This window comes from Novispirillum itersonii, assembly GCF_014205675.1.
Lineage (GTDB): Bacteria > Pseudomonadota > Alphaproteobacteria > Rhodospirillales > Rhodospirillaceae > Novispirillum > Novispirillum itersonii_A.
This window is the reverse complement of sequence record NZ_JACIIX010000007.1, coordinates 168,684-211,194: the sequence shown is the minus strand read 5'-3', so window position 1 is coordinate 211,194 and position 42,511 is coordinate 168,684. Positions and strand designations below refer to the sequence as shown.

The 42,511-nt window shown below is 64.8% G+C and carries 44 protein-coding genes and 1 tRNA gene (1 of these 45 running past the window's edge); 22 read left to right on the top strand and 23 right to left on the bottom strand.

Annotation, left to right across the window (positions count from 1 at the left end; all coding sequences use genetic code 11):
* Nucleotides 1–91 precede the first annotated feature (91 nt).
* Entirely contained in the window at nucleotides 92–346 is a 255-nt protein-coding gene (locus FHS48_RS11245) for a sulfurtransferase TusA family protein (RefSeq protein WP_184263652.1), read from the bottom strand.
* A gap of 106 nt (nucleotides 347–452) precedes the next feature.
* Between FHS48_RS11245 and FHS48_RS11240 the strand changes: the two genes are divergently transcribed.
* Nucleotides 453–869 carry a Ros/MucR family transcriptional regulator gene (locus FHS48_RS11240; protein ID WP_184263651.1) on the top strand — a complete coding sequence of 139 codons (417 nt, stop codon included), beginning with the start codon at nucleotides 453–455 and terminating at the stop codon, nucleotides 867–869.
* A 92-nt stretch (nucleotides 870–961) separates the two neighbouring features.
* Here the strand turns inward: FHS48_RS11240 and FHS48_RS11235 are convergent, their stop codons facing one another.
* From FHS48_RS11235 to thrC, 3 genes are all read right to left on the bottom strand, one after another.
* Entirely contained in the window at nucleotides 962–3,445 is a 2,484-nt protein-coding gene (locus FHS48_RS11235; protein ID WP_184263650.1) for an ATP-binding protein, read from the bottom strand.
* 177 nt (nucleotides 3,446–3,622) lie between these two features.
* On the bottom strand, nucleotides 3,623–4,882 hold the full coding sequence (locus tag FHS48_RS11230) for a M16 family metallopeptidase (protein ID WP_184263649.1): 1,260 nt from the start codon (nucleotides 4,880–4,882) through the stop codon (nucleotides 3,623–3,625).
* Nucleotides 4,882–6,279, bottom strand: a complete 1,398-nt coding sequence (gene thrC / locus FHS48_RS11225; RefSeq protein ID WP_184263648.1) for a threonine synthase — start codon at nucleotides 6,277–6,279, stop codon at nucleotides 4,882–4,884. Before thrC ends, FHS48_RS11230 begins: the two co-directional genes overlap by 1 nt.
* Before the next feature lie 291 nt (nucleotides 6,280–6,570).
* On the opposite strand from thrC, the gene FHS48_RS11220 reads away from it, so the two are divergent.
* On the top strand, nucleotides 6,571–7,749 hold the full coding sequence (locus FHS48_RS11220) for a hypothetical protein (RefSeq protein WP_184263647.1): 1,179 nt from the start codon (nucleotides 6,571–6,573) through the stop codon (nucleotides 7,747–7,749).
* Between the two features lie 106 nt (nucleotides 7,750–7,855).
* Here FHS48_RS11220 and FHS48_RS11215 read toward each other — a convergent pair whose 3' ends face one another.
* Both FHS48_RS11215 and FHS48_RS11210 read right to left on the bottom strand, forming a co-directional pair.
* Complete coding sequence (locus FHS48_RS11215) at nucleotides 7,856–8,092, bottom strand: hypothetical protein (protein WP_184263646.1); 237 nt, start codon at nucleotides 8,090–8,092, stop codon at nucleotides 7,856–7,858.
* A 77-nt stretch (nucleotides 8,093–8,169) separates the two neighbouring features.
* Nucleotides 8,170–8,355: a hypothetical protein gene (locus FHS48_RS11210; RefSeq protein WP_184263645.1), complete on the bottom strand. Its 186-nt coding sequence runs from the start codon at nucleotides 8,353–8,355 to the stop codon at nucleotides 8,170–8,172.
* Between the two features lie 280 nt (nucleotides 8,356–8,635).
* On the opposite strand from FHS48_RS11210, the gene FHS48_RS11205 reads away from it, so the two are divergent.
* Nucleotides 8,636–9,193 (top strand): hypothetical protein, encoded by a 558-nt coding sequence (locus FHS48_RS11205; protein WP_184263644.1) that lies wholly within the window; start codon nucleotides 8,636–8,638, stop codon nucleotides 9,191–9,193.
* A 72-nt stretch (nucleotides 9,194–9,265) separates the two neighbouring features.
* Here FHS48_RS11205 and secA read toward each other — a convergent pair whose 3' ends face one another.
* A complete protein-coding gene (gene secA / locus FHS48_RS11200; protein ID WP_184263643.1) occupies nucleotides 9,266–11,950 on the bottom strand; it encodes a preprotein translocase subunit SecA in 2,685 nt (894 codons plus the stop codon).
* A gap of 406 nt (nucleotides 11,951–12,356) precedes the next feature.
* Between secA and FHS48_RS11195 the strand changes: the two genes are divergently transcribed.
* The 3 genes from FHS48_RS11195 to mutT all read left to right on the top strand — a co-directional run bounded on the left by FHS48_RS11195 (nucleotide 12,357) and on the right by mutT (nucleotide 15,450).
* Entirely contained in the window at nucleotides 12,357–13,217 is an 861-nt protein-coding gene (locus FHS48_RS11195) for a peptidylprolyl isomerase (RefSeq protein ID WP_184263642.1), read from the top strand.
* A 116-nt stretch (nucleotides 13,218–13,333) separates the two neighbouring features.
* Nucleotides 13,334–14,566 (top strand): bifunctional glutamate N-acetyltransferase/amino-acid acetyltransferase ArgJ, encoded by a 1,233-nt coding sequence (gene argJ / locus FHS48_RS11190; RefSeq protein WP_184263641.1) that lies wholly within the window; start codon nucleotides 13,334–13,336, stop codon nucleotides 14,564–14,566.
* A 491-nt stretch (nucleotides 14,567–15,057) separates the two neighbouring features.
* Nucleotides 15,058–15,450, top strand: coding sequence for an 8-oxo-dGTP diphosphatase MutT (gene mutT, locus FHS48_RS20605; RefSeq protein WP_184263665.1), 393 nt, complete (start codon nucleotides 15,058–15,060; stop codon nucleotides 15,448–15,450).
* A 51-nt stretch (nucleotides 15,451–15,501) separates the two neighbouring features.
* Here mutT and FHS48_RS11180 read toward each other — a convergent pair whose 3' ends face one another.
* The gene (locus FHS48_RS11180) at nucleotides 15,502–16,254 is read right to left on the bottom strand and encodes a methyltransferase domain-containing protein (RefSeq protein WP_184263640.1); all 753 of its coding nucleotides are present in this window, start codon (nucleotides 16,252–16,254) and stop codon (nucleotides 15,502–15,504) included.
* 250 nt (nucleotides 16,255–16,504) lie between these two features.
* Here FHS48_RS11180 and FHS48_RS11175 point away from each other — a divergent pair, with 250 nt between their 5' ends.
* Nucleotides 16,505–17,005, top strand: coding sequence for an Hsp20 family protein (locus FHS48_RS11175; protein WP_184263639.1), 501 nt, complete (start codon nucleotides 16,505–16,507; stop codon nucleotides 17,003–17,005).
* 99 nt (nucleotides 17,006–17,104) lie between these two features.
* Here the strand turns inward: FHS48_RS11175 and bfr (FHS48_RS11170) are convergent, their stop codons facing one another.
* Both bfr (FHS48_RS11170) and bfr (FHS48_RS11165) read right to left on the bottom strand, forming a co-directional pair.
* A complete protein-coding gene (gene bfr / locus FHS48_RS11170; RefSeq protein ID WP_184263638.1) occupies nucleotides 17,105–17,581 on the bottom strand; it encodes a bacterioferritin in 477 nt (158 codons plus the stop codon).
* A 13-nt stretch (nucleotides 17,582–17,594) separates the two neighbouring features.
* Nucleotides 17,595–18,074, bottom strand: coding sequence for a bacterioferritin (gene bfr / locus FHS48_RS11165; protein WP_184263637.1), 480 nt, complete (start codon nucleotides 18,072–18,074; stop codon nucleotides 17,595–17,597).
* Nucleotides 18,075–18,437: 363 nt separating this feature from the next.
* On the opposite strand from bfr (FHS48_RS11165), the gene FHS48_RS11160 reads away from it, so the two are divergent.
* Both FHS48_RS11160 and FHS48_RS11155 read left to right on the top strand, forming a co-directional pair.
* A complete protein-coding gene (locus FHS48_RS11160) occupies nucleotides 18,438–18,782 on the top strand; it encodes a cupredoxin domain-containing protein (RefSeq protein ID WP_184263636.1) in 345 nt (114 codons plus the stop codon).
* 6 nt (nucleotides 18,783–18,788) lie between these two features.
* Nucleotides 18,789–19,607, top strand: a complete 819-nt coding sequence (locus FHS48_RS11155; RefSeq protein ID WP_184263635.1) for an FTR1 family iron permease — start codon at nucleotides 18,789–18,791, stop codon at nucleotides 19,605–19,607.
* Nucleotides 19,608–19,680: 73 nt separating this feature from the next.
* Here the strand turns inward: FHS48_RS11155 and FHS48_RS11150 are convergent, their stop codons facing one another.
* Nucleotides 19,681–20,103, bottom strand: coding sequence for a Fur family transcriptional regulator (locus FHS48_RS11150; RefSeq protein ID WP_184263634.1), 423 nt, complete (start codon nucleotides 20,101–20,103; stop codon nucleotides 19,681–19,683).
* A gap of 118 nt (nucleotides 20,104–20,221) precedes the next feature.
* Between FHS48_RS11150 and FHS48_RS11145 the strand changes: the two genes are divergently transcribed.
* Nucleotides 20,222–20,596 (top strand): cupin domain-containing protein, encoded by a 375-nt coding sequence (locus tag FHS48_RS11145; protein ID WP_184263633.1) that lies wholly within the window; start codon nucleotides 20,222–20,224, stop codon nucleotides 20,594–20,596.
* Here the strand turns inward: FHS48_RS11145 and FHS48_RS11140 are convergent.
* On the bottom strand, nucleotides 20,588–21,220 hold the full coding sequence (locus tag FHS48_RS11140) for a gamma-glutamylcyclotransferase (protein WP_184263632.1): 633 nt from the start codon (nucleotides 21,218–21,220) through the stop codon (nucleotides 20,588–20,590). The two genes, FHS48_RS11145 and FHS48_RS11140, sit on opposite strands and share 9 nt — an antisense overlap.
* 131 nt (nucleotides 21,221–21,351) lie before the next feature.
* On the opposite strand from FHS48_RS11140, the gene FHS48_RS11135 reads away from it, so the two are divergent.
* A complete protein-coding gene (locus FHS48_RS11135) occupies nucleotides 21,352–22,599 on the top strand; it encodes a DUF2125 domain-containing protein (protein ID WP_184263631.1) in 1,248 nt (415 codons plus the stop codon).
* Nucleotides 22,600–22,700: 101 nt separating this feature from the next.
* On the opposite strand, the gene FHS48_RS11130 is transcribed toward FHS48_RS11135, so the two are convergent.
* On the bottom strand, nucleotides 22,701–22,952 hold the full coding sequence (locus FHS48_RS11130; RefSeq protein WP_184263630.1) for a hypothetical protein: 252 nt from the start codon (nucleotides 22,950–22,952) through the stop codon (nucleotides 22,701–22,703).
* A 427-nt stretch (nucleotides 22,953–23,379) separates the two neighbouring features.
* Here FHS48_RS11130 and FHS48_RS11125 point away from each other — a divergent pair, with 427 nt between their 5' ends.
* The 3 genes from FHS48_RS11125 to FHS48_RS11115 all read left to right on the top strand — a co-directional run bounded on the left by FHS48_RS11125 (nucleotide 23,380) and on the right by FHS48_RS11115 (nucleotide 27,242).
* A complete protein-coding gene (locus tag FHS48_RS11125; RefSeq protein ID WP_260402436.1) occupies nucleotides 23,380–25,551 on the top strand; it encodes a transglycosylase domain-containing protein in 2,172 nt (723 codons plus the stop codon).
* Nucleotides 25,552–25,691: 140 nt separating this feature from the next.
* Nucleotides 25,692–26,870 carry a formate-dependent phosphoribosylglycinamide formyltransferase gene (gene purT, locus FHS48_RS11120; RefSeq protein WP_184263628.1) on the top strand — a complete coding sequence of 393 codons (1,179 nt, stop codon included), beginning with the start codon at nucleotides 25,692–25,694 and terminating at the stop codon, nucleotides 26,868–26,870.
* Between the two features lie 21 nt (nucleotides 26,871–26,891).
* Nucleotides 26,892–27,242 carry an ArsC family reductase gene (locus FHS48_RS11115; RefSeq protein WP_184263627.1) on the top strand — a complete coding sequence of 117 codons (351 nt, stop codon included), beginning with the start codon at nucleotides 26,892–26,894 and terminating at the stop codon, nucleotides 27,240–27,242.
* A gap of 104 nt (nucleotides 27,243–27,346) precedes the next feature.
* Here FHS48_RS11115 and FHS48_RS11110 read toward each other — a convergent pair.
* The 3 genes from FHS48_RS11110 to FHS48_RS11100 all read right to left on the bottom strand — a co-directional run bounded on the left by FHS48_RS11110 (nucleotide 27,347) and on the right by FHS48_RS11100 (nucleotide 29,299).
* Nucleotides 27,347–27,423, bottom strand: a tRNA-Arg gene (locus FHS48_RS11110).
* A gap of 60 nt (nucleotides 27,424–27,483) precedes the next feature.
* Complete coding sequence (gene pip, locus FHS48_RS11105; protein WP_184263626.1) at nucleotides 27,484–28,476, bottom strand: prolyl aminopeptidase; 993 nt, start codon at nucleotides 28,474–28,476, stop codon at nucleotides 27,484–27,486.
* 64 nt (nucleotides 28,477–28,540) lie between these two features.
* The gene (locus tag FHS48_RS11100) at nucleotides 28,541–29,299 is read right to left on the bottom strand and encodes a response regulator transcription factor (RefSeq protein WP_184263625.1); all 759 of its coding nucleotides are present in this window, start codon (nucleotides 29,297–29,299) and stop codon (nucleotides 28,541–28,543) included.
* Nucleotides 29,300–29,439: 140 nt separating this feature from the next.
* Here FHS48_RS11100 and FHS48_RS11095 point away from each other — a divergent pair, with 140 nt between their 5' ends.
* The 8 genes from FHS48_RS11095 (at nucleotide 29,440) to FHS48_RS11060 (ending at nucleotide 37,611) form a co-directional block, all read left to right on the top strand.
* The gene (locus tag FHS48_RS11095; RefSeq protein ID WP_184263624.1) at nucleotides 29,440–30,237 is read left to right on the top strand and encodes a thermonuclease family protein; all 798 of its coding nucleotides are present in this window, start codon (nucleotides 29,440–29,442) and stop codon (nucleotides 30,235–30,237) included.
* 85 nt (nucleotides 30,238–30,322) lie between these two features.
* On the top strand, nucleotides 30,323–30,577 hold the full coding sequence (locus FHS48_RS11090) for an Lrp/AsnC ligand binding domain-containing protein (RefSeq protein WP_184263623.1): 255 nt from the start codon (nucleotides 30,323–30,325) through the stop codon (nucleotides 30,575–30,577).
* A 136-nt stretch (nucleotides 30,578–30,713) separates the two neighbouring features.
* Nucleotides 30,714–31,421, top strand: a complete 708-nt coding sequence (gene queC / locus FHS48_RS11085; RefSeq protein WP_184263622.1) for a 7-cyano-7-deazaguanine synthase QueC — start codon at nucleotides 30,714–30,716, stop codon at nucleotides 31,419–31,421.
* Entirely contained in the window at nucleotides 31,418–32,062 is a 645-nt protein-coding gene (gene queE / locus FHS48_RS11080) for a 7-carboxy-7-deazaguanine synthase (protein WP_184263621.1), read from the top strand. The genes queC and queE overlap by 4 nt, the downstream gene beginning before the upstream one ends.
* Complete coding sequence (locus FHS48_RS11075; RefSeq protein ID WP_184263620.1) at nucleotides 32,062–32,604, top strand: 6-carboxytetrahydropterin synthase; 543 nt, start codon at nucleotides 32,062–32,064, stop codon at nucleotides 32,602–32,604. The genes queE and FHS48_RS11075 overlap by 1 nt, the downstream gene beginning before the upstream one ends.
* Nucleotides 32,605–32,756: 152 nt before the next feature.
* Nucleotides 32,757–34,754, top strand: coding sequence for a copper amine oxidase (locus FHS48_RS11070; RefSeq protein ID WP_221443467.1), 1,998 nt, complete (start codon nucleotides 32,757–32,759; stop codon nucleotides 34,752–34,754).
* Nucleotides 34,755–34,937: 183 nt separating this feature from the next.
* A complete protein-coding gene (locus FHS48_RS11065; protein WP_184263619.1) occupies nucleotides 34,938–35,972 on the top strand; it encodes a helix-turn-helix domain-containing protein in 1,035 nt (344 codons plus the stop codon).
* 238 nt (nucleotides 35,973–36,210) lie between these two features.
* Nucleotides 36,211–37,611: an aldehyde dehydrogenase family protein gene (locus FHS48_RS11060; protein WP_184263618.1), complete on the top strand. Its 1,401-nt coding sequence runs from the start codon at nucleotides 36,211–36,213 to the stop codon at nucleotides 37,609–37,611.
* On the opposite strand, the gene FHS48_RS11055 is transcribed toward FHS48_RS11060, so the two are convergent.
* The 7 genes from FHS48_RS11055 to rimM all read right to left on the bottom strand — a co-directional run.
* Complete coding sequence (locus tag FHS48_RS11055; protein ID WP_184263617.1) at nucleotides 37,604–38,287, bottom strand: hypothetical protein; 684 nt, start codon at nucleotides 38,285–38,287, stop codon at nucleotides 37,604–37,606. The genes FHS48_RS11060 and FHS48_RS11055 overlap by 8 nt on opposite strands.
* A 14-nt stretch (nucleotides 38,288–38,301) precedes the next feature.
* Complete coding sequence (leuD, locus tag FHS48_RS11050) at nucleotides 38,302–38,925, bottom strand: 3-isopropylmalate dehydratase small subunit (RefSeq protein WP_184263616.1); 624 nt, start codon at nucleotides 38,923–38,925, stop codon at nucleotides 38,302–38,304.
* Nucleotides 38,926–38,960: 35 nt separating this feature from the next.
* Complete coding sequence (locus FHS48_RS11045) at nucleotides 38,961–39,215, bottom strand: hypothetical protein (RefSeq protein ID WP_184263615.1); 255 nt, start codon at nucleotides 39,213–39,215, stop codon at nucleotides 38,961–38,963.
* A 105-nt stretch (nucleotides 39,216–39,320) separates the two neighbouring features.
* A complete protein-coding gene (gene leuC, locus FHS48_RS11040) occupies nucleotides 39,321–40,733 on the bottom strand; it encodes a 3-isopropylmalate dehydratase large subunit (RefSeq protein WP_184263614.1) in 1,413 nt (470 codons plus the stop codon).
* Between the two features lie 161 nt (nucleotides 40,734–40,894).
* Nucleotides 40,895–41,299 carry a 50S ribosomal protein L19 gene (gene rplS / locus FHS48_RS11035; RefSeq protein ID WP_184263613.1) on the bottom strand — a complete coding sequence of 135 codons (405 nt, stop codon included), beginning with the start codon at nucleotides 41,297–41,299 and terminating at the stop codon, nucleotides 40,895–40,897.
* A 4-nt stretch (nucleotides 41,300–41,303) separates the two neighbouring features.
* On the bottom strand, nucleotides 41,304–42,071 hold the full coding sequence (gene trmD, locus FHS48_RS11030; protein ID WP_184263612.1) for a tRNA (guanosine(37)-N1)-methyltransferase TrmD: 768 nt from the start codon (nucleotides 42,069–42,071) through the stop codon (nucleotides 41,304–41,306).
* A protein-coding gene (gene rimM, locus FHS48_RS11025; RefSeq protein ID WP_184263611.1) for a ribosome maturation factor RimM crosses the window boundary here: on the bottom strand, nucleotides 42,068–42,511 show its 3' portion. It continues 225 nt past the right edge of the window; only the last 444 of its 669 coding nucleotides appear in the window; the start codon falls outside the window, past its right edge; it ends in the stop codon at nucleotides 42,068–42,070. The genes trmD and rimM overlap by 4 nt, the downstream gene beginning before the upstream one ends.

Here is a 42,511-nt window from a genome sequence, read left to right as displayed (position 1 = left end):
GGACACCGGTTTTGCGGTTGAAAACGCTCTAACTTTTTAAAAAGAGAGCATTTTCTTCGATTGACCGGATTCCACTCAATCGGAAAATGCTCTAGCCGCCCTTGCGGATCACCATCCGCATCACGCCGTCGGCCCCGGGCAGCGGACCCAGCGACAGCACCGCATGGCCTTCCGCCCGCACCGATGCGGGAACATTGCGCACCGGCTCCGGTCCGCGCAGGTCCACAGCCAATGTTTGTCCGGAAGACATTTTTTCCAGCATCAATTTAGTCTTAACAAAGGTAAACGGGCAGATCTCTGCCGTGATATCGAGAAAATAATCCGACACAGTATCCACAGAAATCATCCTAATCTATTTTACCGTTGCTAAGCGGGGTGGCGCATCATATATAGCGTGCAAACACGCTTCAATATCCATAAACGTTTCCCTATTCGTCATAAGGACCGCCTGAATGAGCGACCAGTACATCGACAAGGATCTTCTTGCGCTGACCGCCGACATCGTCGCCGCCCACGTCAGCAATAACACCGTCGCGATGTCTGATCTGCCGCTGCTGATTTCGGAAGTCCACCGCGCCCTGACCAATCTGGGGTCCGCCCCGGTGCAGGTGGAACGCCCGCAGCCGGCCGTTCCGGTGAAAAAGTCGGTGACCCCGGAATACATTATCTGCCTTGAAGACGGTAAGAAGCTGAAGATGCTGAAGCGGCACCTGAAGACGGCTTACAACATGACCCCGGAAGAATACCGCGAACGCTGGGGTCTGCCCGCCGATTACCCGATGGTGGCCCCCAACTACGCCATCCACCGGTCTGATCTGGCGAAGAAGATCGGCCTCGGCACCAAGGCCCGCCGCCGTCCGGCCCGCTGAGGCTCTGCCGTCCGGTCAGGCCTTTGCAGGCATTGCCGGAGCCCCGATGACAGTCAGCCCCCGCCGGACCGGATCCGGCGGGGGTTTTGTCTTCAGTCAGGCCCTGACGCACCGGCCAGCCCACGCACCAGCGCCGTCCGCAAGGTCTCCGCAGTAACCGGGTGCGGCAGCGGATAGACCTGCCTCCCCTCCCCGGAAACCCCCGGCAGCAGGAACACCGGAATCCGCATGGTTTCCCCGGCAGCCCGCAACAGGGTCAACGGTTCCGGGCCGTCAGGGGCCGCCCCCTCCGGCTGCCCCAACACCTGCCCGAGAACAATCGCATCCGGCAGTTCGGCATGGGCGGTGAACAATCCATCCTCCATCGACGGCACGGACACCAGACTCACCCCCGGCAGACCGGCAACCGCCGTCTGGAAGCCTGCAATCACATCCAGCCGATGTTCAATCAGCAGAAGGCGGCGGTGCGGCGGCTCTCCACCCCCCTGAACACCCGGCCCTTTCTGGACAGACGGTACCACCGGGGCCGCCTCAGCGACCGGCAGGTCAACCCAGAAGGTTGTGCCCTGCCCCTCCGCGCTTTCAAACCCGATCTGGCCCCCCATCATCTGCATCAGATCCCGGGTGACTTTCAGGCCGATGCCGGTTCCTTCAATGCCGGAGACCTCCGCCCCCAGCCGGTTGAACGGCTGGAACAGCCCCCCTTGTTTCTCAACCGCAATTCCCCGCCCGGTATCAGAAATGCGGATCCGGACCCAGTCATCCCGCAGCGTGTTTTCCAGACCGGCGCTCTGATACTGCCCGGCACTGATCAGAACCTGCCCCTCAGGCACATTATACTTGATCGCATTGCTGAGAAGGTTCAGCAGAACCTGTTTCATCCGCACGTAATCGGCATAGACCTTCGGAACCCGGACCAATGACGGTGCGACCTCAACCCGGATCCCCCCCGGCAAGGCCAGCGGCTGCACAATCGCCAGACAATCCTGCACCAGAGACGACAGCGTCAGGGCCTCCGGCGCCAGAGTCAGCGCACCGGACTCAATCCGCGCCAGATCCAGCACTTCATTGATCAGGGTCAGCAGATGGTTGCCGCTGCGGCGGATATGATCGACATGCTCCCTCTGCTTCGCCGTCAGGGGATCGCGGCGGCTGACCGCCAGCAGCTGGGCAAACCCCAGCACGGCATTCAGGGGGGTCCGCAGTTCGTGACTCATCGCCGACAGGAATTCTGATTTGGCCCGGCTGGCGGCTTCGGCCTCCTCCTTGGCGGCCTGCAACGCCGCCTGAAGCTCCACCGTGTCGCTGATGTCCGTATGCAGGCCGATCCGCCCGCCGTCGGGGGTCCGGTATTCCACCACCCGCACCCATTTCCCGGTCAGGGTATGCATCTCGAACGGCATGCCATCCGCCCGGCGGTGACACTCCAGACGGTCCCGCACCACCATCGACAGGCTGCGCCCCGGCGGAGCCTGATACAGACCCCGCTCCAGACTGATCTGGACAATCTCCTCAAACCGGATGCCGTAGGTCAGGACATCCGCCGTATCCGGATACATCTGCCGGTACCGGGCATTGCACAGGATCAGCCGGTCATCGTGATCAAACAGGGTGAACCCTTCCGAGATCCCGCTGAGGGCGGCCATCAGCTTGGCCTCCGTCGCCTCCAGCCGCTCCCGCGTCCGTTCCTGCGCGCTGATATCGGTGGCGGTCCCCCGGTATCCGAGAAACTGGCCGGTACAGTTGAAAACCGGTTTCCCGCTCAGGCTGACCACCCGCATCCCGCCTTCCGGGTCGGCAAAGCGGAACAGCAGGTCGCGGAACGACTCGTGGGCGGTCAGCAGGGTATCAAAATCGTTGAAGGCCTCGTTGGCCGAATAAGGCTGCAACGCCCGCAGGGTGCCCGCCTGCATCAGGGCATCGCGCAGCCACGTCTGCGGCCCGGCCACCTGTGTCAGGGTGAAGGTGTCATCCACTTCCCACAGCCAGTCCGAGGACGATTCCGCATAATCCCGGAAGCGCTGACGGCTGAGATCCAGTTCCTCCCGCGCCCGGACCGGGGCGGTGATATCCCGCAGCAGCAGGGTATGGCGCTGGCCGGTGATGGCGGGCAGCGCCCCCCGCTTGACCAGCAGAACAGTTTCGGTTCCGCCCGCCGTCAGGCGGACGACATGGCCGAACTCATCCTCTGCCACCGTCGAATCCTGAAGCACAGTGCGCGGCAGCAGATCCGGCAACAGCCGGCCAATCAGCGACGGCGCGGAACATCCCAGCAGCAGACCGGCGCTGGCATTGGCATCCATGATCCGCAGGTCGTCGCTGAAGGTCAGCAGCCCTTCGCCGACAGCATCCAGCAGATCCCGGATCTGCCCGGCCGCCTGTGCGCGCAACGGGCCCTCCAGCGGATCATCCGTGGCGGATCCGGCCTGCGCAGAGACAGCACGGCCATCCTCCCCTCCGCCCGTCAGGGCATGGTAGGTGGCGTCCACCAGTTTCAGAAGGCGCTGGAGATCAACACTGCCCTCCGGCCCCCGGGAGGAGGCCTCAGCGAGCTGGCTGGCGAGCAAGGGATGCATCCGCCGTCCTGTCACAAGAAATCTGTCCGTACGGTCAAAACCGCCGCTGCCGGTCACCGCCCCTGCCTGCCCACACAAGGTGCGGCAGACGCCCGTAATCAACAGTCTGCATACAGCCTGCCATGAAGTCGGCAAACGGGGAAAGCGGAATATCCCCGCTTTCCCCGCAGGGATGCCTTACCCTGCCAGCAGGGCGCGGAATCCATCCGCATCCGGCAGACCGGACTGCGGGCCCATCGCCGTCACCGTCGGGGCGCTGCCCAGCATCAGGGCGGCCGCTTCCAGAACCTTGGCCTCATCCACCGCCTCGACCTGGGTCACCAGCTCTTCGGTCGACAGGATGCGGCCATAGGACAGGATATGCCGGGCCAGCTGCTCGCAGCGGTTGGACGGGCTTTCCAGCCCCATCAGCAGACCGGCCTTGATCTGGGCCCGGGCCCGGGCCAGTTCCGCCGGGGTGATACCATCCAGCACCCGCCGCAGCTCGGTGCACAGCACCGGCACCAGTTCCGCCGCCTCGTCCTCGCCGGTCCCGGCATAAACGCCGAACAGACCGCCGTCGGTGTAGGAGTTGGTGTAGGTATAGACCGAATAGGCCAGTCCCCGCTTCTCGCGGATTTCCTGAAACAGCCGCGACGACATGCCGCCGCCCAGCAGGGTGGACAGCACCGCCGAGGCATAGAACAGCGGGTGTTCGTAGGACACGCCGTCAAAACCAAGCAGCAGGTGCAGCTGTTCCAGATCCTTGTCCACCCGCAGGTCGCCACCGACATAGCGGGCGGCTTCCGGCTGTACCGGCGCCGTCTGCGGCAGGGCGGTGAACTGCTGCTCGACCAGACGCACAAAGGTGTCGTGATCAATGTTACCGGCCGCAGCCAGCACCATCGACCGGGTCGAGTAGGTGTCACGCATGAACCGGCTCAGGGTGTCGCGGGTGATGCCGCGCACCCGCTCCGGGGTGCCCAGAACGGCGCGGCCCATGGCCTGATCCGGATAGGCGGTGGCCTGAAAATGGTCGTAGACGATGTCGTCGGGGGTGTCTTCGGCCTGATTGATTTCCTGCACCACCACCGACTGTTCCCGCGCCAACTCTTCGGGATCAAACACCGAATGCTGGAGGATGTCGGCGATCAGGTCCACCGCCAGCGCCGAATCCTCTTTCAGGACCTTGGCGTAATAGGCGGTGTTCTCGCGGGAGGTATAGGCGTTCAGGTGGCCGCCGACATTCTCGATTTCCTCGGCAATGGCGGCGGCGCTGCGACGCTGGGTCCCCTTGAAGGCCATGTGTTCCAGCAGGTGGGAGATCCCGTTGATCTCCACCGGCTCATGGCGGGTTCCCACATCCACCCAGGCCCCCAGTGACACGGTTTCGACCGTGATCATCCGGTCGGTCATGACCCGCAGGCCATTGGGAAGGGTGGTGACGGAAATGCTCATTACGACTCCACTTGCTCGGCGACGAAGCGTTCAATCGCCGCCACATCATTGGGGATGACCGTCATCCGTTCCGGACGGTCGAACAGATCGGACAGACGGGCCGGAAGGCCGGGGTAGACCCCGGAGGCATCCTGCACCGCCTGCGGGAATTTGGCGGGATGGGCGGTGGCGAGGCAGACCACCGGGGTCCCCGGCTCGATGCCGGTCAGACGGCGCCCGGCCTCGACGCCGATGGCGCTGTGCGGATCCAGCAGCTCGCCGGTGGTGGCGTGGATCTCGCGGATCACCGCCTGCGTTTCGGCATCGGACAGCCGCAGGCCGGAGAAGCGGGCCCGGGCCGCCGCCAGCGCCGTTTCTTCCAGCGCATAACTGCCGGACTGACGGAACTGGAGCATCATCCGCTCCACCTCGGCCCCATTGCGGCCGCACAGGTCAAACAGCAGGCGTTCGAAGTTCGACGACACCTGAATATCCATCGACGGGCTGATGGTCGGCACCACCCCGGCCATGGTCATCGCCCCGGTTTCAAAGAAGCGGGTCAGGATATCATTGCTGTTGGAACCGATGCCGAAGCGGGCCACCGGCAGCCCCATCTTTTCGGCAACGAACCCGGCGAAGACATTGCCGAAATTGCCGGTCGGCACCGAGAAGACCACCGGCCGTTCCGGCGCGCCCAGACGCAGCCCGGCCCAGAAGTAATAGACCACCTGCGCCATGATGCGGGCCCAGTTGATCGAATTGACCGCCGACAGATTGTAGCGGTCGCGGAAGGCGGTGTGATTGAACATCGCCTTCACCGCATCCTGACAATCGTCGAAGGTGCCATCCAGCGCCAGACAGCGGACGTTGGACGACGGCACGGTGGTCATCTGCCGCCGCTGCACATCTGACACCCGGCCATTGGGGAACAGGATGAAGATGTCAATCGCCTCGCGGTCGCGGCAGGCCTCAATCGCCGCCGAGCCGGTATCGCCGGAGGTGGCACCGACAATGGTTACCTTCTCGCCGCGCTTTTTCAGCACATGGTCAAAGGCCTGCCCCAGAAATTGCAGGGCGTAATCCTTGAACGCCAGCGTCGGGCCGGAGAACAGCTCCATCAGCCACAGATTGGTGTCCAGCTGCTTCAGCGGGGCGATGGCGGTGTGGCTGAACGGCGCGTAAGCCCGGGCCACCAGACCGGCCAGTTCCTCGCGACTCAGGCAATCGGACACGAAGGGTGCCATCACCTCCACCGCCAGACCGGTGTAGGACAGGCCGCGCAGACGTTTCATCTCGGCGGCGGAAAAAGTCGGCCAGCTTTCCGGAACATACAGGCCGCCATCACGGGCCAGCCCGCTGAGCAGGACATCATCGAATCCCAGAACCGGGGCCTTACCCCGCGTGCTGACGTACTTCACGGCACCACACTCCGTCACCATCATCGAAAAAGGCGCACAGACTATCGCCAGCGCGCCGGTTCGGCAACGCGGAAGCGCCGGAAAATCGCCACATCCGCGTTTAAGACTTAAATAAAGGACGGCCCTGTAAAATGCGCATCCCCTAATTCTTTCTGCGGGGACATGCCCCGCCTCTTTCAAGTGACCGGCATCACAGGGGTATCCCCCGGGAACCCGGTATCCTGACCCTTCAGATACTCCGCCAGATCTGAGGGAGATCCCATCAGGCCGTATGACCGCCGGAGCCCAGCGATGAACGCCATCTCCATGACTGCCAAATCCCCCGTCAAACCACCCCGGAGCCGCTCCCATCACCGGATGTCCGCCCAGCGGGCGGCCGAAGCCGTGCGGACGACCCTGCGGGGCGAAGCGGTGGTGACGCTACAGAAACTGGTTCCGGCCCTTGGGGTGCTGCCGCGCGATCAGGTCTATGACCGGATTCTCGATAACCCGGAACTGCTGGACGGCTGTTTTCAGGTGTTCCGCTCCAACCCGCAGGCTTTCGAGTCGCTGCTGGTCCGCTCTGACAAGACCCCGATCGTCACCGAAGCCGACCCCCTGCGCTGTGGCCGCAGCCTGTCGCAGGTGATTGCCATGGTGGTCCGCTCCTGCGCCCGCCGCTACTTCCACCGCGCCCTGAAGGAACCGGCGGTGCGCCGCCCGCCCCCGCCGAAGCCGGGATTGCTGGAATGGCTGGGGTTGGTCAAACCGGCCCCGAAGAAACAGCGCCTGAGCCGCGCCGACCGCCTGTATCATGCCATCAGCGATCACCTGCTGTACGAATGGCAGGCCCGGCTGATCCCCTATTACGCCCCGCTGCCGGAGCAGTTGGTCCGGGCCCTCGGGCCGCGCATTCTGGCCATCCGCGAACCGGCGGAGCTGATTGAGATCGCCCAGTCCGGACGGATTCCGTCAACGCTGGCCCATGCCCCGGACCCCACCCTGCCCCCGGCACCGCTGGCTGCCGGGGCCGCCCCCGGAACCACCCCGGGCGCTGCCGGAGCCAATCCGGCCCGGGGGGCCGCCCGGCCCGTGGCCTCGCGGATGCTGGAGGAAGAACTGTGGGCCGCCTGCGAAAAGGCCAACCTTGGCCGCCATATGAACCAGCCGGACAAAGCCCAGTTGCGCCGGATGGTGGCGATTGCCGCCGGGGCCAACGCGACCGTATTCACCACCCTGCGGTCGGACCTGAACCTGACCACCCTCCAGACCGCCGCCCTGCTGTGCGCCATTGTCGCCGCCCTGACCCCCGGTAAATACCTGCGCCTGTTCGGTGCCCCCGGGGAACGGCTGGCCTTGGACATTGTGGTGATGGTGGTGCGGCGGGAACAGTTCGGGGTGATGAGTTCCCCCGATGAAATCGGCCGACAGGCGCTGGAAGTCGGGACCTCAGTCCTGCGGGCCCTGCGCAACAGCACGCTGGACGTCTGATCGTCTGATCACCCCCGGACAGATGGCGTCAGGCTGATGAGCATTAACGACAAAAGCCGGACCACAGAGCGTGGCCCGGCTTTTTCTGTGCTTTTACAGGCAGATGTCAGATCAGGACATTCAGATAGGTGCCGCGCGGTGCATTGCGGTCAAGCTGCTGCCCGTCAATCATCACAAACTGACGATCCCGCTGCTCCCGCGGGCGACGCAACGCCGCATCATCAGACACCGTGGACGGAACAGCGGCCCGCTGCCGGGCCCGGGGATCCCCGGTGCCGGTGCTGACCGGACGGAAACCGGCAGAATCGAGTCGTTTACCGCCAATACCTGAAGGACCGCTCATTGCGTTGCCACACCTGCTCCTGACCCCGGCATCCACCGGGGCTCCGGGCGATGCGGGCCCCCGCTGCGGGGGTTACTTCAGACTGTAAGATCGACCTGCGTCGCCTTGCCGGGGCCGGGAGCCGCCTGCATCTGCTGCGTGCTGTCCGTCAGCATCTGCACCATCTGCTGCTGCGCCTGCGCCTGCTGCGCGACCATGCCGATTTCCGCCGCCTGTCGGGTCAGGGCCACCTGTGCTGATGACAGGGAGGAAGCCAAAGCCACCGCGTCCATCGTATCCTCCACGTTTCCGGGAAACCGGCGTTTTACGGGCTGTGCCCTGCCGGACGGACCATTCTGGCCCATGCCCTGAAGATACGCTGCCGATCAGCGGACCGCAACCACAGCGGCAAAACACCAGCTGCCTGTCACGGTCTTTTGGCAAACTCCTGACACCTTCACCCCACCTGACGGGGAAATATTTGCCTAGTGTGCCAGCCGATGCTTTAAGATTTGCTAAGATCACCCCGATGGGGTGCCTTTTCAGCCCCCTGACGGAGCCAGCATGCCCACCCTGCCCCAGTCTGGCCCCCTGCTGTCCGGCACCCTGTCCGCCTTCGGGCATGGCCTTGGCGCTCTGGGCACCGGGATCACGGCTCTGTCCGCCGTCCTCAGCCTGACAGACCCCAGCCCCGCCAGCCTGACCGTCGCGGCTGTCGGGGCCACTGCCGGACTTCCCCTGATGGCCCTCTATGCCCTGACGCTGGGGCGGATCCTCCGGCGCCGCCCGCTGACCATGCACCTGTCCGTTGACGCCGAGACCCTGATCCTGCGCTTTACCTGCGGGAAACACGCCCTGCGGACAGTCTGCTACCGGCTGAGCGAAATCACCGACTGCGGCCTGACCCCGGTGGACAGCGGCTTTTCCAGCCTGTGGCGCCCCTACCTCGGGTTCGGCCAGCCGCCCCGGCGGCGGCCTCTGCCGCTGAGCTGCCGTGCTGATCTGCGCCGGATCCCCCCGGAGCAGTTTGAAGCCCTGCTGGCCGCAACCGTGACCCTGCTGGCCCAGCACCAGCCACAGGCCCTGTTCCGGCTGCACCGGGACGGTGCCGCCTACGGCTGACACCGCATAAAAAAACCGCCCGGACAGTCCGGGCGGTTTTCTCTGAAACACAGATATGCGGCACTGGCGGGCTTAAGCGGCCGCCCCGTGGCAATGCTTGAACTTCTTGCCGGACCCACAGGGGCACGGCTCATTGCGGGACACCCGGCCCCAGGTGGACGGATCCGCCGGATTCCGCTCAGCCCCGGTTTCCGGGCCGCCGAAGGCCGACTGCGGCGCGGCGTGCTGTTCCTGCATCGGCACGCTGTCATGCGGGCGCAGATCGTCTTCCGACGGTTCGGTCCGCAGCTCGATCAGCGCCAGAGTCTGCGTCACCTTTTCCCGCAGATGATCCAGCATCTTCTGGAACATCTCGAAGGCTTCGCTCTTGTATTCGTTCAGCGGATCGCGCTGGGCATAGGCGCGCAGGGAAATCCCCTGACGCAGATGATCCAGATGCAGCAGGTGTTCTTTCCAGGTGGCATCCAGAATCTGCAACAGCAGGCTCTTTTCCACCATCCGCCAGATGTCGGCACCATAGTTGGCAACCTTGGCCGCCATCTTCTGGTCAATGGCCGACATCACCCGGTGTTCGATCTCTTCTTCGCCGATGCCTTCCTCGCGCGCCCAGTCCTTGACCGGCAGATCGAGGTTGAACAGACGCAGGCATTCCTCGTGCAGGGTGGTGATGTTCCACTGCTCCGGCATCGCCTTTTCCGGAATGCAGCCGGCGACCAGATCGCGCACCACTTCCTCGCGCATGTGCTTGACGTCCGGCGCAACGTCTTCGCTGCGCATCAGCTCGCGGCGCTGTTCATAAATGACCTTACGCTGGTCATTCATCACATCGTCGAACTTCAGCAGATTCTTGCGGATGTCGAAGTTGCGGGCCTCAACCTTCTGCTGCGCCTTTTCCAGAGCCTTGTTGATCCACGGGTGGATAATGGCTTCGCCGTCCTTCAGGCCCAGCTTCTGGAGCATACCGTCCATCCGCTCCGACCCGAAGATGCGCATCAGGTCGTCTTCCAGCGACAGGAAGAACCGGGACGCCCCCGGATCGCCCTGACGGCCGGAACGGCCGCGCAGCTGGTTGTCGATGCGGCGACTTTCGTGGCGTTCGGTGCCGATCACGAACAGACCACCGGCTGCCAGCGCCTGTTCCTTCTTGGTGGCGATGTCAGCCTTGATCTCTTCAGTCCGGCGGGCGCGTTCGGCCTCATCGGTGACGTCGTGCAGCTCCACCGCCACCCGCATCTCCAGGTTGCCGCCCAGCTGGATGTCGGTGCCACGGCCCGCCATGTTGGTGGCAATGGTCACCGCGCCCGGCACCCCGGCCTGCGACACGATATAGGCTTCCTGCTCGTGATAGCGGGCATTCAGCACGCGCGGCTCGATCTTCTTGTCCTTGCGGAGCAGCTCGGCAAGATATTCCGACTTTTCGATCGAGGTGGTGCCGACCAGACAGGGCTGGCCGCGCTTGTAGCATTCCTCGACCAGATCGGCGATCGCCACATATTTATCACGGGCGGTGCGGTAGACCTCGTCGTCCTGATCATCGCGGGAGAAGGGCCGGTTGGTGGGCATTTCCACCACTTCGAGATTATAGATCTCGGCGAATTCCCCGGCCTCGGTCATCGCCGTCCCGGTCATCCCGGCCAGCTTCGGATACAGGCGGAAATAGTTCTGGAAGGTGATCGAGGCCAGCGTCTGGTTCTCGTTCTGGATCGCCACCTGTTCCTTGGCTTCCAGCGCCTGATGCAGACCTTCGGAGTAACGGCGGCCTTCCATCATGCGGCCGGTGAACTCATCAATGATGATCACCTTGCCGTCCTTGACGATGTAATCCACATCGCGGGTGAACAGCACATGGGCGCGCAGGGCCTGCTGGGCATGGTGCACCAGCGAGACGTTGGCGATGTCATACAGCCCACCGTCGAGCAGCAGACCGGCGTCCCGGAACTGCTGTTCCATGAACTCGGTGCCTTCTTCGGTGAAGGTGACGGCCTTGGACTTCTCGTCCTTCTCGTAATGGAGCGGCTCGACATTGCGGATCAGGATATCGACCGCCACATACAGGTCTGTCGACGATTCCGACGGACCGGAGATGATCAGCGGGGTCCGCGCCTCGTCCACCAGAATGGAGTCGACTTCGTCAACGATGGCGTAGTTGAAGGGCCGCTGGACCATCTCGTCCAGACGGAACTTCATGTTATCGCGCAGATAATCGAAGCCGAGTTCGTTGTTGGTGCCATAGGTGATGTCACAGGCATAGGCTTCCTGACGCTTCATGTCGGTCAGGTCGTGGGTGATGCAGCCGACGGTCAGGCCGAGGAAGCGGTACAGACGGCTCATCCACTCGCAGTCGCGGCTGGCGAGGTAATCGTTGACCGTCACCACATGCACGCCCTTGCCGGTCAGCGCATTCAGGTAGGTCGGCAGGGTGGCGACCAGGGTCTTGCCTTCCCCGGTCTTCATTTCCGCGATCTTGCCCTGATGCAGCACGATGCCGCCCAGCATCTGCACGTCGAAATGACGCATCCCCATGACCCGGCGGGAGGCCTCGCGCACGGTGGCGAAGGCTTCAACCAGCAGATCGTCGAGGGTTTCGCCCTTGTCCAGCCGTTCACGGAACAGCACCGTGCGGTGGCGCAGATCGTCATCGGACAGCGCCTGCAGGCTCGGCTCCAGCGCGTTGATATCGTCCACGATCTTGCGGATGGACTTTACGAAACGGTCATTCGCGGTTCCGAAGAGCCGCCGGGCAATGGCGCCGAACATGCATACCTCTTGCTGTCGTCTTCCGGCGCGGCTCCGTCTCCGGGCTGTCAGGCAGGCCGGAGGGGCCGCCGGGACGTGTTCCCCAAAACCCCTTTTCAGGGACGTTCCCACACATAGAGCGCAAGCCGGAACCTGTCAATCGACGGCGGACCGCCGGACCGGGAAAACCGGCATAAAATGGCCTGCCGGTCATAACCGCTCCAGAGTGGCCGGGCCATCCCGGCAAACGGACGGGCCGATCATTCACCGAAGGTTCATCGACGCAGGACGATCCTGTGCCCCGCGAAGCACTTGCACCCGGCTGACAGCTGTGGTCAGGTAGCCGCCGGGCGACGCGCCCCCGGCCGGGTCAGGTCCCGGCGGAGCCGCGCCGCCGTCATGTCACGACATCTCCCGGTGAGGCTTTATGTCCATCTCGTTTTCCGCCCTGCGCGGCGTTACCCTCGGGGCTGCCATTGCCCTGTCCGTCGGCTTCACTGCCCCGGCGTTCGCTGCCGGTGCCGCCGACACTACGGTTGTCGCCACCATTGACGGCGAAAAGATCACCCGCGCCGAGCTTGAGGCGCTGAAGCAGCAGATGGCCGCCCAGTATCCGCAGCTGGGTCAGGTGCCTCTCGATGCCGTTTACAAGGGCCTTCTCGACCGCGCCATCGACCAGCGTCTGATGGAAAAGGAAGCCCGCAAGGCCAAGATGCAGAATGATGCCGATGTGAAGGCCCAGCTGAAGGACGTGGAGTCCGAGCTGATCCGCCGCGCCTGGCTGTCCAAGACCGTGGAAAAGCGCGTCACCGACGACAAGGTGAAGGCTGCCTATGACCAGATGATCAAGTCGACCCCGGATGAGGAAGAAGTCCGCGCCCGCCACATTCTGGTGGAAACCGAAGACAAGGCCAAGGAGCTGATCGGCAAGCTGACCGGCGGCGCCAAGTTTGAGGACATCGCCAAGACCGAAAGCAAGGATCCGGGCGCTGCCAACGGCGGTGATCTCGGCTTCTTCCGCAAGGGCGACATGGTGCCGGAATTCTCCGAAGCCGCTTTCGGCATGAAGGCGGGCGAGCTGTCCAAGGCCCCGGTGAAGACCCAGTTCGGCTGGCACATCATTAAGGTTGAAGAGCGCCGCAAGATGCAGCCGCCGAAGCTTGAGGACGTCGCCGCGCAGCTGCGTGGTGAAGTCGCCCAGGCCGAAGCCGCCGCGGTGATCAAAGACCTGCGCGACAAGGCGAAGGTTGAGACCTTCAATCCCGACGGGACCAAGCCGGCGAAATAATCCGGCCTGACACACCGGCCCCCGTCCTGTGGCGGGGGCCGGTTGTTCCTGTACTCGCCTTCCTGTATCCCCCTTCCCTGCTTCCGTTCTCTGGCTTGATCAAGGATCCGCCCGTCATGGCTGACAAGGTTTCTCCGCTGGCCCCCGCCGGTTTCCCGTTCCTGCCGGTTCTGCCCGGTGTGCGCTTCGCTGCCCACGCCTGCGGTATCCGCTACAGGGACCGCACCGATCTTCTGGTGATGGAACTGCCCGCCGGAACCGCCGCCGCCGGGGTCCTGACCACCTCCAAGACCCGGTCCGCCCCGGTGGACTGGTGCGCCCACGCCCTGAAGAAGGGCCGGGGCCGCGTGGTGGTGGTGAATGCCGGGAACGCCAACGCCTTCACCGGTGAAAAGGGCGTCGCCTCGGTGCGCCGCACCGTCGAGGCCGCCGCCGCTGTGTTCGGCTGCAAGGAAACCGAGGTCTATGTGTCCTCCACCGGCACCATCGGGGAATTCCTGCCCGACGAGAAGATCACCGCCGCCCTGCCGGAGGTTGCCCGCCACCTGAAGGGCGAGGACTGGGAACGCGCCGCCCGCGCCATCATGACCACCGACACCTTCCCCAAGGCGGCCACCCGCACCGCCATGATCGGGAAGACCAAGGTCACCCTCAACGGTATCGCCAAGGGCTCGGGCATGATTGCCCCGGATATGGCGACCATGCTGGCCTATGTCGTCACCGATGCCGCCATTCCGGCCGAGGTGCTCCAGTCCCTGCTGAAGAAGGGGGCTGACCGCTCCTTCAACAGCATCACCGTCGACGGGGACACCTCCACCTCTGATACCCTGCTGCTGTTCGCCACCGGCACCGCTGGCAACAAGCGCCCGGAAAAGGCTGGCGACAAGCTTCTGAAAGACTTCAAGGAAAAGCTGTTCGATCTGCTGACCGACCTGTCGCATCAGGTGGTGAAGGACGGCGAAGGGGCTTCCAAGTTCGTCGAAATCCGCGTCACCGGTGCCGAGTCGGCCAAGGCCGCCCGGATTATCGGTCTGGCCATCGCCAACAGCCCGCTGGTCAAGACCGCGATCGCCGGGGAAGACGCCAACTGGGGCCGCGTGGTCATGGCGGTCGGCAAGTCCGGCCAGAAGGCCGACCGCGATAAACTGTGCATCCGCATCGGCGGTGTCGAAGTCGCCCGCAACGGTCTGGCCGTGCCCGGCTATGACGAAACCCCGGTGGTGGCCCACATGAAGGGCCAGAACATCGTGATTGAAGCCAGCGTCGGCATCGCCGACGGCAAGGCGGTGGTCTGGACCTGCGACCTGACCCACGACTACATCGATATCAACGGCTCCTACCGCAGCTGATCCGACAGGACTGAAGCGTGACTGATCTGACCATGGATCTGGGGGAAGACGGCTGCTCAGCCGTCTTTCCGCTTTTAACCGCCCGCCTGCGGATTGCACCGCTGTCCCCGGCGGACCATCCCGCCCTTGCCGCCGCCGCCCCGGACCTTGATCTTCCGGCCCTGAGGCTGGCGCTGGAGGAGGGGAGCGCCCTGCCCCTGTGCCTGCGCCGGGCCGATGATGACAGCCTGACCGGACTGATCACCCTGACCCGGCAGGGCGGGGACTACACCCTGTCCGCCCGGATCATCGACGGCCTGCAACGGCAGGGCTATGGCAGCGAAGCCCTGCGGGCCGTGCTGGACTATGCCCTGCTGACCCTGCATCTGCCCGCGCTGTCGGTTCAGGCCCCGCCTGCGGCGGCCGGGCTGCTGGACCGCCTCGGCTTTGTCACCGATGGCGCTACCGCGCGGATTGATACCGCCGCCGTGCGCCGCCTGACCGCCCGGCGGATGGTGCTGGTCAGCGCCGTGGTGCTGGTGGATGCCGATAACCGGATTCTGCTGCAACAGCGCCCGCCGGGCAAACAGCTGGCCGGTCTGTGGGAATTTCCCGGTGGCAAGGTCGATCCGGGCGAAACCCCTGAACAGGCGCTGGTCCGCGAACTCCAGGAAGAGCTGGGCATCGACACCCGCAGCAGCTGCCTTGCCCCGCTGACCTTTGCCAGCCACAGCTACGATGACTTTCATCTGCTGATGCCGGTCTATGTCTGCCGCCAGTGGCAGGGGCAGGTCCGGGGACGGGAAGGCCAGACGCTGGCATGGGTGCCGGTGCGGAAGCTGCGGGACTACCCGATGCCGCCCGCCGACATTCCGCTGATCCCGATTCTGGAGATGTGGTTCTGAACCGCCAGAACCGCCCCGGAACCGGAACCACGACAGAAAACGGGGGCGGCCTCAGCGCCGCCACCGCACCAGAACGGTGAAATCGATCCGGTAGCGGTCCTCGATCAGGGTGACCTCACCCCCCAGTTCGTCGCGGCAAAACGCCACATAAGGGGCCGGATCGGCATAATACAGGGTCGGGCGGCGGTCACGCCCCCGGGCATCCAGCATGTTGAAGGCCATTCCCCGGCGGCTGCGGGCCGCCATCGCCGTCAACATGCCCCGGCACCACTGCTCCCAGCGGTCTCCCCCGACATCAAGGCGCAGGCCAAACAGACCGGAGGCCAGATAATAATCGGCCTCCTCGCGCGGTTCCGCCGACAGCACGAAGCGGGCGCGGCGATCGCGGTCATACCGCCCCTGCGCGGTGGCGATCATCCGGGGGCTGATGTCATAACCGGTGTAGGTGCCACGCCACAGGCAGGGCCGCCAGCGCAGCCAGCCGAACAGCGCCCCGTAGCCACAGCCCATATCGGCGATGCTGACCGGCCCGGCCCCGACCAGCGGCCCCAGACGGTCCCGCCCCAGCCCGCGCAGCAGGCGGCTGAAGCGCAGGGTCTGGGCCCGGCGGCTGCTCCACAGCACCGCCGCCGGAGACACTCCGGCCCGGTCGAGGGTAAAATCATAAGATCCGGCGATCCGGGTCAGCAGGGTCCCATCCAGCCCGCCTTCGGCCTCCGGCAGGCGGTTGGGATAGAGAATATCCCCCAGCGTATCGGCGAAACCCGGCGGCTCCTGCCCGGCTGTCCCGTTATTCTCTGCCATTGCTTCCCCTGCCCTTCCGCCACCGGCCAGCCCTTGTCCTCCGGATTGCCCCTCTTGACGCATCCGGCGGAGCGACCGACATTATCCGGTGGCGGTGCCATGTTCCGGACCGCCGCTGTCACAGCCGCCCCGGCCCACCAGAGGCCGGAGCCTGCGGATCCCGATGGTGCCGGACGACCGGGCCAGCAGAGACCGTAGCGGCCGGATGTGAGGATGACAACTGATACCGAGACGCTCAGGGAGGTTTCCGGTGACCCGACTTTCTGTTTTCAACAGTCCGCTGCTGCTGGGCTTTGACCACGTTGAGCGCGTTCTGGACCGTGTGTCCAAAAGCTCGGCGGAAGGCTACCCGCCCTACAACATCGAACAGATCGGCGAACACCGTCTGCGGATCACACTGGCCGTTGCCGGGTTCTGCGATGAGGATCTGAGCGTCACCACCGAAGACAACCAGCTGGTGATCCGCGGGCGGCAGCGCCCCGATGATCAGGAACGGGTCTATCTGCACCGGGGCATCGCCTCGCGCCAGTTTCAGCGCAGCTTTGTGCTGGCGGAAGGGATTGAGGTCTCCGCTGCCCATCTTGATAACGGGCTGCTGCACATCGACCTTGCCCGCCCGATCCCCGAGCCGGTGGTGCGCCAGATCAAGATTGAACGCGGCACCCGCCCGCAGACGCCGGGCGGTACCACACCGGAAGCGCCATCGCCGATGATCGATCTCGCCCCACTGGGCCGTCCGGCCGGGCGCTGAAGCGACGCTGACACCGCCATCAGAACAGCCATAAAACAAAGGGCTGCCGGTTTCCGGCAGCCCCTGTTGCATCAGCCTTCGACAGACCCGGACCGCAGATCAGTCCACATCCCCGGCCACAGACTGGAGGTAGTTCGGCAGACCCATGCTGTCGATCAGGCTTTCCTGCGTCTCCAGCCAGTCGATCCACTCTTCGGTCTCTTCCAGAATTTCCGCCACTTCGTGCCGGGTGACGAAATCCTGCTTTTCTTCGGCAAGGGCCACCGCCGCGACCAGCGCATCGCGCTTGCCCAGCGCCGCCTTCAGTTCGTGCGCGATGATTTCCGGCACGGTCTCGCCGATCATCAGCTTGCCGAGATCCTGTAGGTTCGGCAGGCCTTCCAGAAACAGGACGCGCTCGATGATCTCATCGGCATCCTTCATTTCCTGAATCGACGCCTTGTAGATCGCCTTGCCCAGCTTCTCCAGACCCCAGTTGCGCAGCATCCGCGCATGCAGGAAGGTCTGGTTGATCAGGGTCAGCTGCACCTTCAGCACCCCGTTCAGGGATGCAATAATCGCCTTATCGCCCTTCATCGGTCACTCTCCCTTACGAACCGGCGCCCGAGACGGACTGAATGTAGTTTTGCAGACCCATCTTCTCGATCAGGCCCAGCTGCTTTTCCAGCCAATAGGCATGGTCGATTTCGGTGTCGGTCAGCATCTTCACCAGAATACGGCGGGTTTCGTAATCCTGCAGGCGTTCACACAGGGCGATGGCAGCCTTCAGGGCGGCGGTCACCTCGTATTCCACGTCGAGATCGTTCTTCAGCATCTCCGGCACGGTGGCACCGACACGCAGCGGATCGCGGCGCGACAGGTCCGGACGGCCGCCCAGGAACAGGATGCGCTTGATCAGGTCATCGGCATGTTCCAGCTCATCCTGATGCTCATGACCGATCCGCTCGAACAGGGCCTTCATGCCCCAGTCGTCATACATCCGGGAATGAATGAAGTACTGATCCGCGGCGGTCAGCTCCCCGGCCAGAAGATCGTTCAGGACGGCAATAATCTCATCGTGACCCTTCATGGCCCTCTCCTCAAACAACAGACTTCGACAGTCGGATATCTGAGATGAAAGAGACCACGCCAGGATCAAAAAATCAAGAAAAACAATGAGTTAATAATGTATCTCAAAGTCACTTGAAACTATCGGCTTCATCTTCCTCAACTTTTTCCCACCGGCCCGGTTTCCGCCCGCCGGGGCCCCGGCATCGGGATACCCCACCCGCGTGCGACACGGATCCGGTCTGCAAAAGAATCGGGTTTACAGGCTGCGCCGGGGGGAGTAGTCGTCAGTGGAAATGCGATTTAATCGCACTCTCTGCATTCTGCCCGGCCGGGCGCCACCCTTCTCCGGTACCCCGGCCCTGACTGCCCAAGGGGTCCTTCCATGCGCCTGCTGACCACCGCCGTCTTTGCCGCCTCCGTTCTGGCCGCCCCGCTTCTCGCTGCGGCCCCTGCGCAGGCGGAAGACCCGACTTACACCCTGACCATCAAGGACCATGTGTTCGAGCCGTCGCGGGTGGAGGTTCCGGCCAACCAGAAAGTGACCCTGCTGGTGAAGAACCTCGACACCACCCCGGAGGAATTTGAAAGCAAGTCGCTGCGCCGGGAAAAGGTGATCATGGGCCGCAAGGAACTGGCCATCTCCATCGGCCCGCTGAAGCCGGGTGAATACACCTTCATGGGCGAATACAACGCCGACACCGCCCACGGCGTTGTCGTTGCGAAGTGAGGCATCATGCTGGCCGCCGGACTGATCGTTTTTCGTGAGATGCTGGAGGCCGCACTGGTCACCGGCATCATCCTCGCCGCCACCCGGGGGGTTGCCGGGTCGCGCCTGTTCATCAGCGGCGGGGTTATTCTCGGGCTGGCGGGGGCGCTGGTCCTCGCCCTGTTCGCCGAAACCCTGTCCGATACCATGAACGGCATGGGGCAGGAGCTGTTCAACGCCGCCGTTCTGGGGCTGGCGGTGGTGATGCTGGCCTGGCACACCATCTGGATGAGCCGCCATGGCCGCGAGATGGCGGCGCAGATGCGGGCTGTCGGCTCTGCCGTGTCTTCCGGCAGCCGCCCGCTGTCGGTGCTGAGCGTGGTGGTCGGCGTTGCCGTACTGCGGGAAGGGGCGGAAACCGTGCTGTTCCTTTATGGCATTCTGGCCTCGGACGGCGACAGCCTGATGGCAACCGCCTTCGGTGCCCTGCTTGGCGTCGTCGCCGGGGCCGGTGTCGGTGCCCTGCTCTATGCCGGGCTGGTCGCCATTCCGACCCGGCTGCTGTTTGGCGTCACCACCTGGATGGTCACGCTGCTGGCCGCCGGAATGGCCGCCCAGATGGTCACCTTCCTGTCCGCCGCCGGGGTGCTGGATGTCGCGATGGATCCGGTCTGGGACAGCTCCGGCCTGCTGGCGGAAGACAGTCTGCCCGGCCGCCTGCTGCACACCCTGATCGGTTATATCGACCATCCGGCGTGGCCGCAGATCATTGCCTATGGCCTGACCCTGCTGGTCATTGCCGGGGCCGCCCGGCTGGTGGCCCGCCCGGTCCGCGCACAGGCCTGACGGTCGCTGCGATGCTGAAAAAGGGGGCTCCGGCCCCCTTTTTTCCATGGATCACTCTGTCTGTTCTGCTGTGTCAGCGCCGGATCCGGACCCGGACAAAAACGTCAACGTCGGTCACCTCATAGCCCGGCGGGCTGTCAACGGTCGGCAGATCGGCCATCCCGGGCAGAGGAATATCCTCCAGATGGCCTGACGTTTCGTTGAAAACGTGCAGGCGACGGGCCGGATCCAGACTGAACCAGTGGCGGTCCTGATAGACCAGACGCCGCAGCAACCCGGCTTCAGTCAGCTGGTTCAGGGTGTTATAGACCGTCCCCACCGACAGGCCATGTCCGGCGGCGGTCAGGTTGCGGTGGAAGGCCTCCGGCGTGATATGGCTGCCGTTGGTTTCCTGAAGTGTTTTCAGAATGGCCAGCCGCTGGCGCGACGGCTTGATATTGTGACGCCGCAGAAACGCGGCGATCGGCTGCCCGACAGGCAGGGCGGGAAGAGGCATATTCTGCAATCGCGAATAATTTGCATTAGTAACATCATCATAGCGGTTCGCCGCCCCGGCGCAACCGGTTATAATGCCTGCCATCACACTTTCAGGGTCCACGGACCGGGAGAGCGCAATGTCCACCGCCGATACCATGCCGTTTGCCGTCACCCGCACCCCGGAGCAGGCAGACACCTTTGTCGCCGCGCCGGAAAAACGCCTGTCCGGATCCGGGGAACAGACGGTGTGGAATGCCTTCTCCGATCCCAGCGGGCAGTTCCATGTCGGGCATTGGCAGGGGGCCTGCGGCCGCCTGAAGGTCAACTATACGGAACAGGAATTCTGCGTCCTGCTGTCCGGCACCGTGCGGCTGGAACAGGAGGAAACCGGGACCACCGCCACCTTCACCGCCGGAGACGCCTTCGTGATCCCCGCCGGTTTCCGGGGGGTCTGGGAAACCGTGGAGCCGTGCCTGAAACTCTACGCGATCTTCGAGGCGGCCTCAGCCTGAGGCCTCCAGCGCGGCCAGATAGCCGTGCAGGTGACCGTCGCTGATCCCGTGGCGGTCCAGACAGGCCACCGTGTTGCGCAGATACTCCGCCGAGGTGCCGTTACAGCCGACGCCCTGCCGCAGGAACACCAGCTTCTCCGCACGGCTGAGGTGCCCCAGATACTGGCTGTGAGACGGATCGACCACATAGCCATAGGCCTCAACCTGACGGCCATCGGCCAGATAACAGGGCAGGAACTGCGGATGATACAGCCGGGTGATCAGTTCGCGGGCGTCCAGCGCCGCCGCCACCGCCTGCCGCTGTGCCGCCGCCACCCGCAGGGCCATCCCCTGACAGGATCCCCCCTGCTGGAGTCCGAGGACAATCCCCAGACAGTCCGGGGTGCCCCGGTAGCGCAGGGAGGCGACACACAGATCCCGCTGATAGCCGTCTACCCGGGCCTGCACGGCCTCCACCGGATCAAATCCGGGATTCCACATCAAAGAGCCATAGGCGAACACCCACAGGTCTCCTTCCCCGAACCGGGCCAGCCGCTCCGCCTCTGTCTGCGGAACCGGGTCGGCCACCGGAACGGCGGTCTCGGTCAGGGAATCGGCAGGTGGGCAGGACGGATCGGCGGGCATGGCGGGGTCTCAGACGGAAAGCACGGCGGGGAAGAACGGCAGAGGCCGCCCCCTTAACGTGAGAAGGGCGGACAGATTGCGCAAGATGCGATAAGACACCATGCCTGCCGTTCACAGCAAGAGGACTTCTGATGGCCCGTTCGCGCCGGAACACGCCCCATGGCTCCTCCTCCTCCCGCCCCCCGGGATCCACCGGATCCCGGCAGGATGCCAGCCTGCGTGCGGAAAAAACCGACCGGGCCTCGCCGCCGCCAACGGAAGGACGGAGCTTCAACGCCTTCCGCCTGATCATCCTGCCCTCCATCGGGCTGGTGATTCTGCTGCTGTTTACCCAAGGCTGGTTCATGCTGGCCGACAGCGTGACCGAGGGCTGGACCCGCTGGGCGGCAGCCCAGAAGACCAACGGCTGGACCATCACAACTGACCCGCCGCAACGGCGGGGCTATCCGGTCAAGGTGGACATCGGGCTGCCGTCGCTGCGGATCACCGGCCCCGCCGGCGGGCTGGAGGCCCAGAGCGCCTCGCTGACCTTCAACGGCTGGGCTCCGGGGACCCCGATATTCCGCATCACCGGCCCGGTGACCCTGACCCTTGCCGACGGCCAGAAGCTGAGCGGCGCGGTGGAGGAGGCCAAAGGCACCCTGACCCAGAGCACCACCGGCATTGCCCTGTCGGTGATCATCACCAATTTCCGGGGCCGACAGATGACCACCGGTGTCCCGGTGTCCCTCGACAGCCTGACCCTGACGGTTGATCCGCTGACCTCCGGGGCCGGAGCACCGGATCGCACGCCGGTCTACCGTCTGGCTGGCGCCATCAAGGCGCTGACCCTGCCGCAGACCGTCACCGGGCAGTTCGGCACCGCCCTGACCGAAGCGGTCCTGCAAGGCGAAATCCGGGGGCCCTTCGTGGTGCCCGGCACCGGCGGGGCCAAGGGCCCGGCCACACTGGTACAGGCCCTGAAAACATGGCGGGATGGCGGCGGCACGCTGGAAGTGCAGCGCCTGTATGTGGACTGGGCCCCGCTGAAAATCGGAGTCGCCGGCACCATGGCGCTGGACGAGGGCCTTCAGCCGGAAGGGGCCTTCAGCACCAGCATCAACGGTCTGGTGCCGATGCTGGACCGCCTGGAACGGCAAGGCGTGGTCCGGGGCCGGGATGCCTCGATTGCCCGGGTTCTGCTGGGGGCGATGGGGCAGCGCGGGGCAGACGGCAGCGTGACCCACAGCCTGCCCCTGAGCATCCAGAACCAGAAGCTGACCGTCGGCCCGGTGCCGCTGATCCAGATGCCACCGGTCCGCTGGGGGGCTGATATGCCGGTCCCCGAGGCCGGAACGCCGGGGTCCGCGCCCCAGACCCCGCCCGGAGTCACAGACTGACAGTTACAGGCTGACAGTCCCCAACAGAACGGGCTCCGTCACAGACAGACGGAGCCCCGGAAGACAGACTGATCCGTCCCAGCGTTTCAGGGCGCAGCGTTTCAGGGCACAGTCCCGGTTTCGCCACAGTCTGCGACAGTTTCCTCCTCAGGGGAGACAGACAGCGTGGTCCGTTCCGGCTCGCCCTGTACCAAGGCATCGCAGGTCTGGTAGTAGTCCTCCCACCGGTCGGCGAATTCCTCCGCCGCCTGAAGCAGAACTGCGGCAAGAGGCTTACCGTCCCGGTCTGCCAGTGCCTGGAGGCGATCGAGCAGATCGGCAGGCAGCAGCAGGGATAAAGGAGCACCGCTCATGACATTTCTCACTGGCTGCGACGGTGGGTGCCCCTGCCCGGATGGCAACACCGCCTTTGTTTTACCATGAACCCGTGGTACCCCTGTCCCTCCGCGATACCCTAGTCAGACCATGCCGAATAACACCGACGTCCCCCGACAGGAACCCTCCTTTGGCACCAGACGCCGCCCCGAACCCCGGAGCGGCCTGACCGCAGGTGAGCCCATCAATCCCCGTGCCGGAACCCCTGCGGGTCCGGCAGCGCATCCATCCCGCCTTCGGGACGGCACGACCGGGCCGCAGATGCGGGAAGACCCGGTATTCGTCCCCCAGAAAACCAGAACCGCCCCGCAAGGGCAAGAGGATCAGGGACATATCCGGCCTCAACCGCTTGAAAACAGACGGGAACCCCGTCGATCGTCCGATATCGCGATTCTGGGGGGCTCCTTGACCCGTCTGGTTCACCGTCTGTGGCAGGACCGCAGCAGCGGCCGCACCCCGTCGCGGGCAGCAGGCTCCGCCTCTCCTGCGCCCCGGAAAACAGCCCCGCCAAAGGGCACTTCCGCCCGCTCCCGCCCCGCAGGCGGACCCGGAGCCGGGGGGGGAACCGGCGGGAACGGCAGCGGCGGGGCCGGAGGCAACCGCAAGGGGCCATCCGGTGGCGGGCGCGGCTGGGGCCGCCGCCTGATCCGCTGGGGCCTGACCCTGATGGTGTGGGGAATCATCGCCCTGACCCTGATCGTCGCCTGGTTTGCCGCCGATCTGCCACGCATTGATCTGGCCGCCGCCATGACCCGCCGCCCGTCGGTGACGTTCGAGGCGGCTGATGGCTCGGTGATCGCCACCTATGGCGAGAACTACGGCGACGTGCTGGATGTGAAAGATCTGCCGCCCTACCTGCCCGGGGCGGTGATGGCGATTGAAGACCGGAAGTTCTATTACCACTTCGGCATTGACCCGATCGGTCTGGCCCGCGCCATGATCGTCAACGCCCGGGCCGGACGGACGGTACAGGGTGGGTCGACCATCACCCAGCAGACCGCCAAAAACCTGTTCCTGTCCCCCGACCGCACCGCCAAACGCAAGATTCAGGAAGTGCTGCTGGCCTTCTGGCTGGAATGGACCTTCACCAAGGACCAGATCTTCAGCCTGTACCTCAACCGCGTCTATCTCGGGGCAGGCACCTATGGCGTCGATGCCGCCGCCCACCGCTATTTCGGGGTATCGGCCCGCGATGTCACGCCCTATCAGGCCGCCGTTCTGGCCGGACTGCTGAAGGCCCCCTCGACCTATAACCCGGAAGCCAATCCGCAGGCCTCATTCAACCGGGCCAGGGTGGTGCTGGCGGCCATGGCCGAAACCGGCACCATCACCCCGGAACAGGCCCGGCAGGCTTCGGTGATGCCGCCGCCGCGCCCGACAGCCCCCGGCGGACGCACCGGCCGGTATTTTGCCGACTGGGTCGGCGACCGTCTGGATGACCTTCTGGGACAGATCAATACCGACCTGATCGTCCGCACCACGCTGAACCCGGCCATTCAGGCCGCCGCTGAGAAGACCCTGCGCGAGACCCTTGCCGCCAAGGGACCGGCGATGGCGGCGTCACAGGGGGCGGTGGTGGTGATGCGCCCGGATGGGGCAGTTCTGGCCTTGGTCGGCGGGGTTGACTATGCCGCCAGCCAGTACAACCGTGCCACACAGGCGCAGCGTCAGCCGGGCTCCTCCTTCAAGCCGGTGGTGTATCTGACCGCCACCGAAAAGGGCTACCGGCCCGACGACATGGTTCTGGACGCCCCGATCACCTTCAAAAACTGGTCGCCGGAAAACTTCGACCGGAAGTATCTGGGGGAAATCCCGCTGCGGACGGCGGTCGCGCGCTCCATCAACACCGTTGCGGTCCGGGTCTCGGAAGAGGTGGGACGGAGCAACGTCATCAACACCGCCCGCCAGATGGGGCTGACGGTGTCGTCCGATGCCCAGCCGTCGCTGGCGCTGGGGACCGAGGAAACCACCCTGCTCAGCCTGACCAATGCCTATGCGGTGCTGGCCAGCAACGGGCGCTATACTCCGGCGTGGGGCATCAGCGATGTGATGACCCGTTCCGGCGAGGTGCTGTACCTGCATGAAAATGATCTGGTCCGCACCGTCGCCAGCCCCGATGCCGTCGGCGCCCTGAACGAGATGCTGACCGGCGTGCTGACCGAGGGCACCGGCAAGGGCGCCGCCTTCGGCCGTCCGGCCGCGGGCAAAAGCGGCACCACCCAGAACTACCGGGATGCGTGGTTTATGGGCTACACCCCCGACATTGTCACCGGCGTCTGGATCGGCAACGACAACAACAGCCCGATGAAGCGGGTGACCGGCGGCACCCTGCCCGCCACCGTCTGGAAAGGGGTGATGCAGGCCGCCCATGCCGGAATTCCGGTGCATGATCTGCCGCGCGATACCCGGACCGGCATCGGCGGCTTCTTTGACCGGCTGTTCAAGGGGGGATCGTCCTCCGGCCCGGCGCAGGGGGGACCGTCACCATCGTGGCCCCCGGTGTCAGAGACGCCAAGCGGTCCGTTTGACTCCTCCAAGGAAGCCGACCGGATCATGAATATGTCGACCGACAAATGATGGCGACAACACGGGCGGCGGCCGGACCGTTTTTGGATACGATGCTCTGGACCCGCTCTTGACCGCCTTGGTATAAGGCGGGCAGAGGCATAACCGGCGGTGAACCCCACCGCTGCCACAGACAGACACGAGGGCCGGACATGGGTGCGACTGCAAAAATTCTGCTTCTGGGATCCGGGGAACTCGGCCGGGAATTTGTGATTTCCGCCAAGCGTCTGGGCGCAGAGGTCATTGCCTGCGACTCCTACGCCAATGCCCCGGCCATGCAGGTGGCGGACGGCTTCGAGGTGTTCTCGATGCTCGACGGCGAGGCCCTCGGCGCGGCGATTGAGAAGCACCGGCCCGACCTGATCGTGCCGGAGGTGGAAGCGATCCGCACCGAGGTCCTGAAGGACTATGAGGACCGGGGCTTCACCGTGGTGCCCTCCGCCCGCGCCACCATCATGACCATGAACCGGGACCGCATCCGCGAGGTGGCTGCGCAGGAACTTGGCCTGCGCACCTCGACCTACCTCTATGCCGAAACCCGCGAGGAGATGCGGGCCGCAGTGGAGAAGGTCGGCCTGCCATGCGTGGTCAAGCCGGTGATGTCGTCCTCCGGCAAGGGGCAGAGCACCGTCCGCAGCGCCGATGCCGTTGATACCGCGTGGGATTATGCCGTCGCCGGAATGCGCGGCGACCGCCAGCGGGTGATCGTCGAAGCCTTCATTCCGTTCGACTATGAAATCACCCTGCTGACCATCCGCACCCGCGACGGCGTGCTGTTCTGTCCGCCGATCGGTCACCGGCAGGAACGCGGGGATTATCAGGAAAGCTGGCAGCCTGCCGCCATGTCCGACAGCGCCATCCATGCGGCGCAGGAGATGGCCCGGGCGGTGGTCGATAACCTTGGCGGTTATGGCCTGTTCGGGGTGGAGTTCTTTGTCGTCGGTGACACCGTGATCTTCTCCGAGCTGTCACCCCGGCCGCATGACACCGGCATGGTGACGCTGATCTCGCAGAACCTGACGGAATTTGACCTGCACGCCCGGGCGATCCTCGGGCTACCGATTCCCGGCATCACCCTGCACGGCCCCAGCGCCTCGGCGGTGGTGCTGGCAGACCGCGACTCGGCGGATTTCACCGTGTCCGGCATCGCCGACGCCCTCCGCCCGGCGGCACCGGGCGTCGATCTGGACGTGCGGATCTTCAACAAACCGACCACCCGCCCCTATCGCCGCATGGGGGTGGCGCTGGCGCTGGTCCGGGACGGAACGGTTGAAGACGCCCGCGCCGCAGCCCGCGATGCTGCCGCAAAAATCACCCTGACCTACAGGTAAGAGACGATAAGGACCAAGGCGATGACCGTGACGGTTTATGGCATCAAAAACTGTGACACCATGAAGAAAGCCTTCAACTGGCTGGACAGCCACGGCATCGCTTATACCTTCCATGATTACCGGAAAGCCGGGGTCAGCCGGGCCGACGTTGAACGCTGGTGCCGGGTCTGGGGCTGGGAGAAAGTGATCAACCGCAGCGGCACCACCTTCCGCAAACTGCCGGAGGATGCCAAAGCCAGCCTGACGGAAGACAGCGCCATCCTCCTGATGCTGGAACAGCCCTCAATGATCCGCCGTCCGGTTCTGGAAACGCCGGACCCGGTGGAACTGGGCTTCAAGCCCGAGCGGTACGCCGAGATTTTCGGGGTCTGACTCCCCGGCCTGAAACCGGGACCGGCCCACAGCCCCTGACCGCATCGCGATCGGCCCGGGTGAACCGGACTGCGGGAGACCCGGGGATTGGATAGCGGAGAAAATGGTGTTCCCGGCGGGATTCGAACCCACGGCCCCCGGATTAGGAATCCGGTGCTCTATCCTGCTGAGCTACGGGAACACTGCCGCCCTTATAGCGGGGCTGCGAACGGCTTTCCAGTCCTGAAATCAGGGCGCAGGTTTACCCCACGCCGCGCACCCCGGTGGCAAAGTCCTGCAACGCCTGCATCAGCTCAGCCCGGATGCCCGGCTCCAGCGCCGAATGTCCGGCATCCGGGACCATCACCAGACGGCTTTCCGGCCAGGCCCGGTGCAGATCCGCCGCCGTTTCCGGCGGGCAGATCACATCATAGCGCCCCTGCACGATGGTGCAGGGCAGATGCCGGATCCGCCCGATATCGCGCAGCAGCTGCCCTTCTTCCAGAAAACCGGCATGGGCCATGTAGTGGGCTTCAAGACGGGCGATGGCCAGTCCCTCAATCCGCCCGTCCGGCCCCGGCACACCGCTGAGCGGGGACACCGACGGAATCAGGCGGGCACAGGCATCCTCAAACCCGGCCCAGCGCCGGGCTGCCAGCCCATGCACCGCCGGATCGGGATCGGTCAGCTGACGGTAATAGGCCATCAGCGGATCCTGCCGCTCTTCCGGGCTCAGCGCCCCAAAGAAGTCAGCGGCGGCCTCGGGGAAGAAACGGCCCATGCCATGGATGAACCAGTCCACTTCCCGCTGCCGGAACAGGAAGATACCGCGCAGGATAAAGCCAAGGCTGCACTGCGGATGGGCCTGCCCATAGGCCAGCGCCAGCGTGCTGCCCCACGATCCGCCAAACAGCAGCCACTGATCAATGCCGAGATGGGTGCGCAGGGTTTCCATATCCGCCACCAGATGGGCGGTGGTGTTGTCGTTCCATGCCGCATAGGGCTTCGACCGCCCGGCCCCGCGCTGGTCGAACAGGATCACCCGGTACACCGACGGATCAAAAAAGCTGCGGTGGACCGGGGCACATCCGGCTCCGGGGCCGCCATGCACATAGACCACCGGAATCCCATCCGGCGCACCGCAGTCTTCCCAGTAAATCCGGTGCCCGTCCCCGACCTCCAGCAGGCCACTGGCCCGGGGCTCCGTCACCGGAAAGGGGGCAAGCGGGCGGTTCTGGGGACGCTGAACGGTCATGATGGCAGCTCTGACTGGAAAAACAGGAGGGCGGAAAACGCAGGACAGGGGCAGGTGTGGGGTCTCAGGCGTCCGGGATCAGCCCGGCCTTGCGCCCGAGGTTGACGGCGGCCACCCGGTTGGTGGTGCCCAGCTTTTCAAAGATATTGGCCACGTGGTTTTTAACCGTCGGCAGCGCCGTATCAAGAACCCGGGCAATTTCCTTATTGCTCATCCCCTTGGCGATCAGGGTCAGCACTTCCTTCTGGCGCGGGCTGAGGGCAACCCCTTCCAGCCCCGGCGGAAGGCTGTCCTCGGAAAGGACATCCGCCGGGAAGAAACGTTCCCCGCCGAGAATCCGTTCCAGAATCGCCAGAATCTGGTTCACCGGGAAGGTCTTGGGAATAAAGCCCAGCGCCCCGCCGGCAATGGCGGCCCGCATGTCGGTCCGGCGTTCCGACGCCGTCAGCACCACCACCGGCAGACCGGCACGGATCAGGCGCAGCCGCTTCAGCAGGGCCAGATCCTCCATCCCCGGCATGTTCAGGTCCAGCACCACCAGATCAAGGTCGGTATTGGCATCCAGCGCCGCCAGCGAGGATTCCGCATCAAAGGATTCCAGCACGACCGAACAGAAACCGCGCGCTTCCATCAGCAGGCGCAGCCCTTCACGGAACACGGCATGGTCATCGGCGATCAGAACCTTGGCACAGATCGTACCGTCTGGTCCGCCGTCCCCTCCGCCGAACTGATTATGAACCTGATTAATGGTTCGTCCCCCTTTGTCGATCACCTGCAAGACCTTGCCCCATTCTTGCTGGCCCGTGCCTGCTGCCTCAGTCACCGGCGGTTCACCCGAAAGGCGTCCTCCATCGCGGCGGTGCCGGATGGCAAGCCCGGATTCATCCGCCTGACCATCTGTCCTTTGTCTGTCGGACAAGAGGGTGCATAGTCCAAATGGATCATATTTTTTTAAACTCGGCAATGGCTGTGCTGAAAAAACAACCGGCGAAAGTCTCTCTTCTGCTGCTCTTTTCTCTGCTGCCCATCCCTGCGGCGGCGGATCTTCTCAGTCTTGCGCAGACAGACACCCGGCTGATCGCCGAAGGGCGTGTGTCCGGCCAGAACAACCCCGGCACCGTGCTGCTGGAAACCGGGGTCGCCCTGCATCCGGCCCTGATCGCGCCGCAGGATCTTACCCCTCTGCTGCCGGGCCTGCGCGGCCGGACCGTACGCGCCTACGGAACCAGCCCCCCCGACCGCCACGGCCGTCTGCCGGTGCAGATCATCCTGTCCGCCGCCCCGGAGCGCTGGTGGCAGGCGGAGACGGTCGGCGCCGGTCTGGCCCGGGTATGGACCAACGATCCGCCCGATGCCGCCCTGACCGCCCTGCTGGCGCAGGAGGACGAGGCCCGGCGGCACAACCGGGGCCACTGGAGCCGCCCGGACTGGCAGCCGGTCTGTGCCGACACGCCGGATGCCCTGCACACCGGGGCCTTTGCCCTGATTCAGGGAACAATCCGCCGCGCCAGCCTGCGGCAGGGAACCCTGTGGCTGGATTTCGGAGCGGACTGGCGGACAGACACCTCCGCCACCCTGCCCGCCCCGGTGCTGAAAGCCCTGCCGAAAGACCGGCGTCAGCCTGCCTTCTGGACCGGAAAGACCGTCGAGATCCGGGGCTGGGTGCAGGGCGGCCCGCGCCTTGACCTGACTGCTGCCGGACAGATCCGCCTGCTGCCCGCAGAGATGCCCCCCTGCCGGGGTCAGCCCCTGAAGAATTGAACATTCTGCCCCAAGCCTCTAGAGTCGCGGCAATCACGGCCCCGTCCGCCGGGCCAGATCCACAGACCGAGACAGGAGACCCGCCATGCGCGCCGTGTTCGTGATGATCAAATGCGATCTTGGCAAAGCCTATCAGGTGGCTGACGAGGCCGTTGAAAGCATTGAAGAGATCTCCGAGATCTATTCGACCTCCGGCCAGTACGACCTGCTGGCAAAGTTCTATCTGGAAGACGGCGTCGATACCGGCCGCTTCATCACCGAAAAGGTGCAGACCCTGCCGGGGGTGAAGGACACCTTCACCCTGATCACCTTCAACGCCTTTGTCGGGGCCGCCCGCTGACCCGTCCCACCGGGGACAGGGAAAGGACGGAAAAGGCGAAAATGGGGGTTGTTTCAGACCGCCCCCGGCAGTAGGTATGGCGGTTTCGCCCCTGAGGCGGACCCCATCCCCCTGTTGATGCCGAGTCTGACCGATCATGCTGGATCATGACGCCGCCCTTGTCCTGTTCTCCGGTGGACAGGATTCCGCCACCTGCCTGAGCTGGGCTCTGGACCGATATTCCCGCGTCGAAACCATCGGCTTTGACTATCGCCAGCGCCACGCGGTGGAGCTGGAGGTGCGGCACGGGTTCCGGCAACAGGTTGCCGCCCTGCGGGATGACTGGGCCGGGCGGCTGGGGCCGGACCATATGCTGGATGCCCGCGGGCTGGCCGACATTGGCGGCACCGCGATGATTGACAGTGTCGCCATAGAAACCGGCAGCCACGGCCTGCCGACCACCTTTGTGCCGGGCCGTAATCTGCTGTTCCTGACCTATGCCGCCGCCGTCGCCTATCGCCGGGGCATCAAGACCATCGTCACCGGTGTCTGCGAAACCGACTTCTCCGGGTATCCCGACTGCCGCGACGACACCATCAAGGCCATGCAGGTGGCGCTGAATCTGGGCATGGAAACCCGCTTTGTCGTCGAAACGCCGCTGATGTGGATCGACAAGGCCGCCACCTGGGCACTGGCCGACCGGCTGGGCGGCAAGGCCCTGACCGACCTAATCACCGAACAGACCCATACCTGCTACCTCGGCGACCGCACCCACCGCCATGACTGGGGCTATGGCTGCGGCACCTGCCCGGCCTGCGGGCTGCGGTCGGAAGGCTGGCGGAAATGGCAGGAGCAGGCCCGATGACCTACAGCGTCAAGGAACTGTTCTACACCCTGCAAGGGGAAGGCGCCCACAGCGGCCGCGCCGCCGTGTTCTGCCGCTTTACCGGCTGCAACCTGTGGAGCGGGCGCGAGGACGACCGTGCCACCGCCCAGTGCCGGTTCTGCGATACGGATTTCATCGGCACCGATGGGGAAGGGGGTGGCAAGTTCACCACCGCCGAGGATCTGGCCACCGCCATTGCCGCCTGCTGGACTGCCACCGCAACGCCGGGCAGCGGCACCCCCTATGTGATCTGCACCGGCGGCGAGCCGCTGCTCCAGGTCGATTCCCCCCTGATTGACGCCCTGCACCGCCGGGGTTTCGAGATCGGGGTGGAAACCAACGGTACCCAGCCCGCCCCTGCCGGGCTGGACTGGATCTGTGTCAGCCCCAAGGCAGGAACCCCGCTGGTGCTGACCTCCGGCCATGAGCTGAAGGTCGTGTGGCCGCAGGCCGGGCATGACCTTGACGCCCTTGGCCATCTTGATTTCAAACACTTTTTCCTGCAACCGATGGACGGACCGGACCGGGACAGCGCTCTGGCCACCTGCATCGCCACCTGCCACCGCACCCCGCGCTGGCGGCTGAGCCTGCAAACCCACAAAATGATCGGAATTCCGTGATGAGCGACCCGGCCCGGACCCACTACTTCGTCACCCGCCGCATTGGCATTGATGCCGGACACCGCATCATGCAGCACGGCTCCAAATGCCGTCACATCCACGGCCACCGCTATGAGGTGGAAGCCACCTGCCGCGCCCTGCGCGTGCATCAGGGCGGCGAGCAGGACGGCATGGTGCTGGATTTCGGCTTCCTGAAGCAGGAGATGATGGACGTCATCGACGCCTGCTGTGACCATGGGTTCATCGCACAGGCCGAAGACACCGCCCTGCTGGAGATGTTCGTCCCGGAAGGCCGGGACCTGAGCGTCTGGCTGGCGCCGCTGGCGGCGGCGGTCAAGGCTGACGGCTTTGCCCTGACCACCGACACCCGGCTGGGGACCAAGCTATACCTGCTGCCGACCGCACCGACGGCGGAGGAACTGGCCCGCCACTGGTATCTGCGCCTGCGCCAGCGGGTGGCGGAGCGCAGCGACGGTCTGGCGGTGCTGGACCGCATCCGGGTGTGGGAAACCCCCAACTGCTGGGCTGAATACGGCGAGTAAAGCGTCCGCCGGATGACATTTCCGTCCAGCCGGGCTGGCACCGGAGTCCAAGACCCAACATCAGAACGGATCTAAAAAGGAACGATCACCTGTGACGTATGCTCAGGGTGACGGCCGCCAACAGGCCGCGCCCGGGCAGGGAGGAGTTCACAATGATCCGTTCCGTTCTCTCTCTGGCCCTGTCAGCCGCCGTGACGGCAACCCTGACCATGGCCACCCCGGCGCAGGCCGCCCATCCGCTGGATGGCCTGAACGCCGATGAATACCTGAAAATCAACGAAATCCTGCGGGCCAAGGGCATCGCCACCGATACCACGCTGTTCCCGCTGATTGAACTGGCGGAACCGGCCAAAGCCGATGTGCTGGCATGGGCCCCGGGCAAGGCGCTGGACCGCCGGGCCAGTGTCCAGTTCACCAACGGCAAGGGCTTTCAGGAAGCCGTGGTCAACATCAGCACCGGCACGGTTGAAAGCCAGAAGCCGATTCCCGGCCAGCCGATGGTGCTGTTTGACGAATTTATGGGGGCACAACAGGCCGCCGTCACCCACCCGGACATGGTGGCCGGGCTGGCAAAACGCGGCCTGAAGCCCGATCAGGTGTTCTGTCTGCCCCTGACCGTCGGCAGCTATTACAGCGGGCAGTATGGCGACGCCCGCCTGATGAAGGTGCCATGCTACCTGAATCCGGAAGGGTCCAACTTCTACGCCAAACCGGTGGAAGGCCTGTATGCGCTGGTCGATCTGACCAAAAAGCAGGCGCTGAAGGTGATCGACACCGGCGTGGTGCCGGTGCCGTCGGATCCGTGGGGCTACACGCAGGACGAAATCGCCACCCGCGCCCCGCTGCGCCCGAAAATGAATCCGGCCACCCTGCACCAGCCGGGCGGGCCGAATTTCAAGATCGACGGCAGCCATCTGGAATGGGACATCTGGCGCTTCAATTTCCGCATCGACAAGCGCCCCGGTCTGGTGCTGTCCAACCTTGACGTCAAGGACGGCAACGACTGGCGCTCGGTGATCTACCAGACCCATCTGTCGGAAGTGTTTGTGCCGTATATGGACCCGACCGAAGGCTGGTACTGGCGGACCTACATGGATTCGGGGGAATACGGCTTCGGCCTGTTCCTCAGCCCGCTGACGCCGGGCATCGACTGTCCGGCCCATGCCAGCTATCTGCCCGCCACCATCTCCGACGATGCCGGGAAGCCGCTGACCATCCCCAACGCCATCTGTGTGTTTGAACGCAACACCGGCGATCCGGCGTGGCGGCACTTCGAGGTGTTCGCCCAGACCCCGGACAAGCCGGTTCCGGCGGAAGGCCGCCCGGCCACCGAACTGGTGATCCGCACCGCCTCGGAAGTCGGCAACTATGATTACCTGATCGATTACCGCCTTCAGCAGAACGGCCAGATCAACATCATGGTCGGGGCCACCGGGCTGGATGCGGTCAAGGGCGTTGCCAGCAAAACCATGCAGGACCCGACCGCCGCCGAGGATACCCGCTGGGGCACCCTGATCGCCCCCAATCTGGTGGCGGCCAACCATGACCATTACTTCAACTTCCGCATCGACTTTGACATTGATCAGCCGATCAACCACTTCGGCACCATGGACATCGTCCCGGCCAAACTGGATGCCAAATCGCCGCGCAAGTCGATGTGGACCGTGCAGCACACCATGCCGAAGGGCGAACTGGATGCCCGCTACAAGCTCAGCGCCCTGCAACCCCGGTTCTTCCACATCAGCGATCCGCTGCGCAAAGGCCACCTCGGCCACGAACCGGGCTGGATGATCCACCACGGCAATGTCGCCTACGGCCCGTTTGACTACGAGAAGGACTCGCCGTTCAAGCGCAACGCCTACATCGAGTATTCGGTCTGGAACACCGTCTATAACGCCGACCAGCGCTATGCCGGTGGCAAATATGCCCTGCAAAGCGACGGCAAGGATACGCTGGCCGAATGGGTCAAGGCCAACCGCCCGCTGATGCATCAGGATATCGTGACGTGGTTCACCGTCGGCTTCCATCACATTCCGTCGATGGAGAACTGGCCGGTGATGTCAACCGAATGGAAAACCGTTCACATCATGCCGCACAATTTCTTCGCCCATAATCCGGCGATGACCCTGCGGACGGACGACGGAAAATAATCCCCGCGATTAACACCGTCCTGTTCTTACGGAAGGATGCTGTCCGGATCACCGCCCGGACAGCATCCCCTTTTTACTTTGGTGTTTTCCTTCCCCTGTTCAGCCTTTACCCTGACTGGACTGCCAACCGGCAGCCCCAAAAATGGAGACCCGAGCCAACCGGGCACCACGGGAGGTATTGGAATGACACAGACCGAGACGGAGCCATCGCCCGCCTTACGGCACCACAGCTGGACACCCCTGTGTCCCTCTGCCTACAGCCCCTGCGCGGTGGAGGACCTGAACGCCGATCTGGCCCGGATCTGCGGCACCTTCCGTATTGATCCGCGTCCGCCCCAGCGCGGACGGATCAGCGGTGCCCTCAGCCGCCGCCATCTGGCCCGCTTTGACACCGCCGTGGTGTCGCTGGAGGCACAGGGCGTCACCCGCGACCCGCAGATGATCCGCCGCGACCCCGGCGACTGCCTGTTCCTGCTGGTGCAGGATGAAGGAACCAGCCGCATTGTGCAGGCCGACCGGGTGACCGATCTCCGGCCCGGGGATCTGTATCTGGCCGACTCCACCCTGCCCTCAGAATTTCTCTATACCTCGCAGCGGTCGCGGCAGATTTCCGTGCATCTGCCCCGGGAAGAGGCCCTCCGGCGGCTGGGCCGCCTGTCTGCCGGGGGCATCGGCATCCGCCGGGATGACCCGCTGCATCTGGCCCTGCATGGCGTGATCGCCCGTGGTCTGTCCGCCGACCCTTCCTGCGGCCCGCAGACGGAGAACGGCCCGCTGGGCGAGGCGCTGCTGAACATCCTCGGGGCCTATTTCCACGCCCTCGGCCACCAGACCCCGCAGGGGGACCGGCAGGAGGATGCCGCCTATGCCGCCGCCCTGCGCCACATCCACCGGCATGCGACGGACCCGGATCTGGATATCGCCGCCCTTGCCATCGCCTGCGGCCTGTCGCGCCGCACCCTGCAACGGCTGTTTGAACGCAACGGCGATACGGTCAGCAGCAGGATCCTCTCCACCCGGCTGGACATCGCCTGGTCCCGGCTGCACAGCGCCGCCTCCCGCACCGCTTCCCGCACGGACAGCAGCAGCGAAGACTCGATCGCCGCCATCGCCTTTGACTGTGGTTTCAACGATCTGTCGTATTTCTACCGCACCTTCCGCGCCCGGTATGGGCTGCCGCCGGGTGACGTGAAACGGCGGCGCGGCCTGCCGCAATAAGACCGGCCGCCCTTTGACATGATCCGTTTGGCGGCTGGCAAGCCCGCGCGGCGTCTGAGCGTCACCGTCTCGGGATGAACGGACCCACCGGGTCAGGTCATTGGCCGGGCGGTACTAAGAGCTGGCGCGGTAATCCATCCCGGCTGGCACCGGACACCAAGACGGACCGGACCCGGCCCGGCACTCTCTCCGGTAAGAAGGCCGCACAACCGTGGCCGATCCCACCGGGAGGGACCCAATGACCGACCTGATCATCGGCGGCACCAGCCGTGCCACCGCCCGCCGTTTTGACGTGATCAACCCCGCCACCGGTGCCATCGCCGGAACGGCCCCCAACGCCACCCGCGCCGACCTTGATGCGGCCGTGGCCGCCGCCAAAGCCGCTTTTCCGGCGTGGTCGCAACAGCCCGATGACGCCCTTCAGGCCGCCTGCACCGCCGCCGCCGACCGCCTTGCCGCCCATGCTGAAGAGCTGGCACGGCTGGTGACGCTGGAACAGGGCAAGCCGCTGAACGGCCTTGGCTCCCGCTGGGAACTGGGCGGAGCCGAAGCGTGGGCCCGTTACACCAGTGGCCTGTCGCTGCCGGTGCGGGTGTTGCAGGACGACACCAGTGGCCGGGTGGAGCTGCACCGCCGTCCGCTGGGGGTGGTCGGATCCATCACCCCGTGGAACTTCCCGGTGATGATCGCAGTGTGGCACCTCCTGCCCGCCCTGCGCACCGGCAATACCGTGGTGATCAAACCCTCCCCCTACACGCCGCTGGCCACCCTGCGGATGGTGGAGATCCTGAACGAGGGGCTGCCGCCGGGGGTGCTGAACATCGTCACCGGTGATGACCGTGGTGAAAACCTCGGCGGGGCCATGGCCGCCCACCCCGATATCCGCAAGATCGTCTTCACCGGATCCTGCCGCACCGGCCAGAAGGTGATGCAGTCGGCAGCGGCCACCCTGAAACGGCTGACGCTGGAACTGGGGGGCAATGATGCCGGGATCGTCCTGCCCGATGCCGATCCGCAGCAGATCGCCGCCGGGCTGTTCTGGGGGGCCTTCCTCAACAACGGCCAGACCTGCGCCGCCATGAAGCGCCTGTATGTGCATGACAGCCTGCATGATGCCGTCTGTGACGCCCTGACCGCCTATGCCCGCACCGTGACCGTCGGCGACGGCCTGAACGAGGACAGCGCCCTTGGCCCGGTCCAGAACGCCATGCAGTTTGCCACGGTCCGGCGGCTGGTGGACGACGCGAAGACCCGGGGCACCGTGCTGTGTGGCGGCGAACCGGGGGATGGCCTGTTCTTCCCGCCGACCCTGATCGCCGGACTGAAAAACGGTGATCCACTGGTGGATGAGGAGCAGTTCGGACCGGCCCTGCCGATCATCCGCTACAGCGATGTCAACGACGCCATCAGCGCTGCCAACGACAGCGTCAACGGCCTTGGCGGATCGGTGTGGTCCGCCGACATTGACGCCGCCCGCGCCGTCGCCCAGCGGCTGGAGTGCGGGTCGGTCTGGATCAACAGACACGGTGCCATCCAGCCCAATGTCCCGTTCGGCGGCCGCAAGGCCTCCGGCATCGGGGTTGAGTTCGGCGAGGACGGACTGGCCGAATACACCGATGCACAGGCGATCTTCAGCTGATCAACCGCAGGAACGCCCGTTGATGGAAGGCCTGTTGCGCGGTGGGGTAGCGGTCCGTCCGCCCGACCGGACAGGCCTGCCGGGCCAGACACCCCTGCGGCACACAGCGCCCCCGATCCAGGCCGGTCAGTTCCGCCGCACAGCGGTGGGGCTGCGGCCCGGCGGGGGTGATAGCCTGCACCGGGCAGACCGACAGACAGGGTTTGTCCTCGCAGGTCTCACAGGGCGACGGATGCGCCGCAGGCGGCGGTTCAGACCATGGGACCGGTAAAATCAGCGCCGCCCGCAACGCGTGCCACAGCCCGTAGACCGGATCCATCAGCAGCCCGGTCGGGGACGGATGCAGCCCCAACGCCCGGCGCAACCAGTGCTGAAACGGGTAAAACGGCGGCCCGGCAAACGGGTAGAGCACCCGTGCCCCACACCGTGCCGCCAGTGGATCAATCACCCGCCGGGTCCAGTCATCCAGCGGATCGTCAACGGCCCGGAACTGCTGCGGAGCCACCGACCACAGGGCAGAGCCCACCGACCCCACCAGCAGCAGACTGCCCTCGCCCAGTCCGTCGGTCTCGGTCAGAGTAAATCCGCCGCGCAGGCACAGGCCCAGCGGCTTCAGGGCCTCCTCCAGAAACACGAAGGGCCGCACTCCGTCCGGAGGCAGCCCTTCGCGGTCCATGATCGGATCAGCCCTTACGCCGGCTGGGCCGGGGTCGCCCACGGCTGATCCCGGGTCAGACCGTCTTCGAACGAGGCGATCTTCTCGGCCTTCTGGAGGGTCAGGCCGATATCGTCCAGACCGTTCAGCAGGCAATGCTTCCGGAAGGCCTCGACCTCGAAGGAGATGCTGCCGCCGTCCGGACCGGTGATGACCTGATTTTCCAGATCGACGGTCACCACGGCATTGGCACCCCGGTTGGCATCGTCCATCAGCTTATCAACATCAGCCTGCGGCAGACGGATCGGCAGGATCCCGTTCTTGAAGCAGTTGTTGAAGAAGATGTCGGCGAAGCTGGGGGCAATCACGCAGCGGATGCCGAAATCGAGCAGCGCCCACGGGGCATGCTCACGCGACGATCCGCAGCCGAAGTTTTCGCCCGCCACCAGAATCGAGGCATTGCGGTAGGCCGGCTTGTTCAGCATGAAATCGGGGTTTTCTTCCCCGGTTTCGGTATAGCGCATTTCGTCGAACAGGTTCTTGCCCAGCCCGGTGCGCTTGATGGTCTTCAGGAACTGCTTGGGGATGATCATGTCGGTATCGACGTTGATCATCGGCAGCGGCGCCGCCACACCCGTCAGCTTGGTGAACTTATCCATGGTCTGTAACCCCTTGTGTCAGGCCCGCAGGCGGCTCAGCCCTTGTCAAACCGGCGATGACGCCACACCAGAACCGACCCGAGATCGTCGTCTTCGGCCTCGGTCAGGACCTCTTCGTCAAAGAAGTCCCCGTCCTCGTCAAACAGGCGGTCGTCGGTGGACAGAACCAGCGCCCGTGACAGCAGCTCGTCGGAAATCCGGATGTTGGACACCAGATCCCTGCCGCCGGTATGGGCCGGATCAATCAGGACATACGCCTGCGCGGTTTTATCAGCGGCCACCTGGGCCATGTGCAGTCTCCCGGTCGGTGGGCGGCGGCTGGGCCTCCGCCATCACCGTCCGTTTGCAGAAGGAAAGGGAACGGGCCGGACCCCCGGCCCGTCCGCAACGGTGTGTCAGCCCGCGACCAGCTTGCGCACGTCGGTCAGCTTGCCGGTGATGGCAGCAGCGGCCGCCATCGCCGGGCTGACCAGATGGGTCCGCCCGCCACGGCCCTGCCGCCCCTCGAAGTTCCGGTTCGAGGTGGAGGCGGAGCGCTGGCCCGGTTCCAGCTTGTCGGCATTCATCGCCAGACACATCGAACAGCCCGGCTCACGCCATTCAAAACCGGCAGCCCTGAAGATCTCGTCAAGGCCTTCGGCTTCCGCCTGTTCCTTCACCAGACCGGAGCCCGGCACCACCAGCGCCTGCACACCGGGGGCCACCGTACGGCCCCTGGCGACATCGGCGGCAGCGCGCAGATCTTCAATGCGGCCGTTGGTGCAGGAGCCGATGAACACCACATCAATGGCGATGTCGGTGATCGGGGTCCCGGCGGTCAGGCCCATGTATTCCAGCGAACGGGCGGTGGCCTTGGCCTTCGCCTCGTCACGGGCATCCGCCGGGCTCGGCACCACGCCGGAAATGGCAATGGTGTCTTCCGGGCTGGTGCCCCAGGTCACGGTCGGTTCGATCGACGGGGCATCAATTTCGATGACGGCATCGAAATGGGCACCTTCGTCGGTCTTCAGGGTCTTCCAGTAGGCGACGGCGGCTTCGTAGGCCGCGCCCTTCGGGGCCATCGGACGGCCCTTGACGTAGTCGAAGGTGATCTCGTCCGGCGCGATCAGACCGGCACGGGCCCCGGCTTCGATGGTCATGTTACAGACCGTCATCCGGCCTTCCATCGACAGCTTGCGGATGGCCTCCCCGGCGTATTCGATGACATAACCGGTGCCACCGGCGGTGCCGAGCACGCCACAGATGTGCAGCACCAGATCCTTGGCGGTCACGCCCGGGGCGAGATCGCCGTTGACCTGCACCAGCATGTTCTTGGCCGGAGCCTGAACCAGCGTCTGGGTGGCCAGAACGTGTTCCACTTCCGAGGTGCCGATGCCGAAGGCCAGACTGCCGAAAGCGCCATGGGTGGCGGTGTGGGAGTCGCCGCAGACGATGGTCATGCCCGGCAGGGTGAAACCCTGTTCCGGACCGACAATGTGCACCACGCCCTGACGGATATCCGACATCGGGAAATACGGCACACCGAATTCGGCGGCGTTCTTTTCCAGCGTCTCGACCTGAATCCGGCTTTCTTCGTTATCAATGCCTTTGGAGCGGTCGGTGGTCGGCACGTTATGGTCGGCCACCGCCAGCGTCTTCGCCGGGCGGGCCACCGGGCGACCGGCGGTACGCAGACCTTCAAAGGCCTGCGGGCTGGTCACTTCGTGCACCATATGACGGTCGATGTAAATCAGGCAGGTCCCATCGGCCTGCACATCCACCAGATGGCTGTCCCAGATCTTGTCGAACAGGGTACGGGCCTTAGCCATGTCCGCTCTCTCCTCCAGCACTGCCCGACCGGGTGACGGCGGCAGCGCCGTCAGCAAACCCTTGCCGGACATGAAAAAGCCCCGGAGGCGTCGCCGCCCCCGGAGCACATGATGTGTCCGGGACCATCCTGTCGGAGTCGGTCCCGGACGGCAACGGGAACTTACGCCTTCTTGGCAGCAGCAGCCGCTTCGCGGGCCTTGGCGTTGGCAGCCAGATCCTCGGCGATACGGGCAGAACGGCCGCGACGGTCGCGCAGGTAGTACAGCTTCGCACGACGGACCTTACCACGGCGGACCAGCTCGATGTGGTCAACGGCCGGGGCGTACAGCGGGAACACACGTTCCACGCCTTCACCGAAGGAGATCTTGCGGACGGTGAAGTTGGAGTTGATGCCAGCGTTCTTGCGGGCAATCACCACACCTTCGTACGCCTGAAGACGCTCACGGGTGCCTTCGACCACCTTCACGAACACGCGGACGGTATCGCCCGGGGTGAACACCGGAATGGTCTTGCCTTCGGTCAGACGAGCGATCTGCTCCTGATCGAGCTTTTCAATAATGTTCATGGAACTAACCCTCTTGCTCTTGCTTCTGCGCAACATACCGGTCCCACAGATCGGGCCGGCGTTGCCGGGTAATGTATTCCGACTGGCCGTGCCGCCATTGGGCGACCCGCGCATGGTGCCCGGACAGAAGAACGTCGGGAACCATCCGGCCCTGCCAGTCAGCGGGCCGTGTATAGAGCGGATACTCAAGGAGTCCCCGCTCAAAACTCTCGTCTTCCAGCGACTCGGTCTTGCCGATGACACCGGGCAGCAGTCGGATCACCGCATCCAGCATCACCTGCGCCGCCGTCTCGCCACCGGTCAGGATAAAGTCCCCGACGGAGACTTCTTCCAGATCCCAGGCGTCGATCACCCGCTGGTCCACCCCTTCGTAACGACCGCAGAGGATGGTCAGGGCAGGCTCGGCGGCCAGTTCCTTCACCATCTCCTGCGTCAGCACCCGCCCCCGGGGGGACAGATACAGCTTGCGTCCTTTGCCGGGCCACATCGCTGTCAGGGCGGCGTCGATGACATCCGGGCGCATCACCATGCCAGCCCCGCCCCCGAAGGGGGTGTCATCAACGGAGCGGTGTTTATCGCGTGCAAAAGAGCGGATGTCCACTGTTTCCAGCGACCATTTTCCGTCCGTCAGCGCTTTTCCGATCAAGGAGTGTCCCAGCGGGCCGGGAAACATCTCCGGGAACAGCGTCAGGATACGGACGGTAAAGGGATCCGCCGGAGTTTCCGCAGGGGAACCGCCGCTTTCCTGCTCCGGAACCGGGGACCCGGTCACTGCCAGTCCTCGTCCGGCCATTCCTCCGTCACCGGTTTGTCAACAGCCGCCGACTCGGCGGCCTCGGCATCGGCCTGCTTGCGGCCGGGGGAACGGCGACGCGGGGCCGGATTGGCCTCAATCGGACCCTCCAGCAGGCCCTCGATCGGCTCCACCACCACCTTGCCACCGGCGACATCGATCACCGGCACGGCCGCCTTGGTGAACGGCACCATCGCCACGCCGCCGGTTTCCCCGCGCAGCTCCAGCACATCCCCGGCGCCGAAATCAAACAGCGCGGTGACGACACCGACCTTGGTGCCATCGGGGAACACCGCCGACAGACCGATCAGGTCGGAATGATAGAATTCGTCTTCGTCGTCCAGATCCGGCAGAGCATCGCGACGGATATACAGCCGGAGTCCCTTCACGGCCTCGGCCTTGTCGCGGTCATCAACACC

Bases quoted from the DNA above. Each gene is read 5' to 3' on its own strand.
- FHS48_RS11245 (WP_184263652.1), bottom strand. From the start codon at position 346: ATGATTTCTGTGGATACTGTGTCGGATTATTTTCTCGATATCACGGCA.
- FHS48_RS11240 (WP_184263651.1), top strand. From the start codon at position 453: ATGAGCGACCAGTACATCGACAAGGATCTTCTTGCGCTGACCGCCGAC.
- FHS48_RS11235 (WP_184263650.1), bottom strand. From the start codon at position 3,445: ATGCATCCCTTGCTCGCCAGCCAGCTCGCTGAGGCCTCCTCCCGGGGG.
- FHS48_RS11230 (WP_184263649.1), bottom strand. From the start codon at position 4,882: ATGAGCATTTCCGTCACCACCCTTCCCAATGGCCTGCGGGTCATGACC.
- FHS48_RS11220 (WP_184263647.1), top strand. From the start codon at position 6,571: ATGAACGCCATCTCCATGACTGCCAAATCCCCCGTCAAACCACCCCGG.
- FHS48_RS11215 (WP_184263646.1), bottom strand. From the start codon at position 8,092: ATGAGCGGTCCTTCAGGTATTGGCGGTAAACGACTCGATTCTGCCGGT.
- FHS48_RS11205 (WP_184263644.1), top strand. From the start codon at position 8,636: ATGCCCACCCTGCCCCAGTCTGGCCCCCTGCTGTCCGGCACCCTGTCC.
- secA (WP_184263643.1), bottom strand. From the start codon at position 11,950: ATGTTCGGCGCCATTGCCCGGCGGCTCTTCGGAACCGCGAATGACCGT.
- FHS48_RS11195 (WP_184263642.1), top strand. From the start codon at position 12,357: ATGTCCATCTCGTTTTCCGCCCTGCGCGGCGTTACCCTCGGGGCTGCC.
- argJ (WP_184263641.1), top strand. From the start codon at position 13,334: ATGGCTGACAAGGTTTCTCCGCTGGCCCCCGCCGGTTTCCCGTTCCTG.
- mutT (WP_184263665.1), top strand. From the start codon at position 15,058: ATGGTGCTGGTCAGCGCCGTGGTGCTGGTGGATGCCGATAACCGGATT.
- FHS48_RS11180 (WP_184263640.1), bottom strand. From the start codon at position 16,254: ATGGCAGAGAATAACGGGACAGCCGGGCAGGAGCCGCCGGGTTTCGCC.
- bfr (WP_184263638.1), bottom strand. From the start codon at position 17,581: ATGAAGGGCGATAAGGCGATTATTGCATCCCTGAACGGGGTGCTGAAG.
- bfr (WP_184263637.1), bottom strand. From the start codon at position 18,074: ATGAAGGGTCACGATGAGATTATTGCCGTCCTGAACGATCTTCTGGCC.
- FHS48_RS11160 (WP_184263636.1), top strand. From the start codon at position 18,438: ATGCGCCTGCTGACCACCGCCGTCTTTGCCGCCTCCGTTCTGGCCGCC.
- FHS48_RS11155 (WP_184263635.1), top strand. From the start codon at position 18,789: ATGCTGGCCGCCGGACTGATCGTTTTTCGTGAGATGCTGGAGGCCGCA.
- FHS48_RS11150 (WP_184263634.1), bottom strand. From the start codon at position 20,103: ATGCCTCTTCCCGCCCTGCCTGTCGGGCAGCCGATCGCCGCGTTTCTG.
- FHS48_RS11145 (WP_184263633.1), top strand. From the start codon at position 20,222: ATGTCCACCGCCGATACCATGCCGTTTGCCGTCACCCGCACCCCGGAG.
- FHS48_RS11140 (WP_184263632.1), bottom strand. From the start codon at position 21,220: ATGCCCGCCGATCCGTCCTGCCCACCTGCCGATTCCCTGACCGAGACC.
- FHS48_RS11135 (WP_184263631.1), top strand. From the start codon at position 21,352: ATGGCCCGTTCGCGCCGGAACACGCCCCATGGCTCCTCCTCCTCCCGC.
- FHS48_RS11130 (WP_184263630.1), bottom strand. From the start codon at position 22,952: ATGAGCGGTGCTCCTTTATCCCTGCTGCTGCCTGCCGATCTGCTCGAT.
- purT (WP_184263628.1), top strand. From the start codon at position 25,692: ATGGGTGCGACTGCAAAAATTCTGCTTCTGGGATCCGGGGAACTCGGC.
- FHS48_RS11115 (WP_184263627.1), top strand. From the start codon at position 26,892: ATGACCGTGACGGTTTATGGCATCAAAAACTGTGACACCATGAAGAAA.
- pip (WP_184263626.1), bottom strand. From the start codon at position 28,476: ATGACCGTTCAGCGTCCCCAGAACCGCCCGCTTGCCCCCTTTCCGGTG.
- FHS48_RS11095 (WP_184263624.1), top strand. From the start codon at position 29,440: ATGGCTGTGCTGAAAAAACAACCGGCGAAAGTCTCTCTTCTGCTGCTC.
- FHS48_RS11090 (WP_184263623.1), top strand. From the start codon at position 30,323: ATGCGCGCCGTGTTCGTGATGATCAAATGCGATCTTGGCAAAGCCTAT.
- queC (WP_184263622.1), top strand. From the start codon at position 30,714: ATGCTGGATCATGACGCCGCCCTTGTCCTGTTCTCCGGTGGACAGGAT.
- queE (WP_184263621.1), top strand. From the start codon at position 31,418: ATGACCTACAGCGTCAAGGAACTGTTCTACACCCTGCAAGGGGAAGGC.
- FHS48_RS11075 (WP_184263620.1), top strand. From the start codon at position 32,062: ATGAGCGACCCGGCCCGGACCCACTACTTCGTCACCCGCCGCATTGGC.
- FHS48_RS11070 (WP_221443467.1), top strand. From the start codon at position 32,757: ATGATCCGTTCCGTTCTCTCTCTGGCCCTGTCAGCCGCCGTGACGGCA.
- FHS48_RS11065 (WP_184263619.1), top strand. From the start codon at position 34,938: ATGACACAGACCGAGACGGAGCCATCGCCCGCCTTACGGCACCACAGC.
- FHS48_RS11060 (WP_184263618.1), top strand. From the start codon at position 36,211: ATGACCGACCTGATCATCGGCGGCACCAGCCGTGCCACCGCCCGCCGT.
- FHS48_RS11055 (WP_184263617.1), bottom strand. From the start codon at position 38,287: ATGGACCGCGAAGGGCTGCCTCCGGACGGAGTGCGGCCCTTCGTGTTT.
- leuD (WP_184263616.1), bottom strand. From the start codon at position 38,925: ATGGATAAGTTCACCAAGCTGACGGGTGTGGCGGCGCCGCTGCCGATG.
- FHS48_RS11045 (WP_184263615.1), bottom strand. From the start codon at position 39,215: ATGGCCCAGGTGGCCGCTGATAAAACCGCGCAGGCGTATGTCCTGATT.
- leuC (WP_184263614.1), bottom strand. From the start codon at position 40,733: ATGGCTAAGGCCCGTACCCTGTTCGACAAGATCTGGGACAGCCATCTG.
- rplS (WP_184263613.1), bottom strand. From the start codon at position 41,299: ATGAACATTATTGAAAAGCTCGATCAGGAGCAGATCGCTCGTCTGACC.